General features: G+C 45.6%; 42 protein-coding genes and 1 riboswitch. Of the genes, 38 read left to right on the top strand and 4 right to left on the bottom strand.

Features of this window, described 5'->3' with window-relative positions; genetic code table 11:
* Positions 1-254 precede the first annotated feature (254 nt).
* Positions 255-818 carry a hypothetical protein gene (locus ACESLK_RS24830; protein ID WP_373232416.1) on the bottom strand — a complete coding sequence of 188 codons (564 nt, stop codon included), beginning with the start codon at positions 816-818 and terminating at the stop codon, positions 255-257.
* An 83-nt stretch (positions 819-901) separates the two neighbouring features.
* Here ACESLK_RS24830 and ACESLK_RS24825 point away from each other — a divergent pair, with 83 nt between their 5' ends.
* The 30 genes from ACESLK_RS24825 to ACESLK_RS24680 all read left to right on the top strand — a co-directional run bounded on the left by ACESLK_RS24825 (position 902) and on the right by ACESLK_RS24680 (position 28,570).
* Positions 902-1,153 carry a hypothetical protein gene (locus ACESLK_RS24825; RefSeq protein WP_373232415.1) on the top strand — a complete coding sequence of 84 codons (252 nt, stop codon included), beginning with the start codon at positions 902-904 and terminating at the stop codon, positions 1,151-1,153.
* 401 nt (positions 1,154-1,554) lie between these two features.
* The gene (locus ACESLK_RS24820; protein ID WP_373232418.1) at positions 1,555-2,229 is read left to right on the top strand and encodes a GntR family transcriptional regulator; all 675 of its coding nucleotides are present in this window, start codon (positions 1,555-1,557) and stop codon (positions 2,227-2,229) included.
* 35 nt (positions 2,230-2,264) lie between these two features.
* Positions 2,265-3,818 carry a gluconokinase gene (gene gntK / locus ACESLK_RS24815; RefSeq protein ID WP_373232414.1) on the top strand — a complete coding sequence of 518 codons (1,554 nt, stop codon included), beginning with the start codon at positions 2,265-2,267 and terminating at the stop codon, positions 3,816-3,818.
* A gap of 277 nt (positions 3,819-4,095) precedes the next feature.
* Positions 4,096-4,824 carry an amino acid ABC transporter ATP-binding protein gene (locus tag ACESLK_RS24810; RefSeq protein ID WP_373232413.1) on the top strand — a complete coding sequence of 243 codons (729 nt, stop codon included), beginning with the start codon at positions 4,096-4,098 and terminating at the stop codon, positions 4,822-4,824.
* Positions 4,825-4,854: 30 nt separating this feature from the next.
* A complete protein-coding gene (locus ACESLK_RS24805) occupies positions 4,855-5,694 on the top strand; it encodes a transporter substrate-binding domain-containing protein (RefSeq protein WP_373232412.1) in 840 nt (279 codons plus the stop codon).
* 75 nt (positions 5,695-5,769) lie between these two features.
* Positions 5,770-6,420 carry an amino acid ABC transporter permease gene (locus tag ACESLK_RS24800; protein ID WP_373232411.1) on the top strand — a complete coding sequence of 217 codons (651 nt, stop codon included), beginning with the start codon at positions 5,770-5,772 and terminating at the stop codon, positions 6,418-6,420.
* A 20-nt stretch (positions 6,421-6,440) separates the two neighbouring features.
* Positions 6,441-7,091, top strand: coding sequence for an amino acid ABC transporter permease (locus tag ACESLK_RS24795; RefSeq protein ID WP_373232410.1), 651 nt, complete (start codon positions 6,441-6,443; stop codon positions 7,089-7,091).
* Between the two features lie 45 nt (positions 7,092-7,136).
* Complete coding sequence (gene cynS / locus ACESLK_RS24790; protein WP_373232409.1) at positions 7,137-7,580, top strand: cyanase; 444 nt, start codon at positions 7,137-7,139, stop codon at positions 7,578-7,580.
* A 635-nt stretch (positions 7,581-8,215) separates the two neighbouring features.
* Complete coding sequence (locus ACESLK_RS24785) at positions 8,216-9,397, top strand: DEAD/DEAH box helicase (protein WP_373232408.1); 1,182 nt, start codon at positions 8,216-8,218, stop codon at positions 9,395-9,397.
* A gap of 61 nt (positions 9,398-9,458) precedes the next feature.
* A riboswitch (cyclic di-GMP riboswitch) is annotated at positions 9,459-9,542 on the top strand.
* An 88-nt stretch (positions 9,543-9,630) separates the two neighbouring features.
* Positions 9,631-11,835 carry a PAS domain S-box protein gene (locus tag ACESLK_RS24780; RefSeq protein ID WP_373232407.1) on the top strand — a complete coding sequence of 735 codons (2,205 nt, stop codon included), beginning with the start codon at positions 9,631-9,633 and terminating at the stop codon, positions 11,833-11,835.
* A 113-nt stretch (positions 11,836-11,948) separates the two neighbouring features.
* Positions 11,949-12,305 (top strand): nucleotide excision repair endonuclease, encoded by a 357-nt coding sequence (locus ACESLK_RS24775; protein ID WP_373232406.1) that lies wholly within the window; start codon positions 11,949-11,951, stop codon positions 12,303-12,305.
* 81 nt (positions 12,306-12,386) lie between these two features.
* Entirely contained in the window at positions 12,387-12,863 is a 477-nt protein-coding gene (locus ACESLK_RS24770) for a MarR family winged helix-turn-helix transcriptional regulator (RefSeq protein WP_373232405.1), read from the top strand.
* Positions 12,864-12,929: 66 nt separating this feature from the next.
* Positions 12,930-14,129 carry an ArsA family ATPase gene (locus tag ACESLK_RS24765; RefSeq protein ID WP_373232404.1) on the top strand — a complete coding sequence of 400 codons (1,200 nt, stop codon included), beginning with the start codon at positions 12,930-12,932 and terminating at the stop codon, positions 14,127-14,129.
* Entirely contained in the window at positions 14,126-14,347 is a 222-nt protein-coding gene (locus ACESLK_RS24760) for a hypothetical protein (protein WP_373232403.1), read from the top strand. The genes ACESLK_RS24765 and ACESLK_RS24760 overlap by 4 nt, the downstream gene beginning before the upstream one ends.
* A 41-nt stretch (positions 14,348-14,388) precedes the next feature.
* Positions 14,389-14,745 carry a DUF6463 family protein gene (locus tag ACESLK_RS24755; RefSeq protein WP_373232402.1) on the top strand — a complete coding sequence of 119 codons (357 nt, stop codon included), beginning with the start codon at positions 14,389-14,391 and terminating at the stop codon, positions 14,743-14,745.
* A 246-nt stretch (positions 14,746-14,991) separates the two neighbouring features.
* The gene (locus ACESLK_RS24750; protein WP_373232401.1) at positions 14,992-16,455 is read left to right on the top strand and encodes a methyl-accepting chemotaxis protein; all 1,464 of its coding nucleotides are present in this window, start codon (positions 14,992-14,994) and stop codon (positions 16,453-16,455) included.
* Between the two features lie 190 nt (positions 16,456-16,645).
* On the top strand, positions 16,646-17,377 hold the full coding sequence (locus ACESLK_RS24745; protein ID WP_373232400.1) for a GntR family transcriptional regulator: 732 nt from the start codon (positions 16,646-16,648) through the stop codon (positions 17,375-17,377).
* A 26-nt stretch (positions 17,378-17,403) separates the two neighbouring features.
* Positions 17,404-17,841, top strand: a complete 438-nt coding sequence (gene phnG, locus ACESLK_RS24740) for a phosphonate C-P lyase system protein PhnG (RefSeq protein WP_373232398.1) — start codon at positions 17,404-17,406, stop codon at positions 17,839-17,841.
* Complete coding sequence (phnH, locus tag ACESLK_RS24735; RefSeq protein WP_373232396.1) at positions 17,828-18,481, top strand: phosphonate C-P lyase system protein PhnH; 654 nt, start codon at positions 17,828-17,830, stop codon at positions 18,479-18,481. The genes phnG and phnH overlap by 14 nt, the downstream gene beginning before the upstream one ends.
* Positions 18,463-19,620: a carbon-phosphorus lyase complex subunit PhnI gene (locus ACESLK_RS24730; protein ID WP_373232394.1), complete on the top strand. Its 1,158-nt coding sequence runs from the start codon at positions 18,463-18,465 to the stop codon at positions 19,618-19,620. The genes phnH and ACESLK_RS24730 overlap by 19 nt, the downstream gene beginning before the upstream one ends.
* The gene (locus ACESLK_RS24725; protein ID WP_373232393.1) at positions 19,577-20,455 is read left to right on the top strand and encodes an alpha-D-ribose 1-methylphosphonate 5-phosphate C-P-lyase PhnJ; all 879 of its coding nucleotides are present in this window, start codon (positions 19,577-19,579) and stop codon (positions 20,453-20,455) included. The genes ACESLK_RS24730 and ACESLK_RS24725 overlap by 44 nt, the downstream gene beginning before the upstream one ends.
* 14 nt (positions 20,456-20,469) lie before the next feature.
* Positions 20,470-21,342 (top strand): ATP-binding cassette domain-containing protein, encoded by an 873-nt coding sequence (locus tag ACESLK_RS24720; protein ID WP_373232392.1) that lies wholly within the window; start codon positions 20,470-20,472, stop codon positions 21,340-21,342.
* A gap of 19 nt (positions 21,343-21,361) precedes the next feature.
* Positions 21,362-22,069, top strand: a complete 708-nt coding sequence (gene phnL / locus ACESLK_RS24715) for a phosphonate C-P lyase system protein PhnL (RefSeq protein ID WP_373232417.1) — start codon at positions 21,362-21,364, stop codon at positions 22,067-22,069.
* A gap of 16 nt (positions 22,070-22,085) precedes the next feature.
* Positions 22,086-23,042, top strand: coding sequence for a sugar phosphate isomerase/epimerase family protein (locus ACESLK_RS24710; protein WP_373232391.1), 957 nt, complete (start codon positions 22,086-22,088; stop codon positions 23,040-23,042).
* Between the two features lie 2 nt (positions 23,043-23,044).
* Positions 23,045-24,244, top strand: coding sequence for an alpha-D-ribose 1-methylphosphonate 5-triphosphate diphosphatase (locus tag ACESLK_RS24705; protein ID WP_373232390.1), 1,200 nt, complete (start codon positions 23,045-23,047; stop codon positions 24,242-24,244).
* Positions 24,198-25,100 (top strand): PHP domain-containing protein, encoded by a 903-nt coding sequence (locus ACESLK_RS24700; protein ID WP_373232389.1) that lies wholly within the window; start codon positions 24,198-24,200, stop codon positions 25,098-25,100. Before ACESLK_RS24705 ends, ACESLK_RS24700 begins: the two co-directional genes overlap by 47 nt.
* Before the next feature lie 21 nt (positions 25,101-25,121).
* The gene (locus tag ACESLK_RS24695; protein ID WP_373232388.1) at positions 25,122-26,147 is read left to right on the top strand and encodes a phosphate/phosphite/phosphonate ABC transporter substrate-binding protein; all 1,026 of its coding nucleotides are present in this window, start codon (positions 25,122-25,124) and stop codon (positions 26,145-26,147) included.
* Between the two features lie 40 nt (positions 26,148-26,187).
* Positions 26,188-26,976: a phosphonate ABC transporter ATP-binding protein gene (phnC, locus tag ACESLK_RS24690; protein WP_373232387.1), complete on the top strand. Its 789-nt coding sequence runs from the start codon at positions 26,188-26,190 to the stop codon at positions 26,974-26,976.
* A complete protein-coding gene (locus tag ACESLK_RS24685; protein ID WP_373232386.1) occupies positions 26,966-27,751 on the top strand; it encodes a PhnE/PtxC family ABC transporter permease in 786 nt (261 codons plus the stop codon). The genes phnC and ACESLK_RS24685 overlap by 11 nt, the downstream gene beginning before the upstream one ends.
* Positions 27,752-28,570: a PhnE/PtxC family ABC transporter permease gene (locus ACESLK_RS24680; protein WP_373232385.1), complete on the top strand. Its 819-nt coding sequence runs from the start codon at positions 27,752-27,754 to the stop codon at positions 28,568-28,570. It begins immediately after the preceding gene.
* A 510-nt stretch (positions 28,571-29,080) separates the two neighbouring features.
* Here the strand turns inward: ACESLK_RS24680 and ACESLK_RS24675 are convergent.
* The gene (locus ACESLK_RS24675) at positions 29,081-29,680 is read right to left on the bottom strand and encodes a PadR family transcriptional regulator (protein WP_373232383.1); all 600 of its coding nucleotides are present in this window, start codon (positions 29,678-29,680) and stop codon (positions 29,081-29,083) included.
* A gap of 167 nt (positions 29,681-29,847) precedes the next feature.
* On the opposite strand from ACESLK_RS24675, the gene ACESLK_RS24670 reads away from it, so the two are divergent.
* Positions 29,848-31,056 (top strand): FAD-dependent oxidoreductase, encoded by a 1,209-nt coding sequence (locus tag ACESLK_RS24670; protein ID WP_373232382.1) that lies wholly within the window; start codon positions 29,848-29,850, stop codon positions 31,054-31,056.
* Between the two features lie 30 nt (positions 31,057-31,086).
* Here the strand turns inward: ACESLK_RS24670 and ACESLK_RS24665 are convergent, their stop codons facing one another.
* Positions 31,087-32,493 carry a HAMP domain-containing sensor histidine kinase gene (locus tag ACESLK_RS24665; protein ID WP_373232381.1) on the bottom strand — a complete coding sequence of 469 codons (1,407 nt, stop codon included), beginning with the start codon at positions 32,491-32,493 and terminating at the stop codon, positions 31,087-31,089.
* On the bottom strand, positions 32,478-33,161 hold the full coding sequence (locus ACESLK_RS24660; RefSeq protein ID WP_373232380.1) for a response regulator transcription factor: 684 nt from the start codon (positions 33,159-33,161) through the stop codon (positions 32,478-32,480). The genes ACESLK_RS24665 and ACESLK_RS24660 overlap by 16 nt, the downstream gene beginning before the upstream one ends.
* 181 nt (positions 33,162-33,342) lie before the next feature.
* Here ACESLK_RS24660 and ACESLK_RS24655 point away from each other — a divergent pair, with 181 nt between their 5' ends.
* The 7 genes from ACESLK_RS24655 (at position 33,343) to ACESLK_RS24625 (ending at position 41,168) form a co-directional block, all read left to right on the top strand.
* A complete protein-coding gene (locus tag ACESLK_RS24655) occupies positions 33,343-34,059 on the top strand; it encodes a YceI family protein (protein ID WP_373232379.1) in 717 nt (238 codons plus the stop codon).
* 52 nt (positions 34,060-34,111) lie between these two features.
* Positions 34,112-34,822, top strand: coding sequence for a dioxygenase family protein (locus ACESLK_RS24650; protein ID WP_373232377.1), 711 nt, complete (start codon positions 34,112-34,114; stop codon positions 34,820-34,822).
* 85 nt (positions 34,823-34,907) lie between these two features.
* Complete coding sequence (locus tag ACESLK_RS24645) at positions 34,908-35,885, top strand: dioxygenase family protein (protein ID WP_373232376.1); 978 nt, start codon at positions 34,908-34,910, stop codon at positions 35,883-35,885.
* Positions 35,886-35,888: 3 nt separating this feature from the next.
* On the top strand, positions 35,889-37,154 hold the full coding sequence (locus tag ACESLK_RS24640; protein WP_373232375.1) for an RCC1 domain-containing protein: 1,266 nt from the start codon (positions 35,889-35,891) through the stop codon (positions 37,152-37,154).
* Positions 37,155-37,157: 3 nt separating this feature from the next.
* Complete coding sequence (locus ACESLK_RS24635; protein ID WP_373232374.1) at positions 37,158-38,801, top strand: MFS transporter; 1,644 nt, start codon at positions 37,158-37,160, stop codon at positions 38,799-38,801.
* A 236-nt stretch (positions 38,802-39,037) separates the two neighbouring features.
* Positions 39,038-40,297 (top strand): sensor histidine kinase, encoded by a 1,260-nt coding sequence (locus ACESLK_RS24630; RefSeq protein WP_373232373.1) that lies wholly within the window; start codon positions 39,038-39,040, stop codon positions 40,295-40,297.
* Complete coding sequence (locus tag ACESLK_RS24625) at positions 40,272-41,168, top strand: response regulator (RefSeq protein ID WP_373232372.1); 897 nt, start codon at positions 40,272-40,274, stop codon at positions 41,166-41,168. The genes ACESLK_RS24630 and ACESLK_RS24625 overlap by 26 nt, the downstream gene beginning before the upstream one ends.
* Positions 41,169-41,379: the final 211 nt, after the last annotated feature.

The following is a 41,379-nucleotide window of genomic DNA, read 5'->3' as shown; positions in this document are numbered from 1 at the left end:
ATAAATTCCTAGAACTTTACTCATCCCGCGCATTCGCTTGGGCTTTGCCCTCCAGTGTAACATTTACAACCTAACGATCCATCGTCCCGATGGATAAACCTACTACACAAACTTCTTGACGCTACCAAAAATCATATCTACAGACTTATTTTACCCCCGCTGCGGGGGTCGTAATGTTGCGGAGGTATAGTAAAGAGGCAGGAACCATGCAATTGGAAACTCGAATCAAGGCGGGAGGCCTTTCTATCAGGCTATTATTTAAGTGGAGTCCGTCTGCTTCTCGATATTTTCTTTCTATTGCTGGTCCACTTGTTTAACGCAATTCCTCCGGCACCTCCACCGACAGCGTGCTGCTGTTTGGTGCCTGAGCTTTCGATGGCGGAATTCGTTCCTCCTGTGCTATAAGTACCACCGCCGCTTGTAACCTGGGTAGCGGACGCATTCATGTGGCGTTTAGAAAGCTTAACAATCTGATCATTGATAATAATGACCACTTCTTTACCGTAACCACGCCTATTAGCTGAGGGATTATAAAGACTCGAACGACCCTTCAGGCCTTTGTTCTTCGCAATTCCTCCTGCGCCGACACTTTGTTGCTGACGCGTATTCGGTGAGTTAATAGCTGCGTTGTTGCCGGCTGCACTGCTTCGACCTGCACCGCTTGAGATTTGTGTAGTATTGGGCGCGTTAGTAAACTGGCGGTTAATAACGAAGACCACTCTATTAATTCCTGATAACGGGGCCTTTGCGGTTATTCTTTTCTTGGCTTTTTCAATAATTATAGTAATTTGGTCTTTCTTTTTTTTCACCCGCAACATCTCCCTATGTTCAGACTGATTTATTAATTATATGTAGCCAAGAATAATCGGTCAGAGATAGTTGTCCGGTAGGCGGCGTTAACATGAACGTATATGGTAATCCCATCCGAGGCTGGTACGATGTGGATTCAGGGAAGATTACTTTCGTTAGATTTGTTAACATCGGCAGCCCTGTGGGAATAAACAATCAAGTTTATGAAGGATATATTCAACGAAGGGGCACCGCAGTTACTTTCACCGGTTCTTTTATCACAGTTGGCAGCGGTTCTTCCGCAAGGCTTCATAAATTTGCCTGGTTTGCTAGAGCTATCATCTTGATTGTCCCAGTACCTTGACAACAGCCTAACAGGGCTGTTTTTTTGTTCATATATAATTCCGAGGGGTTAGGGCTACACTAATTCGATATTAGTTTTATATCTACCTCTAATTGCTTCAAAAAACGATTAAAAGAGCAATTAGTAGCAAAAGTACCTGTAATATCATCAATATAAGCCGATAAAAGGTTGCTGGCATCGAATTAGAAGTAGATTTACCGCTATATCTCCAAATAAAGGAAAATGCAATAAGATTAGTGGCAGATTTATATCTAGGCATATTACATACTCCGAAAGCCGCATCAAATTCACATTTACAGATTCATTAGAAAGCAGTATTATGAAGGCACAACTTGTATACAAGTATACTGGCAGGCTATTTATTAAGCATGAATTTGATGATATGGGAGAGTTGACTTTTGATGCGGTTTCCTTCTGCGTGGTTGAAGGGTATTTCCCTAGGGGAATCGATTGCCTGTGAATTAAGGCTGCAAATTATTAATGGAACGATCAAGCCCAATGAGGTTATATCCGAAAATCGGATTGCTGCTGATTTCGGTACAAGCAGATCTCCCGTAAGGGAAGCATTGAAGACGTTATCAAATGAAGGGCTTATTCGTTTGGAACGGATGGGAGCGGTCGTATTAGGGTTAAGCTTGCAAGACATCGAGGAGCTGTACGACGTCCGGTATTTGATTGAAAGCTTTGCCCAGCAGCGTCTGGCAAGCGGTAACCATGAGCGTTTATGTGCGAATCTAAATCAATTTATCGACAAATTGGAATTAACCGTAAAGTACAATGATAGCGTAGAGTTTTCCTATCTAGATTTTTGCTTTCATGAAGCGATAATAATAGATGCTGAGCATAAACGAATATTACATTTATGGAAAAGCATCAGACACATCGTATTGACAGTAATGCTCATAACAACGGAAGAAATATTCTTGGAAGGCGAGACTAAGCTAAACGAGGTTATTGAAAAGCATCGTAAGATCGTTAAAGGCTTAGAGTCTAAGGATGTAAAGCTTATTCAACAAGTTGTTCAAGATTATTTTGCAGATTCCCATGTAACGCTTCGCAGCAGTATATCTCGATAATTTTTTACCGCAAACCTTAGGGGGAATCAATTCACATGGAAAGACAGTCTATGTATATGATTGGCGTTGATATCGGAACAACAAGCACTAAGGCGGTTATGTTCGAAGAAAACGGCAAAATTGTTGCAAAAGCAGACGTGGGATACCCTTTATATACACCTACTTCTTCTGTGGCGGAACAAGACTCCGACGAAATCTTTGGAGCAGTTGTTCAAACGCTTAAACAGGTTATGATTCAAAGCGAAGTTAAGCCTGAACAATTGATGTTTGTCTCATTCAGTTCAGCCATGCACAGTGTAATTGTTGTAGATGCCGATGGTAAACCGCTTTCGAGATGCATAACTTGGGGGGACAACCGGAGTGCGGTATGGGCTGAACGGTTAAAGCATGAAATGAACGGGCATGAGATCTATTTGCGAACGGGAACGCCGATTCATCCTATGTCTCCATTAACGAAATTAATGTGGCTTCGCTACGATAACGCGGATTTGTTTCAAAAGGCAAGCAAGTTTATTTCGATAAAAGAATATGTTTTAGCCAAACTATTCAACGAATACGTTGTCGACTATTCCATTGCGTCAGCGACCGGAATGATGAATTTGGAAAAGCTGGATTGGGATGAAGCGGCTCTGGAGATTGCCGGGGTATCGAGAAACCAACTATCAAAACTCGTACCTACCACGCATGCGCTAAGTGGGATGAATTCCGTCTTCGCCGAAGAAATCGGACTTGCTGCATCGACTCCATTTATTGTAGGAGCCAGTGACGGTGTTCTTTCCAATCTTGGTGTTAATGCAATCGACCCGGGAGTCGTCGCGGCGACGATCGGTACAAGCGGTGCCATAAGGACGGTTGTTGACAGACCAGTGACAGACCCGAAAGGGAGAATTTTTTGTTATGCCTTAACGGAAAAACATTGGGTTATTGGGGGAGCAGTCAATAATGGAGGCATGTTGTTTCGATGGGCACGGGATGAATTCGCCGCAGCGGAAGTAGAGACGGCAAAGCGTCTTGGAATGGATCCCTATGATTTATTAATGCAAGTTATAGAAAAAGTTAGACCGGGTTCAGATGGGTTATTATTTCATCCCTATTTGACTGGTGAACGCGCACCGCTTTGGAATTCAAGCGCACGAGGTTCCTTCTTCGGATTAAATATGCACCATCGGAAGGAACACATGATACGTTCTGTCCTGGAAGGGGTAATATTTAACCTTTATACCGTTCTGTTAGCCATGGAAGAAAGCATCGGCCGTCCCCAAAAAATCCAAGCTACGGGAGGATTTGCCCGCTCTCCGGTATGGCGCCAAATGATGGCGGATATATTTGACCAGGAAGTAGTAGTTCCAGAAAGCATTGAAAGCTCATGCCTCGGTGCTGCTGTGCTTGGGTTATATGCCATTGGAAATACGGATTCGCTGGGAATTGTCGGGGGCATGGTTGGCGCTACGCATGTGCACAAACCCATTAAGGAAAATGCGGAAATCTATCAGCAGCTGCTGCCGATTTTTATCCAAATTCCACGAAAGCTGGAAGATGAATATGAAGCGATAACGAAGCTTCAGCATCAGAGCAGGTTACTCGACTAGATTGTTGAATAGTTTGAAAACAAAGGGACTTTCCTAGGGTTTTTAGACCTATAGGACAGTCCCTTCTTTTGTTCCTGTAGGGTTAGGCTAATTTACTTTTTCCTCAGGCGTTTTGCATATCTATAAAATTGTTTAATATACTATCAGAACATAAAGAGTTGTTAATTCATGTTATATATCTGTAAGAAATAATTACATATGTAACAGAATATTGTAAACTGTGTTATGATATATGACATAATAGACTATAGGGCTAAGCACTGAGGGTGGGATATTTTTGATTACATTTAGCGATGTCAACAAGCATTACGGCAAATTCCATGTACTCAAAAACATTGACCTGCATGTGAAGCAAGGTGAAGTGGTTGTCATTATTGGTCCCTCGGGATCAGGCAAAAGTACGCTGCTGCGTTGTATCAATCGGTTGGAAACCATTACTGACGGAGTTTTAGAGGTAAATGGGGTACCCGTAAATCACAAAGATACGAATATCAATAAGCTGCGGCAAGAGATTGGCATGGTATTTCAGCATTTTAATTTGTACCCGCACAAAAAGGTAATCGATAATATCACCTTAGCCCCTACGAAAGTGCTTGGTAAATCCAAGCAAGAGGCTACAGAGACAGCGATGTTTTATTTGAACAAAGTAGGGATACCGGAAAAGGCTGAGACTTACCCCGCGCAATTATCCGGCGGCCAACAGCAACGTGTTGCAATTGCAAGAGGCTTAGCTATGAAACCTAAGATTATGCTGTTTGATGAACCTACATCGGCACTTGATCCTGAGATGATTGGCGAAGTGCTGGATGTTATGAAATCTCTTGCGCGAGAAGGGATTACCATGGTCGTTGTTACTCATGAAATGGGATTTGCCCGTGAGGTTGCGGATCGAATCATTTTTATGGATCAAGGTCAGATTGTCGAAGAGGCAGTACCGGCTGAGTTTTTCGCGAATCCGCGTGAAGAGCGTGCTCGCGCTTTTCTCAGCCGTCTTATAAATCATTAAAAAAACAGGATGACAAAGGGGATTTTTCATATGAAATTGAAGCTTAAAGCAGGTTTGATTATGATTTCTGTTGCACTTGCATTGGTCGGCTGCGGAGCGGCGAACGATTCAACAAACAAAGCAGCTGAGAGTCCTAAAGCAGATGCTGTAGTATCGAAAGCTATCGAGGATATCAAGACACGCGGAAAATTTGTAGTTGGCGTTAAATACGATACAAATCTATTCGGATTAAAAGATCCTGGAACGGGCGAAGTCAACGGATTTGATATCGATATCGCTAAAGCTATTGCTAAGAACATCTTGGGCGACGAAACTAAAATCGAGCTGGTAGAAGTAACCTCCAAAACAAGGATTCCAATGCTTAATAACGGAGATATTGATGCAATTGTAGCTACCATGACGATTACGGAAGAACGTAAAAAAGAAGTAGACTTCACCGATGTGTACTTTAACGCAGGGCAATCTTTACTCGTAAAAAAAGGCAGTCCGATTCAATCCATTGCAGATTTGAAAAAAGGCGTGAAAGTATTAGGCGTAAAAGGATCAACCTCCGTTAAAAATATTGCTGAAAAAGCGCCTGAAGCCACAGTTCTGCAGTTTGAAAATTACCAAGATGCCTTCACTGCGCTGAAAGCTGGCCAAGGCGATACCTTGACAACCGATAATGCAATTCTTTACGGAATGACACAGCAAGATCCAAATTACATTATGGTAGGCGGCAACTTTACCGACGAGCCTTATGGTATTGCAGTGAAAAAAGGCGAGACCGAATTTGCCAAAACAATTAATGAACTTTTGACATCAATGAAAGCCAGCGGGGAATACGACAAAATTTACGAAAAATGGTTAGGTGAAAAACCTAGTAAATAATTCGTTTCTAAATAGGATGAGCGGCTTTCCACTCATCCTATTTATTTCAAAGGGCAGCAGAGGTGAGGGAAGAGAATGGATTTCTCAATACTTTTTGATAACTGGGATACTTATCTTAAGGGGTTTGGCAATACCTTGAAGGCAAGCTTGCTTGCTCTCGTCGGCAGCTTCATACTTGGCACACTGCTAGCTATCATGCGCATATCTGCTTATCGAATATTACAGGTCGTCAGTTCGGTATATATTGAATTTGTACGCAACATTCCATTGCTCTTAATCGTATACTTGTTTTTCCTTGCTGTTCCATCCATGGGCATCCCTCTTGATGGTTTTCAAGCAGGAACGATTGGATTAACCATATATACGGCTGCGTTTATCGCAGAGGTGTTGCGAGCGGGCATTTTATCCATCTCCAAGGGGCAGACAGAAGCCTCAAGGTCTTCCGGATTGACTTATTTTCAGACGATGAGATTTGTAATCTTGCCTCAAGCCATAAAGATCGTGATTCCACCTCTAGGGAATCAATTTCTAAATTTGATTAAGAATTCATCTGTCTTGGGTGTCGTCTCTGGATTTGATCTTATGTATTATGGGGATATTATCTCCTCTGACACATTTGTTACCTTTAGTGTATATATTTTCGTTGGCCTGTTTTATTTAGTATTAACCGTACCCTTGAGCTTTGCTGTCCGTTATTTGGAGAGCAGACTTGCTCGCAACTATTAAAGGGGCTTGGAGGGGAATATATGGATTTTGCTGGAGCCTATTCTGCAGATAATGTGTCGTTCTTATTAAAGGGATTCCTCATTACGTTAGAGGTTGCCTTCGTTTCAATTATTCTTAGCTTTCTATTTGGCTGCTTGCTGGCTGTTATAAGGTATGCGAAAATTCCAGTTCTAGCTCCTCTTGCGGCTTCCTATGTGGAAATTATTCGAAATCTACCGCTGCTTCTAATCATATTTTTTGTCTATTTTGCACTGCCGGAGATAGGTATTAAATTCAGTATTATGGCATCAGCAATCATAGCTCTTACCGTATTTGAATCTTCGATGCTCGCGGAAATTATCCGCAGTGGCCTGAACTCCATTGACAAGGGACAGATAGAGGCTGGGCGTTCTTCTGGACTTACCTATATTCAAACCTTGCGGCATATTATTATGCCGCAGGCGCTCAGACGCATGGTTCCACCTACTGTCGGTCAATTTATTTCTCTGCTTAAAGATACTTCCCTTACGGTGATTATCGCGTTGCCGGAGCTGATGCACAATGCGAATATTGTAAACGGACAAAATGCTAGCTTTGTCATACCGATATTGATGTTGACAGCAATATTTTATTTTACCGTCAATTACATGTTATCTATATTTTCGCAGAGGCTGGAAGTCAAACAGGGTTGAATAAGCCCTTTCATATTTAATCTAACTTAATGGGGGTACGTCTATATGGAAAGAACAAACAGCACCTTAAAAATTTTAAAAGCGAAAGAAGAAAAGCAACTCACCTGGCAAGCCATTGCCGAGCATGTCGGAGCAGCAGAGGTATGGGTAGCAACGGCATTACTGGGGCAAGCAACAATGTCAACTGAACAGGCAGTGAAGGCAGGTGAAATATTGAGTTTGGATGCTGAGCTTGTTACTTCGTTGACTGTACCACCGTTTCGCGGGAATGCGATCCAGATGCCTCCAACGGAACCGGCGTTATATCGGTTATATGAAATCATTATGGTCTATGGACCTGCCTTCAAAGAAATTCTAAATGAGAAATTCGGTGACGGCATCATGAGCGCCATTGATTTTGAGATGCACATTGATAAGATAGAGGATCCGAAAGGTGATCGTGTGCTTTTTACTATGAATGGTAAGTTCTTGCCTTATCGCAAGTTTTAACCTGCATGGAAGGCTTAGAAAACGCTGCTGACAGGTTGTTGTCAGCAGCGTTTTTGTGTTTGTATAGGATATTATGAACGATAAAAAACTGTGGATAACTCGACGGTTGAAAATAGAAAGGGTAATCAGGATGTTCAAGCAGCATGAGGGTAGAGAAGAACACCGTCACAGAAAAATAAACACACAGTTACATCTAATTCACCTAATGCAGTCTATCAACTGAGGAATAACTGCAGAGATACATCTAAAAGATGGGAACATGATTCGATAGCTAGAATATCGGATAATTAATGCACTATGTTGTTATTTCCACCAAAAGCTTCTTTTAGCCATCGAATAACTGCATATACGCGCTATTTTTAATATTTATTTACTGTGAATGTGTTAAGACAATGGTAAGAAAACAAAAAAAGCCAACGGATGAGCACACCGTTGGCTAGAAGGCTAAGTCACCCGTTAGGGTGATTTTGTTCAGTCCAGCGAGCACAGAGGGATGCCATCCAGCCAATTGCATACAATAAGAAGGGACAAGTTTAATGGTACAGGTAGTAAATGGATTACGGTTACCGCAAATTTGTGTTATCCTTGTGTGTTATAACGTAAAGGGAAAATATATGTAAAAAGTAGGAGACAAAATGACATTTAACGACTTGAATATTACACCCGCGATTTTGAAAGCTCTGAGCAAAGAGAACTACACTGCGCCAACGCCCATTCAGGAACAGTCGATCCCAGCAGTACTTGCCGGCAGAGACTTATTGGGCTGTGCGCAGACAGGTACAGGGAAGACGGCCGCATTTGCTGTGCCTATTATCCAACTATTAAGCCAGCAGCAAAGTAAATCGAATACGCAACGCTATATTCGCTCACTGATTTTAACACCGACAAGAGAGCTTGCTCTTCAGATATCGGATAACATGCAAGCATACGGCCAATACACCGATTTACGTTATTCGGCTATCGTTGGCGGCGTTTCGCAAAAAGAGCAGGAGCGATCGCTAAATCAGGGTGCGGACATTATTATTGCTACTCCGGGCAGACTCATCGATTTAATGAATCAAAAGCGTGTCGATTTACAGCATGTCCAAATTTTAGTGCTTGATGAAGCGGACAGAATGCTGGATATGGGTTTTATCAATGATGTAAAGAAAATCATCGCAAAAATGCCCAAAAAAAGACAGACTCTGTTCTTCTCGGCCACGATGCCTCCGGAAATATCCATATTGGTTAAATCGCTGCTGGTTAATCCGGTGAAAGTAGAAATCACTCCGGTGTCTTCAACGGTAGATCGGATAAAGCAATCTGTGTATTATGTAGATAAGGGAAATAAGCAAAGCCTATTGAATCACCTTTTACAAGATAGATCTATTGTTTCGGCATTAGTGTTTACCCGTACGAAGCATGGTGCTGACCGCGTTGTACGCGGACTGGCTAAAGTGAATATTTCCGCACAGGCTATTCACGGTAATAAATCTCAAAATGCCCGCCAAATTGCGCTAAGCAACTTCAAAAGCGGCGTAACCCGCGTGTTGGTAGCTACGGATATCGCAGCAAGGGGAATTGATATTGAGGAGCTCTCTCATGTGATCAACTTCAATCTTCCTAATATTTCAGAAACCTACGTTCATCGAATTGGCCGTACCGGTAGAGCGGGACTTAGCGGGATCGCGATCTCCTTTTGTGAGAAAGAAGAAATTCCGTATCTTAAGGATATTGAGAAATTGACCAAAAAGAAGATTCCCGTAGTGAAGGACCATCCCTATCCGATGCTGGGTACAGCAGCTCAACCTGCAAAGGCGGAAGGATTATCAAGATGAACGTGATTTTCATTTACTTTATTTTTCCATCATAGTACTATTGATTCAATACAATTATCCTAATTGAAAATGGCATACTCTTCGAAAGACGGGGACGCAAAGCATACGGGTCTAAGGCATTTGCTACGACGGCTGGGTTACCAAGGGATATAAAAGGAAGCTATTCCCTTAGGGGGATAGCTTCCTTTTTTACGCAAATACTCCAATGAAATCAAAATAAGGTGGGATATGAAGTGGAACAGCAATGTGCAAGGAAACTTTCTGCAATATTATCTCCACATGACCAAACAGCGAAGAATGAACTTTTGCAATCGTTTATGTATAATACATCGGACGGGATTGTTATTATGGATTTAGAAGGTAGAGTGCTAGCAGTAAACCATGCTTTTGAATTTATGTATGGCTGGTCAAGCGAAGAGGTTGTTGGAAAGATATTGCCGACGACACCGCCATATCAAATGGTTGATTCTATGGTGCTGCATCATAAGACATTGGCAGGAATGAAAGTGAATGACTATAAAACCTGCAACCTTAGAAAAGATGGCAACCTGATTCATGTCAGTGTAACGATATCGCCTATTAAAAATAGTCAAGGCAATATCATTGCTCTTATCGGGGTTGAGAGAGACATAACCGCTCATAAAAATGCTGAAAAAAGACTTTTTGAAAGAGGAGATGATTCCAGGCAGCTTCTGGAAAATTCATTAGAGCCAATCATTGTATACACGGAATATAAAATCGTTTATGCAAATCCTGCGGCCATTGATTTTATCGGAGCTAAACATAGAGAAAACGTAATCGGTAAATATATCTTTGAAATTCTTCCTCACCATTTCATCGATGACTTGGTGTATAACGAAAATGCGTCGAAGATTATTCAAAATAAGTTTGTCCGAATGGATGAGCGAATAATTGACGTTGAGGTAAAAGCGATACCCATTCATTATTCAGGGAAACCATCTGTGCAGCTTCTTTGCAGGGATATTTCAGATCGTAAAAAGGTTGAGAATTCTTTGTACGAAGCAGAAAGTCTATACAAGAATGTTGTGGAAAATGCACTGATCGGCGTTTATATCTGTCAAGCTGGAAAAACGATTTATGCCAATCTCAGCTTAGCAAAGATGTTTGGTTATTCCATGGAGGAATTTATGGAAATACAACCATCGGAGCTTACATTTGAAGAAGACTGGGCAGAGCTTTTTGAAGATGCGCGGAACACGCTTATAGAACCAGAATCCAAGTTTCGTTTTCATATCCGGGGAAAGAAAAAAGATCAAAGTGTTATTTATCTAGAGGGAAGCGCCATACCGATTATAAACAAGGGTGAGCCTGCAGTATTCGTTGCCATTCTAGATGTTACCTATAAAAAGGAATCGGAAGATTTATTGATTGAGAGTGCCCAAAGATATCAAGCGCTGGTGAAATTTCTTCCTGAACCCATTGTGGTAAGCGTAGATGGCTTAATTTTATATGCAAACCTATCAGCCATGAAAATGGTCAAAGCCTCGAGAGATCAGGATGTAATCGGCAAGAGCACTTTCGATTTCGTTCATCCTGAATACCACGAAGCATCGAGGGCAATCATGCGTGATGTATTACAAACGGATGAGCCCTTTAGTTTTCAGGATCGTAAAATAATCTGTACAGACGGAGAAGTTATCGAAGTTGAAATATCCAGTATTAGAATTCATAACTACATGGGTAAAATGGCTACATTGTCTGTAATTAGGGATTTATCCGAACGAAAACGGACGGAAGAATCATTGATTCAGTCGGAGAAGCTTTCTGTGGTTGGACAACTTGCAGCAGGGGTAGCGCATGAAATCCGAAATCCACTCACTTCGCTGAGCGGATTTTGCAAATTATTGAAGTCAAGGTTTGGAGATCAAGTTTCTTATATTGACGTTATGTTAAACGAGTTGGACCGTATTAATATGATTGTGAATGAGTTTATGACATTGGCAAAGCCCCATATAACCCAGTTCACCAACGGATCAGTAAACGAAATTCTGAAAAGCGTGATGTCGATATTAGAGACGCAAGCCATACTATTAAACGTTAATATGGAGACGCTGTTAGATGAATCAATCCCCTACGTATATTGCGAGGAGAACCAACTTAAACAGGTGTTCATTAATGTTATCAAAAATGCTATTGAAGCCATGCCGCAAGGCGGGAATGTGACCATTACAACAGCAAAAAGCAACGATGGATATGTTTGTGTGCGTATAATTGATCAAGGTAAAGGGATACCAAACGAAATTATTGATAAAATCGGAGGTCCCTTTTTTACAACCAAAGAGAGCGGGACTGGGCTGGGTTTAATGATTTGCCATCAAATTATTGAATCACATCAAGGGTTTCTACATATTTCAAGTAAGATAGGCGAAGGGACAACGGTCGAAATTTTATTGCCTGTATTTTCAACAAATTTGTAATACCTACCAGGTTTAGAATGGGGCGACGAGGAACAGTATGTTAGAAAAGCTTAACTTGAGCGATCCAGTTTTTGGCTAATGAGGTTTAATACAGAAAGAGGAAGTGAATTTTAGTGATAAACATAACCATTCCAACACCCGATGTTTCCATTACCAAACAGATTGCGCCTAAGGAAAGTAATATTTACGGATTTACTGATTTTCACCTGATTTCTAGAGAACTGGGCGGTATTTTTATGTTTTACAACAACAAGGAGGAGCTATTGTTCGTTGGCAAAGCAAGGAAGCTAAGACCAAGAATAAAAAAACATTTTGAGGATACCGTATCTGTAATCAAAAAGCATAGAGAAGAAGTAACCAGAATTGATATTTGCGTTGTCGAAGACCCTGTCCACAGAGAAATCTATGAGACGTATATTATTAATGAGTTCAAAGCTAAATACAATGAAGACAAAGTGTTCTTCAGGTAAAGTGGAAGTTGACATTACTACGAATCCGTACTAAAATGAACACAGAATTACTACGAAATCGAACTAAAAGGAGTTTCCGGTATGCTGCAGCTATATGACCTCTTCCTCAAAACCGGTCTACGTCCGTTCGCTTTCCTGTCAGACACCCTGCAGCTCGAACAGAATGTTACCCGATCGGATATGTCGACGCTGCTTATTCTACTCTTCCGAGGAGACTTAACGATGTCGGAGCTGGCAGCGGAGATGGGAGCGCCTCTAAGCTCAATGACAAGCATCGCTAAGCGGCTTGAACGTAAAGGTTATATCGCCCGGGCTACATCTGTGCAGGACCAGCGGGTCAAGCTCGTGACGCTGACACAGGAAGGGCGGCAGATAGCGAAGGAATGGGAGCAAATCATGCTGGGAATGTTGGGCAGGCTGGAGGCGGTATTTACGCCGGAAGAAATGGAGCAATTCACCATGCTCCTGCTTAAGGCAGCTAGGGTCTTCCAGGATGCGGGCCCATTAAAGCCTCATGAGATAAAGGCCCAACCGATTAAGATTAGGATTGAGGAATGACCGGTTCGCAGCCGGATTCTTTTTTGGCTATTTACTACGAAATCGTACTAAAAGGAGCGGGTAGACATGAGGATTATTATCTACACGGGCAAGGGCGGCGTTGGCAAGACGAGTATAGCGGCGGCGACAGCGGTGAAGATGGCGAAGCAAGGCAAACGAACACTTATTCTCAGCACGGATGCGGCGCATAGTTTGGCAGATTCGTTGGCCATGCCAATTGGTCCGGATCCGATACAGATCAGCGAAAATTTATGGGGACAGGAAGTGAACAGCCTCAGGGAGACCGAGCGCAATTGGGGAACAGTCCAAGGCTGGCTGACGAAGCTGCTGGATAAAGCGCAGCTTAAAGATATCACAACGGAAGAAATGCTTGTGTTCCCCGGTATGGAGGAGTTGTTCAGTTTACTGCAGATCAAGGAACACGCTCAGAGCGGACTATACGACGTATTGGTGGTGGATTGTGCCCCGACCGGAGAGACGCTCCGGCTGCTCAGCTATCCTAATGTATTGAATTGGTGGCTGGAGAAAATATTCCCGAACGAGCGCAAGCTTATCAAGCTCGTACGACCGGTCGCCAAGCTCGTAAACCGCATAGATCTGCCTTCAGATGATGTGCTGGATAGTATTGAATTTTTTGCACGCGGCTTGGAGGAAATGCAGCGGATCGTGCTGAACCCGGAGATTACTTCGGTAAGGATCGTGCTGAATCCCGAGAAGATGGTGCTTGCCGAATCAAAGCGTTCCTTTACCTACTTAAACCTGTTCGGGTTTAACACTGACGCGGTTATTGTGAATCGGGTACTGCCAGATGAAGCAGGCGAGGGATTTTTCGCGCATTGGAGAAATCTCCAGAAGAAGTACGAGGAAGAAATCGTATCGAACTTCCAGCCGTTGCCGATTCTGAAAGCACCCATGATGCCTAAAGAGGTTATCGGACTGTCTGCACTTGAAGAATTAGCAGATATCGTTTACGGAACTCAGGATCCTTCAGAAATATATTATCGAGGTAGAACGGAAATCATTCGGGAGGATGACGGGGAAATGCTTCTGGAGCTTATGATTCCTTTTGTCGACAAGGCGGAGCTGGATTTAACTCAGACAGGCGACGAATTGACGGTAGATGCGGGCGCCTACAAACGCAAGGTTATATTGCCAAGACCGTTGATGGGTCGACAGGTTGCGGGTGCAAGGTATGCCGAGGACCGACTTGTCATCCGTTTCGGCAAGCGGGATTTGGCTGCCAGGGAAAGGGCTGAGGAGCAATGAGAAGCGCCGGTTTCGGAATGGAGCGAGTGCTGGAAAATCTGGAACGTATGGAACGGTTGTTAGGACACTTGGAGCGGCACCAAACCAAGCGGCATGTAAAAAACGCCTTCAAGGAATGGCTGCTCGCATCGAGTTCAGTCATTAACAGTATTATCGATACGTTAGAGGAGGAGCAGGACACACCGGCTGCTCGAAAAATCAAAATTTCGACAGAGTAATCTGGATTTTGGCAGGGGAGAAGAGAGGAGAGGATTCGTGGGTGAGTAGAACTAAGCGCCAAGTCGGGCTCCTGCTTATGCTAACCGGATTGCTTCATACAGTTGTCGGACTGTTTGGTTACATGGAGCAGCTTCAGTTGATTGCCGCCGATGGCCTATGGAACACGGTAGAGGAGGGGCAATGGGAGCGTACTACTGCGTTTTGGTTTATGATGTTTGGGTTCCTATTGATGATTCTCGGATATACGGCGGATTGGCTGATGAAAAAGAAGGGCATCGAACCGCCGACCGTTTTCGGGTGGATGCTGCTGTTGCTGTGCCTGACAGGGGCTGTCATTATGCCAGTTTCGGGTTTCTGGCTTGTCCTTCCGCAGGCGTGGATCTTATTGCGTAGCTAGAAGACTATTTTGCTTTTCCATAATTATACTTTAGCTAGACAATTTTCGAGTTAATTAATATAATTATGCGATACACTAACGACAAAATAGGATGGCAATTACATTACCTGTTAATGCCATTTTGGGCAATGGGGCCCTGCATAACCTTTTGATTAAGCTAATAGACAAAGATTTTTTGTCTGGCTTTAAAAGGTCGTGCAGGTTTTTTTTGTTGTTATAAAGAGAAAATTATAGGAGTGGTATTGGATGAAGCTGTTTCGGTCTTTTACAAGTCGCTGGATTGAAGAGCAATTGGCGAACATGGCAGTTGGCGACTTTAGTACAAATCTGTCTTTCAACGGTAGAGGTCATTTTTTAATGGTTGCGCTCAAAAAAACGATAAGCAGTTTAAAGGCTCTAATACGCCTAGTAGATCGATCATCCAAGCATCTGCACAAAAAAATGATGGATATGAGAGCTAAATCCGAGCTGATTACTGAGCAGGTGGAAGGAGTCACATCCACGATCCGGGAAATTGCGGTCGGCATGCAGGATACTTCAGAGTATGCCCAGAAGATGGCGGATGATATGGCTCAAATTAACGTTGTTCTAAAGAACGCAAGTGAAAATAATGCCTCGTTGGTTCAGGCATCTCTGGATTTTTCGGAGGAAGTCGCTGCCGGCAAACAAGAGATGATATCCGCGAAGGAGCAGATGAACCGGATATCTAATGAAAGCACGGGAATTCATGAAGGAATGAACGAATTAAACCATGCGCTTGGTCAAATTACGAATATTGTCCGGCTGATTGAGGAAATCTCGGGTCAAACGCAACTGCTTGCTTTGAATGCGAATATTGAAGCAGCTCGAGCAGGCGAGCAGGGGAAAGGCTTTGCAGTTGTTGCCAGTGAAATTTCGAAGCTGGCGATTCAGACGAAACAGGCTACCTGTAGCATTAATGAGCAGATCCAGTGGGTAACGGGCAACGCTCAAGGCTTGAAAACAGGAATTGATAACATGCAAGAGGCAGTGGGTGTAGGCGTACATACGATGGAGGAGTCCGTAAACAAATATGAGGAAATGGAAACGTTCCTCGGCCGCATTCTAATACAAATGAAGGAAGTCGATGGGCAATTCGGAGTCATTACGGCAAATAGCTTCTCCATCGTCGATTCCCTCAATCAAACCTCGGCTATGATCGAAGAAGTAGCTGCAGGATGCCAAGAAGTACTCGCTTCGACTGAAATCCAGCAGGAGAATATTTTACAAATAAACGAGGACATCCGGGAAGCCACGCGCAGCAGCCTGTCGCTTCGTTCGGTCGTATCACAGTTTAAACTTCCTTCCCGCAGCGAGTCCCACCCTCTGCAAAAGGAATTGGACAGATGGGTGGAATGTTCTTTGGGTATTCGATCCATCATGGTGTCTATGATTGACTCGCGGGGTGATGAGAAAATTCGCTACTGGTACCGGGAAAAAGAAGCGATGGAGAGTGAACTGGCAGCATGCTTTCAGCTTCTCGGAGAGAAATCGACTGATAAGATTAACAAGGCTTATTTTGACTCTTTGGGAAGCTCATGGCAGGAATTCAGCGTGGTGAAAGATCAAAATGCCAAATGGATGCTAGAAGCCGAGTATGATAAAGCCAAGCAGGGTCTAATTAATAAAGGCAGAGAACGTTTTAAGCGGGCCATGGATATCGCCAATGAATGGATGGAAACTAAAAATTAAAGAGTTAAATGAAGGCAATCCCCTGGGTTCAACCACACTGAGAAGTGGGTTGGGCCCTTTTGTTTTGTCGCGTATCCGATTAAATTAACAATTCTTTACCTGTAGATAATATAGACATCATGTCGCCAAGTTAAGCTTCATCCAAGTGATAAATTGCAAACTAGCGACTATTGAAGGAGGTACTCAAAGTATGCTCCATGAGCCGATCGTACAGGTTGCTCCTTACTTGGTTATAGCAGAGATTCTACAGAAGGAAATTGATAGCGGCGTCTATAACATTGGCGAACCGTTGCCGTCAGAGGCTGAACTAAGCAGGAGATTTAAGGTCAATCGCTACATGATAAGGCACTCGTTGAATTTTATGAATAAAAAAGGGGTTATCCGCTCGTTTCAGGGCAAAGGGCACTATGTCTGCGAAAAACCGATGGAAATTCAATATACGATCACTCCGGCGATGTGTTTTACAGATGTCATGCTCCAGCTTGGATGCAAACCAAACGCGAAGCTATTGAAAGGGGAAGAGTCTCTTCCGCCGGAACCGATAGCCAAAATGCTGAGAATGGCGCCTGATGAAATGGGGATTCGGCTTGAAATTCTCAGGTATGCGGACGGGATACCGCTGGCATGGAATGAAACATGGCTGCCTATGAAGTATTTTCAGAATTTTCTGGATAAATACACATCTTTCACTTCGTTGTATGCCTTATTAAGAGAGGAATACCAGATGCAGCTTAAGCGGATTTGGTCGACGTTCGAGGCAAGCTATCCCTCTTCTGAAGAGGCGCTGCATTTGCAAATTTCTCCGAACACATCCTTGCTGCACATCGCCAGCGTAATGAGAGACCAGGATTATCGAATCATTGAATATACATCCGCCAAATATCGCGGAGATTTGTGCAGAGTATCTATACAATTCGAATAATGAAGCGAGCGAAGGAGTTTTTGGAATTGAAGAAATCTAGATTGACGCAAATTCTCATTGAAGGTAATCCAAGTTTATTAGAAAAGCTTGCCTTGCAAATTGATCAACAATATACGGTAACCATCGTTAGAGAGCCGGAAAAAAGTTTGGTCATGAATAAATCAAGAGATTCAGTATCGGGAAACCCCTTCTATATGGGGGAAATTCTAATTACGGAATGCACCGTTGCCATAGGAGAAACTTATGGGTTTGGCGCCATTATGGGCGAGGATGCGGATCGCGCGTACCAGCTGGCCATTGTAGACAGCGCATTAAATGCCAAGCTGCCAGAAGCGATGGAATGGGAGCGGCTGCTCCTAGAAGAAGAGCAAAGAACGGATCGCAAGAAACGGTTGGAGCACTCGCGAATCATGAGATCAAAGGTAAATTTCGATACGATGGAGGAATATCATGCTAAATCCTAGCGGAGCGGGCTTCGATAGAGTCCATGATACACAGCATATTTATCGGATTCTATTGCATGCGATGTCCAGACCAGGCGTTATCTGCGAATTAGGAGAACTTGTGCAAAGAATAGATGTTCCTTCAGGAACATCCAAGGCAGCTGCCGCGATTGCTTATACCTTGCTGGACGGAGAGGTTTCCTTCGCCTCGTGTATGTGGGAGCAGGTAGGTTGGCCGGAACATATTCGTAGAATGACTTATTCCAAGCTAGTGGAAATGTCAGTTGCCGACTATGTATTCGTTAATGGCGAGGAAGACGCAGGATCAATTGAAATCATGATCTCCAAGCTCAAGATAGGTACGCTCTCCTCCCCAGAGCAATCCGCGACTCTGTGCATTAAAGTTAACAGCTTACGGTCTGAGCCGGATATGAATGAAGCAGGCATTTCCTTGAAATTAACAGGACCCGGCATAGAAGGGTCTTCGATCTGTTGCGTTGACGGTCTATCCTCTGCATGGATAGAGAGCAGGTCCGGCCTAGTTCAGGAATATCCGCTGGGAGTTGATTTTGTTTTGTTTACGGAGAGTGGGGAAGTTCTAGCTCTACCTAGAACGACAGTTGTGGAAGGAGTTGTCGGTGCATGGCCTACGTTGCAGTAACAGGCGGTCAAGAAGCCATTCAACAAGCTGAGAAGCTGGTCAAATACTACCGAACGAAGGACTCAAGCGCCGTGCTGGATGTTTCCCTTATTGAGAAGCAGCTTCGACTGCTGGTCGATCGCATTATGGGGGAAGGCGGCATGTACGCGCCGGAGTATGCGGCGTTAGCCCTTAAGCAAGCTGAAGGAGATCCATCCGAAGCGGCTTTCCTAGTAAGGGCATATCGATCGACGTTACCACGCAATCACTATTCTTTAATGTCGGATCCTGCGAACATGAGAGTCATTCGCCGGATCTCATCATCCTTCCGGGATATGCCGGGCGGTCAAGTGTTAGGACCTACTTGCGATTATACGCATCGGATGCTGAACTTCTCTCTAAGAAACGAAAGTACAGAGGATCTTCAATCCTTCGTTAAGCAATATTTAAGTGACGAGGTTTGGGACGAGAGCAGCATGAGCTTCACGAAAATCGCGGATTTGCTTAGAGACCAGAATTTAATGGCTGCAGCAGATCCCGTCTACGAGGAAGAGCCCTATGATATGACAAGGCAAAAGCTAACCTTCCCATGCAGCCGATCAGCAAGATTGCAGTGTCTCTCTAGGGGTGAAACGGGGGCGATGACCTCTTTAGCGTACAGCTCCATGCGCGGTTATGGTGTTGTACATCCAACGATCGGGGAGCTTCGCGTAGGCTATACGCCCGTTTATATCCCTCACCCCTTCGGCAACGATGAGGATGGTGAGGGGATCTATATTGGCGAGGTTATGATGACCGAGGTGGAGTCCATCAATTCCTTCACGCAAGATAAGGAATCGGGAAAGGTACAATTCCTGCTTGGTTATGGGCTAGTATTCGGACAGAACGAACTAAAGGCAATTGCGATGTCGATTCTCGAACGAAGCCTCGAGACCGAGGGGACTGCACCTGCCCAGGATGAAGAATTTGTTCTGACGCATATCGACAGTGTGGAATCAGGAGGTTTCGTCTCTCATTTGAAGCTGCCGCATTACATTACCTTCCAAACTTTCTTGGATCAAATACGCAAAACGCAAACTCGAAAGGCTAAGGAAACGACAGAGGAGGCATTACCCGATGCAGGTAATGGACAAACAGAAGTTCAATACAGCGGAGTATAACTTTGCCTTTCTTGATGAAGGATCAAAGCGGGAAATTCGCCGCAAGACGCTTAAAGCCGTAGCTATACCCGGATATCAGGTTCCGTTCGGTTCCAGAGAGCTGCCGATTGGCAGGGGCTGGGGCACGGGGGGATTACAGCTTACTTTGTCGCTCATAGGGCAAACGGATATCGTGAAGGTCATTGACCAGGGAAGCGATGACAGCGTAAATGCAGTGAGTATTCGGCGATTAATCGAGGAAACCAGTCACATCCAAACGACAGAGAATAGTAGGGAAGCGACAATTATTCAATCGCGTCATCGTATACCGGAAGAACGTCTTCAAGACGGCCAAATCCTTGTTTTGCAAGTGCCTGAGCCGGAGCCGCTTCGTCAAGTGGAGGCTAGAGAAGAGATAACCAAGATTCAGCATGGAGAGATGAATTACAGCGGCATATGGCTAACGCTCTATGAAAGCATCGTGAAATGGGGTGCGGTCACACGGGGTGCGGATTATCCGGTGCTTGTGCATGAACGTTACATTATGGCTCCAAGCCCTATCCCCCGCTGGGATAACCCCAAATTTCATCAGGCGAGTCATCTTACCTTACTTGGTGCAGGCAGGGAAAAGAAGATCTATGCGATTCCGCCCTATACCAACGTTAGATCGCTGCAATTCGATGATTATCCCTTTGAAGTGGAATCCTTTCCAGGCTTATCGTGCCGTCATTGCGGCGCTGAGGAGTCTTTCATGGATGAGATTACGGACGGAGTCACCGGTCAGACGATCTACCAATGCTCGGATACCGACTACTGCAACAGAAGACGCGAACAGTCGGGAGAGGGGAATTCTTAATGGCGGTCTCAAGCATGTCAAACATAGACTCATTGTTAAAGCATGGCGGCAAGAACGATAGCCCCTTGCTGACGGTTCATAACCTGTCCAAGAAATACGGGAAAAGCTGTGCTTCCTGCGTGAATGGGCACTATTCTGTGCAAGGCGGTCGTTGTCCGGACTGCGGAACGATATGGGCTTGCAGAGACATTAGCTTCGACTTATACCCCGGGGAGATTCTGGGCGTAGTGGGCGAGAGCGGCTCGGGTAAAAGCACGATGGTGAAGTGTCTTTATTACGATGAGGAAGTTTCGTCGGGTGAGATGTCCATTGCTGCGTATAAAGACAGCGAATCTAATCTATTTCACGAATCAGCCCAGCAGAAAAGATATATTCGAAACCATCTTATGGGCATGGTTTATCAGAATCCTTATCTTGGACTTCGCATGGGCTTCTCCAGCTCCGGCAATATTGCCGAGAAGCTCATAGCCGCGGATCATTATCATGTCGGAACAATCCGCAATCGCGCCTCAGAGCTGCTCAAAAAGGTGGAAATTCCGCTGCAGCGAATGGATGAACCTCCTAAAAATTTCAGCGGAGGTATGCAGCAACGCGTGCAAATATCCAAAGCTCTGGCGAATAACCCGCCATTGCTATTGCTTGATGAAGTGACGACCGGTTTGGATTTATCCGTACAGGCTAAGGTTCTGGATTTAATTCGCAGCATTCAAAGGGAGCTGGGCGTAGCTATGATCGTCGTTTCTCATGATCTCGGCGTTATCCGGATGCTCTCGGATCGGACGATGGTTCTCAGACAAGGGCAAATCGTTGAACAAGGCTTAACGGATCAGATTCTAGAGGATCCGCAGCACCCTTACACGCAATTACTCGTTCATTCGCTATTATAAGCCCTAGAAGAAGGAGAGGATTGGCATCCTTAAGGTAACCGATCTTACGAAAAGATTCCAATTGTCGTTAAACCAAGATATGAACGTAAACCCGTTCCAGAACTTATCCTTCGAAGTCGGCAAGGGCAAGTTTATGGGTATAGCCGGACCAAGCGGAATCGGTAAATCCTCTATTCTGAAGTGTATTTATCGGACGTATCTCCCGACTTCAGGCGAGATTAGATATGAATCAGAGCTGTATGGCTCCATAGACTTGGCACAAGCGAATGAACGACAAATCTCGCATCTGCGTAAGAACGAGATTAGTTATGTTTCCCAATTTCTTAAAGTTATCCCCCGTGTATCAGCCTTGGACATCGTCGCAGAGAAGCTTCTGCCTTCAGGAATGCAATTAGACGATGCACGCATTCAAGCGGCTCGGATGCTGGAGCGTCTTCGTATTCCAACCAAGCTCATTGAGGCCTATCCGGCTACCTTCAGCGGCGGAGAACAACAGCGCGTTAATTTAGCACGCGCATTTATCATGCGTCCGAGGCTGCTTATACTCGACGAACCGACGGCCTCATTGGACGTTAAGACTAAACAAAGCGTCCTTGAGCTGCTTCGCGAAATGAAGGCGCAAGGAACGACAATGATCGGAGTATTCCACGATTGGGACGTTATGGAACAAATATCGGATAACATCCTCGATCTGCAAGCCTTTGTTAGAGCACATGTATCAAGTTAAGCGGAGGAGCTATGAGATGAGGGTTAGAGGTATAGGAGTTAGCTTGCCGCCGACAGATACCGTAAACAATTTAGATAAGCTGAAGAGTAAGTTAACCAGAGCGAGAGAACTAGGCTTTGAAGCCATTGAATTATCGCTTCATGGCATGGATGTCATCCGCAACGGCGTTATTGACTATCCTCGGTTGGAGAAATATAAATCAGTGCTTCATGCTTTCGACCTTAGTTACACGACGCATGCTCCGTATTCGATTAACCTGTTTCGTCAGGACGATCCGGACATGGAGAAGGCATCGTTGGCTGCTTCCTTAGAGGTTAGCGGCGCGATCGGTGCAGAGACCATGGTCTATCATGTCGGCAGATACATTGGTGAAGAAGAGTTCTTGTATCCGAATAGGTGGATCTCTTACACGAACGAGGAGAAGCAAAGGCTTCTGCTCTACGAACGGCTTATCTTAGCAGAGATGAGTCACAGGGCTAAGCAGTTAAATGTTCGCATTGCAATGGAGAATATGCGCCCATATCTGGATAACGCCGAATATTGTTACTCGGTCATTCCAAGCGCGCTAGCGGAACAGGTGGAGGCGATAAATCACCCTTCTATTGGAATTACGCTGGACATCGGACATCTCTATTTATCGCATAAGTTGTATGGTTTGGATTTAATAGGCGAGCTAAAGCGCATGGCGCCTCATATCATTCATCTCCATGTGCATGACAATTTCGGCAAGGCTTGTTATTCCGCCGAGAAGAACCAATACGAGCTTGCCCCATTAGGTCGGGGAGACATGCATATGCCGATCGGCTTTGGTGAAATTCCAATGGAGTCCATTTTTAATGAATTATCGGCAGATTTCGATGGTTATCTGATTCATGAGCTTAGAGAGAGATATGAGGGCGAATGGCCTCATCTTCGTCAGCGAACGGAAACAGTTACGGGCGGAAATTACCACTTGCAAACGGGGAGAGGTTAAATATGATTCAAGGTCATATAAGCATCCACAATGCCAAGATTATTACTCCGAAAGGGGTTGTTGAAGGGGGACTCTGGATTGAAGACGGTAGAATAGCACGAATTATACCGGGCGAACATCAAGAGACCACAGTTTACGGAGATAGCTTGGACGCTAATGGTTGTTATGTCATGCCGGGAATGATCGACATGCACAGCGATGCGTTGGAGAAGGAAATTCAGCCGAGACCGAACACTTTTTTCCCCCTTCACATGTCCTTCTATGAATTAGAGAAGAAGCTTGCGGGCTGCGGAGTTACGACGATTTACCACTCTCTGTCTTTGGCGGATGGGGTAGGCGTCCGGGATGACAATATGGTTATCGATGTTATTGAGCACATCATCAAGCTTCGCGAAGAGAGAGCTATGATCAACCATCGTGTTCACTTGCGTTACGAGGTGACCAATCTGCCCGGCATTGATACGGTTAGAAACCTGATCGACAATCGTAAGATCGACCTGTTGTCCCTTATGGATCATACGCCAGGGCAAGGACAATTCACGGAAAAGGAATCGTATGAGAACTATTTGGTCAAAACCTACGGAGTTCGCGACGAAGAGCTAAGGATTATGATCAATAAGCTGAAGAGCGACGCCAAAATCATTAATTGGGAAAGAATCAGGGACATCGCCCAGCATGCTATCGGCCAGGGGATCGTAGTCGCTTCCCATGATGATGATACGGAGGCCAAGATTGATCAGATGATTGATTACGGCGTTACGATCAGCGAGTTTCCTATTAATAGGACTGCGGCGGAATATAGCTATGGGCATAACCTTCTGGTGTGCGTGGGGTCCCCTAATCTTGTAAGAGGTCAATCGCATAGCAATAATATGAGGGCGGTAGATGCCGTTAAAGAGGGATTCGCCCATGCCATCTGTTCGGATTATTTACCTTCTTCCATGCTTCCCGCCGTGTTCATGCTGCATGAGGTGGAGAATATGCCGCTTCATCTAGCGGTTGCAATGGTAACCTCCAATCTGGCGGCCGCTCTGGGAATCAGCGATCAGGTAGGCTCCATTGAAGCAGGGAAGCTAGCCAATCTATTATTCGTAAACCTGCATAATGGATACCCGCTCGTCCAGCGGACAATGGTTAACGGCGAGACGATTTATTATGCTAAACCCTTTCATAGTCAGTCTAGCGAGCAAGTCTATGCTTAGTTCACCTATAAAGGCGGATCTTCATTGCCACACGAACGCTTCCGACAACTCCTTCAGTATCCATGATGTAGTTGTGCAAGCAAAGAATGCTCAGCTTAGCCATCTGGCCATAACGGATCATGACACTACGATAGGGCTTGAAGAAGCGGTTCAATACGGCAAGCAATATGACCTTCATATTATCCCGGGAATTGAAATATCCGCATGGGACACCTTGCGTAATCGAAGAGCGCATATTCTGGGGTTGTATATCGATCCTAATCACCCGGCACTTGAGGAGCTTTGTGGAGCAACGGTTAAAATGCGGCATGAAGCTTCAAGACAAATGGTCACTCTCGCCGAGCAAATGGGTTACGACATTAATTGGGAGCTTGTGTGCGGCTACGCCAAGAATGGGAGCGCGGTATATAAGCAGCATATTATGCATGCTCTATTGGATCGCGGCTACTGTAATGAAATCAATGGGGAGCTCTACAAAAAGCTGTTCTCCAGATCCGCGAACGAAGCGGGTCGGGCGCTTATTCCCCTTAAATATCCGGATGCGGCGGAGGCCATCCGTGCGATTCAGCTAGCAGGCGGAGCAGCTGTTCTCGCCCATCCCGGGCAGCTTAACAATTTCGAAGCGATTGAGGAATGGACCGATTGGGGTTTGAGAGGGGTTGAGGCGTTTCACCCAAGTCATTCGCTAGAGGACACCAAGAGAGCGCTGCAGCTAGCAGATCAGTATGGACTGGTTGTTACAGGCGGTTCCGATTATCACGGATTGTACGGAGACGGTAAATTTCCGATTGGCAGCGTAACGGTTGGCAAGAAAGAAATGTCGAAATTGCAGGACTGTATCTATCATTCGCTCTAATAGACGAGAGGAGTTTTATAAGTGAAAAAAGCAGGGTTCTTGATCGTGTTAAGCATACTAGTTGCCATTATTGCAGGTTGCAGCGTTACAGCGAAGGAAAGCGATACTCTTACCATTGCCTGGTTGCCTAATGAGTCGGGTGAGGATGTCAAATCTGCACGTGATGAAATCGGTAAATTAGTCGAGGAAGCAACGGGGAAAAAGGTCGTACACAAAACAACCACGGATTACGTCATAACGATTGAGTCAATCGCAAACGGAAATGCCGATATCGCCTACTTAGGACCACAGGGTTATGTGGAAGCCCATAATAAGAACGATAAGGTGCTGCCCCTTGTTGTATCAACCGGTAAATCAGGCACTTTGGAGGATGCGGTTTACTATTCCTGGTTAGCCGTTGTCAAAGGAAATGAAGAGCCGTTTAAGGATGGATCTGGTTTTAAGCTCGACAATCTTGCCGGGAAGAAATTCTCTTTCGTATCTACAAGCTCTACATCCGGCTTTAAGGTACCTTCGAATAACATCGTGAATTACTTTAGCGCAATGGACAAGTACAAGGATTTGACGGCTGAAGATTTGATGGAGGGCGGCAAAGACCAATTCTTCAGTGACGTACAGTTTGGAGGCTCGCATCAAGGATCAGCGGTTAATTTATTGAATGGAACAGTTGACGTTGCCGCTTTCTGCGATAGTTGCGTGACCAATTATGTTGAGTTAGTCAATGGAAAGCTTAACGCTGCCGGAGCTCTCTACAAAGTGAAGGATGATGCGGTTGAACCGTTTAATACGGTACAAGGTAAAGAATTCACACTGATTTCCTCAACTCCAGTTCTCAATTCTCCATTTGTAGTGAACTCAGATAAGGTAAGCGAAGAGACGGTAAAAAAGCTGGTAGATGCTTTCACTTCGGAGAAAACCACCAACAATACAAACATTTTCATCGTTAAGGATTCCGGACTCAAAGGAATGTTCAGTAAAACGGGTAAGGAAGCTTTCCTTGCAGTTGAGGATTCCTGGTTTGAACCGGTTAGAGCCTTATCCAAGTAATGAAGAATAAAGTTATTACTTCTATTCAGAGGAGTTTACTATGACAACGTTATTGGAAGTCAAGAATGTATCGAAACAATATGGTAATGATACATTGGCGTTATCAGATGTTAACTTCTCTGTAAAAGAAGGAGAGTTTGTATCGATTATCGGCCCCTCGGGGGCCGGTAAATCAACTCTTCTTCGCTGCATCAATAGAATGATTGATGCAAGCAGCGGGGAAATTAACTTCGATGGCGTTCAGGTTATGGGCTTGAAGCGGGCAGAGTTGAGAAAGCTTAGGACTCAAATAGGTATGATTTTCCAGCATTATAATCTGGTCAATCGATTAACGGTTTTTGAGAATGTGCTTCATGGCAGGTTAGGGTACAAATCAACTTTAATGGGTTCGTTAGGCTGGTATACTTCAGAGGAAAAACAGCAGGCTATGCAAATTCTGGAGTTACTTGGACTTACCAAACATATTTACAAGAGATGCGATCAATTAAGCGGCGGTCAGAAGCAGCGGGTGGGCATTGCCAGAGCGTTATTGCAGAATCCGAAGCTGCTGCTGTGCGATGAACCGATTGCTTCCTTGGACCCGAATGCTTCCAAAGTGATTATGGATCATCTGAAAAATATTTCAACGGTAATGGGAATAACGGTGCTTATTAATTTACACCAAGTAGATGTTGCTCTTAATTACTCTGACCGAATTGTCGGGGTCAATAAAGGAATGGTTGTCTTTGATGGATCGCCGAAAAAAATCACATCCGAAGAAATATACCAGGTATACGGTTCTGAAGCCGGTGATCTCATCATCAATGTCGGAGGCAGACATGTCGGATAAGTTCTTTGCCAAGAAGAGATGGCAATCACTTCTGACATTCGGCTGTATACTTCTGCTGACGGTACTTTTTATTACTCTAACAGAGTATAACGTCATGAAGGGCTTCACTTCGATTCCAAAAGCCGTTACATGGTCCATTACGAATTTCTATCCGAATGAGAAGTCGCTGGAGAAGCTCCCGAGTATTCTGGATAAATTGATAGAAACGGTTCTGATCTCAATTGCTTCAGCGACTGTCGCCTCGTTGTTTGCGGGCTTCTTTGCCATTATGGGTGCGAATACAACCAAGGTGAATCGCGTATTCGCCGTCCTGAGCAGAGGAATCGCCACGATCTTCCGGAATATTGATGTAGCGGCCTGGGCATTGATTCTGCTGTTTGCCTTTGGCCAAAGCGCATTAACGGGTTATTTCGCATTATTCTTTGTGAGCTTCGGATTTCTTACGCGTGTATTCATGGAAACCATCGATGAAGCCAGTACGGATTCGGTAGAGGCTTTACGCGCGGCCGGAGCCGGTTATTTCGCCATTATTTTTCAATCCGTCATCCCGTCGTGCATTTCTCAGATGATTAGTTGGATTCTATTCGTGATCGAGACGAATATCCGCAACGCGACACTAATTGGTATTCTTACTGGAACGGGAATCGGGTTTGCCTTTGACCTGTATTACAAAAGCTTAAATTACCATGCGGCAAGCTTGGTTGTCATTTTGACCATAATAGCCATCTTCACAATTGAAAGCCTATCTAATTACATCAGAAGGGTGATTTTATAAATGAACCATCCTTACCTTCCAATTGCGGCTAAGCCATTCAATAAAGCTGCTTTTGTAATTAAAGCAACCTTGGTTTCATTGGTGATCATCTCTATATTTGGCTTTCTTACGTTTGACTATCGGGGCGTTAATGCAATGGAGGGTATGGCAGCCTTTCTTAGAAACTTCAAAACCATGTTAACAGAGCCGCATTTTAAGCATTTTACATTTGGCGAAGCCCTTTACCAAATGACCGTGACTGTTGGTTTGGCTTTTCTAACGACTCTATTCGGTGGAATAATCGCTTTATTACTTGGATTGTTCGCTGCTCAAAACTTATCCAACGCTAAAGTTTCCAATATAATCAAGAGCTTCGCTGCTTTCGTTAGAGCTGTTCCGACGGTATTATGGGTGCTGATTTTTGCTGTGTCGGCTGGCCTTGGCAGCGTTGCTGCCGTAGTGGGGATGACCTTTCACTCGGTGAGCTATTTGATTAAAGCCTACTCTGAGTCCTTCGAAGAGCTGGACAAGGGGGTAATTGAAGCTTTAAGGGGAAGCGGTGCGAATTGGTGGCAAATCGTCTTTCAAGCGGTGCTGCCCACATCATTAAGCTCCATTCTTTCTTGGACCTTCTTCCGGTTTGAGATTAACTTCGGGATAGCTGTTGCGATGGGCGCTGCGGCTGGAGCGGGTGGAATCGGGTTTGAAATGTTCATGGCCAGCTCGTTTTATATTGACATAAGGGAGATCGGAACGATCACCTATTTCGTATTAGCCTTTGCTATCCTGTTGGAAATCTTCGCTTCAAGGTTAAAAGCTCGTATTCGTGCTAGATCTTAGAAGGTAATGACTATTTGGATAACTATAAGTGATATCCTTATCGTTAAAGTGAAACATAAGGTCTCAGGCGCATTTCACAAAAAAAAGCTGGAGCTGATGTATTCGCTCGAATACGCAGCATTGTTTCCACATGCCTAAAACAAAGTCTCCCTGTTTTGAATTAGAAATACTTATGTAACATTCTAATTCTGTATGAAATTTCATACACAATAGCTCCCGCTACGACATTCTGCTTAATTCTGTATGAAATTTCATACACAATAGCTCCCGCTACGATATTCTGCTTAATTCTGTATGAAATTTCATACACAATAGCCGTTAATTCCACTTATACTTTTGTTCATAATTCAATATTTATTGATAACTGAGCCTAAAACATAAAGAAAAAGTCTCCGTATCTGGGAGACTAAGTAGTAACAAATATATTGATCAACAATAAAAAATGGTTGTGCAGGAATTACATTCTGCCCAACCATTTTTTAGAGAAATCTTACAACTGTAAATTCAATTTTATAGCTTAACTGCCCAGTACCAATCGTCCCCGTTCCGTTCTGTTATGACCTCACCCTCCATATTTTTCATCAACTGCCCCAGCCAATTCCATTCAGCTTCGAGTAAAGCCAGGTAATATTCCTGTTCGATGACAAAAATCCGGTCAATTCCCATTAATAGAGTAGCCTCCATTGAAGAACGGACGTCTTGAATTTGCTTAATAAGCATATCGGACCGTTCTTTCAAAAGATCAAGAGCATCCTTAGGCGTCAAATGGGCTAAAAAAGAAAGCCCGGCCGCAAACTGCGGATATTCCTTCGCGGGCAAGCGCAATAAGGAACGCAACCAATCGAAAAACTCCACTTTACCGTCTGCAGTAGGTTCATAGATCGTCCGCTCGGGATGTTTTCCCTCTCGCTCCGTTCCAACAGGCTGAATCAAATTGTTCTTTAATAAACCTTCGATAACGGCGTAAAGTGAACCCGTGTTCAATTTGATGCTATCGGAAAGTCCTCGCTGGCGCATCGTAACCCCGATTTCATAAGGATGCATTGGACGTTCATTCAGCAGAGACAGGATGGCCAGAGCAAGTAGATTACTTCGTTTCGGTTTGGGCATGCCGCTTCCGGCTCCTTTCTGGATACAAACAGTAATGTGTAATGCTATTGGCTCGACCTATTATAGCCTATTTTAATTATTTTGATAAACATTAGTTGACTAAGTTTAGTTTAAATAATATAGTCTAAATAAACTATAATAAGAAAATATAAAAAAGGATGATGAGAATGGCAAACACAAGTAATCAGCGTAAAAAGGCACTGATTATCGGCTGTGGGATTGCGGGACCCGCAACGGCTCTTTTCCTCAAGAGGGTGGGGATAGATTCAATTATTTATGAAGCGGAAGAACAAATCGACGATTATGCCGGACTGTTCCTCAATCTGGCGCGCAATGGAATGCATGTGCTGAAGGAACTGGGACTAGATGAACAAATCCGGCAGAAGGGCATCGTGATGCATGCGATGAAGATGGTCAGCGGGAAGGGCAAGCTGCTCGGAAATATTGGCCAAATGTCGGGAGAGCCTCAGGGGTTCACGATTAAGAGAGGGATACTGCATAAAATGTTGCGCGAGGAAGCGCTGTGTCAAGGGATTTCGATCGAATATGGCAAGAGGCTTATAGGCATCGATACGAATGAGCCTCATCGGGTTAAGGTTTCTTTCGAGGATGGAGGAATTGTATCCGGGGATATGCTGATTGGTTGTGACGGCATTCATTCTCGAGTGCGGAGGATTGTCATGCCGAGCGCGCCGGCTCCATCTTATACGGGATTATTAAGCTTTGGCGGGTTTCTGCATAGCAATACGATTCCTAATGAACGAGGTATTCAGACCATGGTATTCGGGAAACGTGCGTTCTTCGGTTATCTGGTCAGAAACGCCGAAGAGGTATACTGGTTCGGCAACATGAATTATCCTGGGACGCCGAATCGGCGGGAGCTGCAGAGCATCCCGCAAGCGGAGTGGCGCAGGACGATAAACGGTTTGTACGCCAATGATATCGCACCTATTCCAGAAATCGTACGTTCAACGGAGGAAGAAATCGGTGTTTATCCGATTTACGATATGCCATCGTTGCCCGTTTGGCATGATAAGTCTATTGTTTTGGTTGGCGACGCCGTCCATGCAACATCGCCAAGCGCTGGACAGGGCGCTTCGTTAGCGCTTGAGGATGCGCTTGTGCTGGCTAAATGCGTTCGGGATATCCCCGATGTAGAGCTGGCGTTCTCCGAATTTCAGAGGTTACGCCGCGATAGGGTGGAGCGGATTGTGAAGTATTCCAGGAGCATTGGCAAACGTAAGCATGCGACCAACCCGGTGCAGGTATTCTTCCGCGATTTGATGCTGCCGCTGTTCCTGAAATCATTCAATAATGACACGAATAGATGGATGTACGATTACAATGTCGATTGGAATGAGAAGGTTACGGTATGAAAAAAATAAGAATTTGAGACATGAACAGGATTAGTCATGCTTCAAAGCGGCAAGAGGAAGCGTTAAACAGAATGAGCTTCCTTCTTCCGAGCTTTCCCTCAAAACAAGATCGCCGCCTTGGGCTTGTGCGAGCAGCTTGCTGAACGCCAAGCCGAGACCGAGGCCGCGTACGGTGTGCTTCTTGCTCTCCCCGCGAAAGAACCGCTCGAACACAAAATCCCGTTCGGATGAGGGGATGCCAGAGCCGTTGTCGGAGACGACAATTTCAGCGAATCCGTCATTCCGTTCACTTAATGTGATTAGGATGTGGATCGGGCGGCTCGAATGTTTGGACTGCTCGCTGTTATTGAACAAATTCACAATAATTTGCTGAATGCGGAGCGGGTCGCCTAACACCTCAATAAGCCGACCGGACACCGAAAGCTCAGGTTCCCGGATGCTCTCGCTCTGGTGCAGCTTCCATTGATAGGAGATTTCGGACAATAGCGCAGCCGCATCGATATGATGGCGGCTTACTTGTATGAGCCCGGCAGCCAACTCGTTGTAATGAAGCAGGTCGGCGACCATCCGTTCCAGTCGGCCGGTCTCTTGAAGGGCGACCTCGAGAAATTCGTCCGCTTCTTCGTTTGCCACTACTTTTTCCTTGACGGCGTGGACGAGGCCTTTGACGGACGTGACGGGCGTTTTTAACTCATGCGTTAAACCTGCCAGCATGAAGTTGCGGGAATGCTCCAATTGCTTAAGCCGAGAGGCCATTTCCTTGAACGATATGATCAACTCATTAAGCTCCCGTTCCTTCGCATTCGCCTGGAGCTGAACATCATAGTTTCCGAGGCTGATCTCGCGCGCAGCCGACGCCACTTTGCGGATCGGATGCGCCAGCTTTCTGGACAACAAATAAATCGTCAGCCAGCCGAGCGCAGTCAAGCTGATGAGCAGCAGGCTGAATGCCCATTGTAATTCGGGCGGAATTTTCAATGATTTGGTTGGCTGCAGCAGGGAGACTTGCCCGATCTTATTGCCGTGATATTCAATCGGAGCCGTCACCGCCTTGAATCCGGGCTGAACGGCCTTATCGAGTTTGTCGTTCAGCCTCTCTGGCAGATCCTCTTGCGTCAGCGGATCGGTACTATACAGAAGCTTGCCGTCCTTGTCCGTAACGATGAGGCATAAGGGGCCAAGCTTTAAAAAGCGTGAACGTGAATCGATCAATTGTTTCATGTCATTCGGCACTATAATGGTTCCGTTCGGTCCAATAATACGGACGGCAATTTCCTGTGACAGCAGCTCGACGGACTTCAGACGATGGTCCAACGTTTCACGATTGGCCCACCAGACGAAGGTGGCGGCAAGCGCCAGCAGCCCGATACACAGGATAAGGAAGTATCGCATCGTCCAATACGACAATAGGGAAGTTTGCTTCAGCTTTCGATCCATAGTTGATACCCCGTTCCGCGAAATGTCCGTATTTCCCCTTCCTCGGCAGGCCAATGGGACAGCGCCTGACGAAGCCGCTTGATCGACAAATCGACTGCGCGGTCGCTTCCTTCATAATCGGAGCCCCATACATACTCGATAAGTTGGTCTCGAGTAAACGTTCGGTTCGGTCGTTCCGCCAGAAAGAGCAGCACTGCCAAATCGCGGGGTAACATAGTGACTTCCGCGCCATTCAGGGAAACGCGCTGCGACAGCAAGTCGATGCTTAGACGTCCGAAGCGGCACTGTCTGACGCCGTCCGTCCATTGCGAAGGGCGTCGCAGCACCGCTTGAACGCGGGCGACGACTTCTTCCGGTATGAACGGCTTTGGCATGTAATCGTCCGCGCCGCCGTTCAGACCGGACAGCCGATCATCGATCCCGTCGCGCGCCGTCAGCATGATGACTGGGCAGCTGCTTGCTTCGCGTATCCGGCGAAGCACTTCCCAGCCGGCGATATGCGGCAGCATCACATCGAGAAGAATGAGCGCCGGCGGTTCCATCGAGAACAATTCCAGCGCCTGACGTCCATCGACCGCCAGCTTAACTTCGAAGCCGGCCTTGCGCAAATAAGCGACCAGCACGCGGGCGATCGCGGGTTCGTCTTCAACTACCATAATCGTTTTCAAGGGGACAACTCCCTTCGTTCCAACAGCCCCATTGTAACAACCCGCCAGCACCCCGGCAATAGTCCAATGTTGCCAAACATGGGGTTTTGGAAATTTTTGTGCGCCGACATCTTACCGACACATTCAACAGTTAAAGTAGACGAGAACGAACGGCAGCAGCCGTATAAATAGGAGGGAAATCATGAAGAAAAAACAGATTATCTTATTGACAGCAGTTTTTGTGGTTCTGATCGGAATTGGTGCGTATGCAGCGTTTAACAGTTATCTCGGTAACAATGTGGAGATTGAATCGGTCATGGCGTCGCAGGAGGAGACAGCGACAACTGAAGCAGCTAGTGAAGCTTCGGAGACAGCGAGTACAGAAGTATCGTCCGGCGATCTGGAAGGCGCATGGAATATCGCGAGCGGCTCAAAAGTATACTGGTCGGTAACGACGTCGAAGGAAACGGTAAATTTCGTAAACGAAGCGGTGACGGGCTCATGGACCGTTGATCTGAACGACACGGCAGCCATGTCCGGCGAAGGAGTCCTCGACATGACAGCGTTAGATTCTGAGAACAGTCAACGCGACGGACATGTGAAAGAACGCGCAGATTTATTGGATGTTAGCACATACCCGCAGGCGATGTTCAATACGAAATCCTTCTCTTCTCTACCGGCGGAATGGATAGAAGGAACCGCGGTGCCGCTTGCGACTACAGGAATACTTACGGTAAAAGGGAAAGAGAAGGAAGTGACGTTCGACGGGGAAGCGATGTACCGGGACGGGAATCTGCTTCTGTCCGGTACGACGAAGGTAACATTCGCCGACTTCGGCATGACCAGTCCGCACACGATCCTGCTGGATACCGAAAATGAGCTTACCGTGCAGCTTGAGCTTGTTTTGAATAAAGCCTAATTATTATTCGCTTACGTTATAAAAATAGATATAAGCGAAAGGAAATACCACTATGAAAAAAAACAAATCATTTATCATTTCGATATTAGCAGGAATGCTGATTATTGGAGGTTGTTCAACAAGCAACTCCTCTGAGCCGTCAACTAGCAGTAATCCGCCATCCGCTAGTGCGCCGTCCGCTAGTAGCTCATCTACCAGTACCGCTGCACCAGAACCCGCCGCCGACGATAGTGGACTGACCCAGCAGGTCACTCAAGGTCCCTATTACGTCACTGGCACTAGCGAGTTGACGAATGGCAACCTGAACTATGACAACCTAACAGGCGATAAGATCAAAGTGCAGGGTTATGTTTATGCAGGTGCTTCGGGCACAACACCGGTCGCGGGCGCCAAGGTTGAAATTTGGCATGCCGACGACAGCGGCAGTTACCAGCCTAATGGCAATGGTGCGGCCAGCAGCTATAGTACCGATGAGATTTCGCTTCGCGGCTATGTCATGACCGACGAGAACGGTTATTACGAATATACCACCATTTATCCAGGTGAATACTCAGGCCGTACGCGCCATATTCATACCAACACAACGGCAGATGGCTACAAAGGTGTGATCACTCAGCTGATCATCCCTAGTCTGGAGGGCGACGAAATGACAGCTGCCCAGGATAATATCGCCCAAAGCTTGCCGGCATACAATCAGGTCACATTCACCGATGTTGACGATATACCTACGACTGCCTTTAATTACCGAATCGCCTCTAACTAGTATATGAGCAGAGGAATAATTCCAACTGCTAATCGCAAGTGTTGTCAGTAGCAACTTACCAAATCGAAATAATGGAGGTATATATATGTTGAAAAACCTCACAAAAGGATACAAAGGATTTGTGATCGGGGTGGCGTTGACTGCTTCTTTGACGCTTCCGTTCACGTCATTCGCCGCATCGCTTCAAAAGACGATCGCGGTAACTTATAACAACATTAAAGTAACCGTGAACGGACAATCCGTCACATTGAAAGATGCAACGGGTAAGGAGCTGGAGCCGTTCAACTATAACGGGTCGGTGTATGTACCGTTGCGTGGTGTCTCCGAAGCGCTGGGCATGGACGTTACTTACGAGAGCGCGAACAAAACCGTTGTCATTACGAACGGCGCCGGGACCCCCGGGGGAATGCCTCCGGGCGGCAGCGGCGGACCAGGCGGACAGCCGCCAGGAGATGTACCTTCCGGAAGCGGTACGTCTTCCGGCAATGGAACGTCTGCCGCCACCGGCACTCAAGCGGATACCGATGACAGCGGGCTTACCCAGCAAGTCACGCAAGGTCCCTACTATGTTACAGGTACTAGTGAGTTGATGGCTGGCAACCTGAACTATGATAACCTGACAGGCGAAAAGATCAAGGTGCAGGGTTATGTTTATGCAGGTGCCTCGGGCACAACACCGGTCGCGGGCGCCAAGGTTGAAATTTGGCATGCCGACGACAGCGGCAGTTACCAGCCTAATGGCAATGGTGCGGCCAGCAGCTTTAGTACCGATGATATTTCGCTTCGCGGCTATGTCATGACCGACGAGAACGGTTACTACGAATACACTACGATTTATCCAGGTGAATACTCGGGCCGTACACGCCATATTCATACCAACACAACGGCAAATGGCTACAAAGGCGTAATTACTCAACTAATTATCCCAAGTCTGTCTGGTGACCAAATGCCCGCCGCTCAGGATAATATCGCCCAAAGCTTGCCAGCGTACAATCAGGTCACATTCACCGATGTTGACAGCGTACCTACAACTGCCTTTAATTACCGAATCGCCTCTAACTAGTATATGAGCAGACATATTGCCCCTCATAGGGTTATCTTTACCATTGCAGCTTTAGTCGTAGTTGCCGGTGCGATTTATAGCTTGTTTCCAAAAAGCGTTGCTGGTGAAACGGTCATCTTGGGTAACGGAAGGAACTCCCACGGGCAGCTCGCTAATTACTCAACTAGCGGCACGAGCAGCAGCATTGATATTCCTGAAAAAGTCTTTCGGGTGGCTGCCGGCTTTGACCATTCGCTGGCGCTGACCGAGAACGGTACGGTGTACGCATGGGGCGATAATACCTACGGGCAAGTCGGTATTAACAGCGCCAAGGGTATCGTGAGCGGTCCGCAGAAGATCGAGGGGCTGCCGATCATTACCGAAATTAGCGCAGGCTTTCGTCATAGTATTGCTCTTGACAGCGATGGCGATGTTTGGGTATGGGGCAATAACATCGCCGGGCAGCTTGGTACGGGCGACCGGGCTGATCAGCGCAAGCCAACCCAAATCAGCTTGCCGGACAAAGTCTCGAGTGTCACCGCCGGTCACCGCTTCTCGCTGGTGACGCTTGAGAACGAAAAAGTTTACGGTTGGGGTGCCAAATGCGAGAACGATACCAAGCGGACGTTTGCAGAACTCATGCGGCTGATCGGCCAGTCGGCCACGGGCATTAGCTACTATGTCGATGCCAATGCCGATCCAAGCAGCAGCGACACACAGGAGCTGTGCGAGTTTCAAGGATTCGTGGCCGTTAGCAGCCTGACGCCGATTGAAATTCCCGAGCTAGCCGGAAGTACCCAAATCGTGGCGGGCTTTGGCCATGTGCTGGCGTTGCAAGCGGACGGCACAGTCAAGTCGAAAGGCTGCAATGCATATGGGCAACTGGGCTATCCGACGGCTGATATCGTACCGGCCGAGACCATTCCGGGGCTGACAGGTATCGTAGGGCTTGCTGCCAGCACGCGCCACTCCATGGCACTGGATCGTAACGGGAAGGTGTGGGCATGGGGTGCCGACAACTCTGGTCAGTTAGGTAAAAACCTTGGCAATCTTGAGGGAGTTTTTGAACCCGAGGTAGTTGCGGGCCTGCCGACGATTACGAATATTGCCGCTGGCCATGACTTCTCCTTAGGACTCGACGAAGAGGGGCGTGTATGGGCATGGGGTGTTAATAAGAACAGCCAAACACCCGGAATCGAACAGACCGCCTATAACGCTACCCCGAAACTCACTAGTATTTCAAATGAAACTCAAATTGCAGCAGGGGGAGCCTTTGTACTGGCCTATTAAACGATGAAAACAACGACTAAACGAAAAACCGTCTCCTTTTTATCTCGAAATGTCATAGTTCTATCTATCGTCAGCTTTTTTACGGATATCGCCACCGAGATGCTATATCCCATTATGCCGCTCTACCTCAGCGATATCGGCTACGGTGTTATTCTAATCGGTTTGATTGAAGGGATTACTCAGCTTGTTGCCGGTGTGATTAAGCTGGCAAGCGGTGTCTACTCCGATCACCTGCAGCGGCGTAAAGGCCTGGTCAATGCCGGCTACACGATTTCGGCGCTCGCTAAACCGCTGATGGGACTATTCCCAACCTATTGGGCGATTTTTGGCTTTCGTCTGCTTGATCGCTTTGGTAAAGGGATACGCAATGCGCCGCGTGATGCCTTGCTTGCGGATGTCTCTACCCCGGTTAATCGCGGTCGGGTATTTGGATTCCATCGTGCTGCTGATACGCTCGGCGCCACGCTCGGTCCATTGATTACCTTGGCGATTATGTATTTTTACAGCGAGAACATTTCGCTAATCATTGCCCTGACAATTATTCCGGGTATTGGCGCAGTCGTCGCTGGCTGGTTTATTAAAGAGTATAAGAAAAAGACGGAGCTGCCCACCACCGAAAAGGGTGGAATGAAAGGTTTGTACCGTCGCCTGAAAACGCACTACCAGACGGCCTCTCCCAATTATAAACGCGTTCTATATCTTATTTCGGCCATTACGCTAATTAAGAGCACCGACATTTACCTGCTTCTCCGTGCCCGCGAGCTGGGCTTGAGCGATCTTCTGATTATTAGCGCCTACGTTGCTTATAACCTGACGGGTACACTTATTATCTATTATATGGGCTCGCTGAGCGATCGGATTGGCTTCGCCAAAACCTTTGCTATTGGTGCGCTCTCGCTTGGCGCAACCTATATGCTGCTAAGCCAAAACGAGCTGCCGCTCATGCTCGTCTTTGTCGCTTTCATCATTTATGCTGTCTTCCAGAGCGTCTACGAAGGCTTGACGAGCGCTTGGATGTCGCTCCATATTAAACAGAAAGACCGTGCAACAGGCCTTGGAGTGATGATGGCCTTTCAGGCGGTCGCGACACTCATTGGAACGCTCGTGATTGGTTTCGCTTGGGCGGGCTTTGGCGCTAATACGGTCTTTGCAATTACAGGATTGTTGGCGGTAGGGCTTGCGGCATACCTGATCTCTACTCGGCAACGCGATTATCAGAGCGAGACTGATTTTGGCCGCAAACCGTACGTGAAGGATATCAAGAAGCTGACTATAGATAACGAAAATTTCCGCACGGCGATCTGGACCGGACAGCAGCTGCAAGTCACGGTAATGTCTATCCCGGTTGGCGGCGAAGTCGGTCTGGAAGTACACAAAAATATCGACCAGTTTCTGCGAATTGAGGAAGGCGACGGCCTCGTACTAATGGGACCGCGTGAAGACGACCTTTCCTTCGAGCAGCAGGCACAAACGGATTATGCGATTATGGTTCCCGCCGGAATGTTCCACAACGTCATCAACACGGGCAGCAAACCGCTCAAAATCTATAGCATCTACGCGCCTTCCGAACACCCATACGGCACCATTCATAAGACTGCCGATCAGGCGGACCGCGAGGAATTAGCAGAACTGCTGGAGGACGACTGAACAAGTTTCTGTTCAACTTTCAGAAAGTAAAAGGAGCCCACCATGACAGATGGTTGGGCTCCTTTTGCGATATTCTAAGCCAAGCTTTCGAATTCGGATTGATGGCCACATTAACCTGTTGTTTCCAACACTACCTGCATTCTAAACATGTGAAATGTATGTTAGTATATATATCATCATAATTTTAGCTCGTGAAAGGGGAATTAAGTCTGACTCTCCAGCAAGAGCGGCGTAGAATGCATCATTTTATCAAAAATGAACGACTGCAGATAATCATTATTGCTATAGCGACAGCCATTTGCGCAGAGTTCAAGATTAATCCCTTCAACGGTGATTTTTTTCGAATTGGCCTAGGTGTCAGCACTTTTTTGTTTTTTTTATTATTCATGCGTCATTTACCTTATATAAAAACGGGGATCATTACAGGAATTTTGAGTGCGGTTATTCAAAATAGTTTGGCGGCCGGTTTGTATTATGTTGTTTTTGCATTCGGAATGAGCAGGATTCAGAAAAGAATAAACCATCTTCCGCCCCTTGTTCTAGGTGTTCTTGTTGCCATGATCGATTTTATTTCCAACATGACAGAGCTCTTATTGCGCGGGGTATTACTGGGTACAAATATATTCCATCTAAATGAATGGTTCTTTCTAGTGACCGTTGCGGTTGTGCGAAGTTACTTTGTAATCGGGTTATTCAGCAGTATTTCTATAAGCCAAATGAGAGTCCTCCATGCAGAACAGGAAAAACGGATAGAGCAAATGTTGAATGTTGGAGCCGGTCTATACGGCGAAACCTTTTATTTAAGAAAATCAATGGACACGATCGAGGGGATTACTGCCAATAGCTTTGATCTTTATCGTAAATTAAAAGAAGACAATCTGGATGGTTACAGCAGTCAGGCTTTAGGGATCGCTCAGCAGATCCATGAAGTGAAGAAAGATTCTCAGCGTATTCTGGCAGGATTGCTTAAATTATATGACAGCGAAATCGTTGTTAGCATGAATCTCTCTGAGGTCCTCCACTTTGTCATTAAAGGAAATCAACAATATAGTGAAATGCTGAAGAAAAAGATTACCATAGAACAAGAAGTAGAAGTGCATTTCTTTACTCCTCATTATATTCCTTTATTGACAGTTCTTAACAATTTAGTGTCTAATGCCGTAGAAGCCATAGAGAGAAGCGGGACAATTAAAGTACAAGTTGCTGAAGAGGAAAAAGAAGTTATTTTTATTGTATCGGATTCCGGAAAAGGTGTACCTGAGCAAAATAACGACATTATCTTTGAACCGGGGTTTACAACAAAATTTAGCGAAGAAGGGTTTGCGGCAACAGGGATTGGTCTTTCTCATGTACGCGATATTGTTCATTCTTTCGGCGGAGAGATCGCAGTATATTCATTAGGGAAAACAATCGGTACCAAATTTATTGTTCGTCTTCCGATTTCCGGTTTAATAGAAGAGGGGGAAGCCGATGTCGCTTTCTATCGTGATAGTTGATGACGATATGGTTAGCAGGCGCATGCTGCAAAATATTATTGAGGATTGCGAACTTGGTGAAGTTGCAGGCACGGCCGGAGGTGGGGTTGACGGGGTCCGAATGATCCTTGAAGTCAGGCCGGATGTCGTATTGATTGATTTATTAATGCCCGATCAGGATGGAATTGAGACGATAATGCAATTGAAGGATAAAGGCTTTAGCGGGAAATATATTATGATATCGCAAATTGAAAATAAAGAAATGGTAGGGCAAGCTTATCAAAAAGGCATCGAGTTTTTTATTCATAAGCCGATTAATCGCGTGGAAGTTGAAGCCGTATTGTTTAAGGTAAGCGAAGGGTTGAAATACGAGCTCTATATTATGGAAATCAAGCAATCTTTGGCGAAATTGGGTTCCCTTGAATTACCGACAGCCCGTAAAGAAAGACCCGTTCGTGATTTCGTGAAACTTATTCTAATGGACATGGGAATAATCGGTGAAATAGGAAATAAGGATATCACATCCATAATGGAGTATTTAGTAGAACATCGGCAGACAACCGGTTTTCCGCCGTTAAGGGAATTATATGAATCTGCAGCCCAAACCTATAAACAAGGAAGTAAAGAGATCGAGAAAGAAAGTAAAGCGATTGAACAGCGAATTAGACGAACCGTTATGGCTGCGTTGGCCAATATAGCTTCCATCGGTTTAACGGATTATAGTAATCCTAAGTTTGAATATTATGCTCCGCTGTATTTTGATTTTCAAGATGTCCGTTTGAAAATGAGGGAAATGGACGAAGAGCGATATGCTGAAAAGGGTAAAGTAAACATAAAGAAGTTTTTGCAGGTTTTCCATGTAGAGGTTCTGGAAAAGATGAAAAAAGGATGACCTAGCTTCGAAGTCTAGCGCTAAGGAATCCAAACTGTCAATGAGGTTGACGGTTTGGATTCCTTTTCTTTTGGTTCTTTTCTTAATGCTGAGTTCCAGATGGATGTTGCTTTGGAGAAAGGCGCCGAATAACCAATAAAAGCTCCAGCAACGAGGAATTACGAGGTATTGCTCATTTTGGTGCTGTAGCGGTAGCTATAGCTACCGCTAC

It is taken from the genome of Cohnella sp. (genome assembly GCF_041640265.1).
Taxonomy (GTDB): Bacteria; Bacillota; Bacilli; order Paenibacillales; family Paenibacillaceae; genus Cohnella.
The sequence above is the reverse complement of the archived record's forward strand: the minus strand, read 5'-3'. Positions and strand labels throughout refer to the sequence as shown.

Bases quoted from the DNA above. Each gene is read 5' to 3' on its own strand.
- ACESLK_RS24770 (WP_373232405.1), top strand. From the start codon at position 12,387: ATGCTGCAGCTATATGACCTCTTCCTCAAAACCGGTCTACGTCCGTTC.
- ACESLK_RS24720 (WP_373232392.1), top strand. From the start codon at position 20,470: ATGTCAAACATAGACTCATTGTTAAAGCATGGCGGCAAGAACGATAGC.
- gntK (WP_373232414.1), top strand. From the start codon at position 2,265: ATGGAAAGACAGTCTATGTATATGATTGGCGTTGATATCGGAACAACA.
- ACESLK_RS24745 (WP_373232400.1), top strand. From the start codon at position 16,646: ATGCTCCATGAGCCGATCGTACAGGTTGCTCCTTACTTGGTTATAGCA.
- ACESLK_RS24685 (WP_373232386.1), top strand. From the start codon at position 26,966: ATGTCGGATAAGTTCTTTGCCAAGAAGAGATGGCAATCACTTCTGACA.
- ACESLK_RS24635 (WP_373232374.1), top strand. From the start codon at position 37,158: ATGAAAACAACGACTAAACGAAAAACCGTCTCCTTTTTATCTCGAAAT.
- ACESLK_RS24700 (WP_373232389.1), top strand. From the start codon at position 24,198: ATGCTAAACCCTTTCATAGTCAGTCTAGCGAGCAAGTCTATGCTTAGT.
- ACESLK_RS24710 (WP_373232391.1), top strand. From the start codon at position 22,086: ATGAGGGTTAGAGGTATAGGAGTTAGCTTGCCGCCGACAGATACCGTA.
- ACESLK_RS24830 (WP_373232416.1), bottom strand. From the start codon at position 818: ATGTTGCGGGTGAAAAAAAAGAAAGACCAAATTACTATAATTATTGAA.
- ACESLK_RS24725 (WP_373232393.1), top strand. From the start codon at position 19,577: ATGCAGGTAATGGACAAACAGAAGTTCAATACAGCGGAGTATAACTTT.
- ACESLK_RS24670 (WP_373232382.1), top strand. From the start codon at position 29,848: ATGGCAAACACAAGTAATCAGCGTAAAAAGGCACTGATTATCGGCTGT.
- ACESLK_RS24665 (WP_373232381.1), bottom strand. From the start codon at position 32,493: ATGGATCGAAAGCTGAAGCAAACTTCCCTATTGTCGTATTGGACGATG.
- ACESLK_RS24795 (WP_373232410.1), top strand. From the start codon at position 6,441: ATGGATTTTGCTGGAGCCTATTCTGCAGATAATGTGTCGTTCTTATTA.
- ACESLK_RS24820 (WP_373232418.1), top strand. From the start codon at position 1,555: ATGCGGTTTCCTTCTGCGTGGTTGAAGGGTATTTCCCTAGGGGAATCG.
- ACESLK_RS24675 (WP_373232383.1), bottom strand. From the start codon at position 29,680: ATGCCCAAACCGAAACGAAGTAATCTACTTGCTCTGGCCATCCTGTCT.
- ACESLK_RS24625 (WP_373232372.1), top strand. From the start codon at position 40,272: ATGTCGCTTTCTATCGTGATAGTTGATGACGATATGGTTAGCAGGCGC.
- ACESLK_RS24655 (WP_373232379.1), top strand. From the start codon at position 33,343: ATGAAGAAAAAACAGATTATCTTATTGACAGCAGTTTTTGTGGTTCTG.
- ACESLK_RS24800 (WP_373232411.1), top strand. From the start codon at position 5,770: ATGGATTTCTCAATACTTTTTGATAACTGGGATACTTATCTTAAGGGG.
- ACESLK_RS24680 (WP_373232385.1), top strand. From the start codon at position 27,752: ATGAACCATCCTTACCTTCCAATTGCGGCTAAGCCATTCAATAAAGCT.
- ACESLK_RS24640 (WP_373232375.1), top strand. From the start codon at position 35,889: ATGAGCAGACATATTGCCCCTCATAGGGTTATCTTTACCATTGCAGCT.
- ACESLK_RS24645 (WP_373232376.1), top strand. From the start codon at position 34,908: ATGTTGAAAAACCTCACAAAAGGATACAAAGGATTTGTGATCGGGGTG.
- ACESLK_RS24650 (WP_373232377.1), top strand. From the start codon at position 34,112: ATGAAAAAAAACAAATCATTTATCATTTCGATATTAGCAGGAATGCTG.
- ACESLK_RS24760 (WP_373232403.1), top strand. From the start codon at position 14,126: ATGAGAAGCGCCGGTTTCGGAATGGAGCGAGTGCTGGAAAATCTGGAA.
- phnC (WP_373232387.1), top strand. From the start codon at position 26,188: ATGACAACGTTATTGGAAGTCAAGAATGTATCGAAACAATATGGTAAT.
- phnH (WP_373232396.1), top strand. From the start codon at position 17,828: ATGCTAAATCCTAGCGGAGCGGGCTTCGATAGAGTCCATGATACACAG.
- ACESLK_RS24705 (WP_373232390.1), top strand. From the start codon at position 23,045: ATGATTCAAGGTCATATAAGCATCCACAATGCCAAGATTATTACTCCG.
- ACESLK_RS24805 (WP_373232412.1), top strand. From the start codon at position 4,855: ATGAAATTGAAGCTTAAAGCAGGTTTGATTATGATTTCTGTTGCACTT.
- ACESLK_RS24825 (WP_373232415.1), top strand. From the start codon at position 902: ATGAACGTATATGGTAATCCCATCCGAGGCTGGTACGATGTGGATTCA.
- ACESLK_RS24730 (WP_373232394.1), top strand. From the start codon at position 18,463: ATGGCCTACGTTGCAGTAACAGGCGGTCAAGAAGCCATTCAACAAGCT.
- ACESLK_RS24630 (WP_373232373.1), top strand. From the start codon at position 39,038: ATGCATCATTTTATCAAAAATGAACGACTGCAGATAATCATTATTGCT.
- ACESLK_RS24785 (WP_373232408.1), top strand. From the start codon at position 8,216: ATGACATTTAACGACTTGAATATTACACCCGCGATTTTGAAAGCTCTG.
- ACESLK_RS24750 (WP_373232401.1), top strand. From the start codon at position 14,992: ATGAAGCTGTTTCGGTCTTTTACAAGTCGCTGGATTGAAGAGCAATTG.
- cynS (WP_373232409.1), top strand. From the start codon at position 7,137: ATGGAAAGAACAAACAGCACCTTAAAAATTTTAAAAGCGAAAGAAGAA.
- ACESLK_RS24765 (WP_373232404.1), top strand. From the start codon at position 12,930: ATGAGGATTATTATCTACACGGGCAAGGGCGGCGTTGGCAAGACGAGT.